This window comes from Bilifractor sp. LCP19S3_H10, from assembly GCF_052119185.1.
GTDB lineage: Bacteria > Bacillota > Clostridia > Lachnospirales > Lachnospiraceae > Bilifractor.
This window is the reverse complement of sequence record NZ_JBQKFT010000007.1, coordinates 55971-113641: the sequence shown is the minus strand read 5'-3', so window position 1 is coordinate 113641 and position 57671 is coordinate 55971. Positions and strand designations below refer to the sequence as shown.

The window sequence follows — 57671 nt, the reverse complement described above, 5'->3', positions numbered from 1 at the left end:
AGTTTTTCCTGAGGCAATGTACCGGACGGTAGACTGGAAAGCATTGAAAATAAGAAACGAAGACATCTGCTGCTGGATATATATCCCGGATATTGGTGCAGATTATCCTGTCCTCAGAAGCAAAGAGCAGGAATATCTTCATCTGGATGCGGATGGCAGCTACCGTTTCTCAGGGAGCATCTTCACCTGGGAAAAATCGGATGCAGAGATCGGCGCAGCGCATTGTGTACTGTACGGTCACAACATGGCAGATAATTCGATGTTCGGTGCACTCGATCAGCTGCAGTCGGGAGATAAGGCATATGTGTACACGCCGGACGGCTGCTGCCGGGAATATACCGTCTATGAGAACTCCGTGGTCAGCAAATCGGATAAGATTTTTCAGAAAGGATGGAGGGATGAGAACAGAAAACAGGTGCTTACCCTGGCAACGTGCCCGTCCAGACGGTCAGATATCAACAGGCGGATCGTGAATGCAGAACTCACACTGCTGAAACGATAACAGCCGGATTTTCGCCGGAAAAATTGCAGATCGATAACATTGCGGCATTCAGAAACCTGTCATACAACATAATCAGAAGGCAGAGGATTTCATCAAAATAAGGCCAACGGACAACCTACGCGAATGGAAAGAGGTAAGAGGATTATGAAGAAGACGGGTTTGTTTTTTGCATTGGTTATGGCGGTAACACTGAGTTTTTCCGGCTGCAGTCAGATGACAGGCACACAGGCGAAGGCAGATATAAAGACGGAAAAGAGGGAAGTCCCTGTATCTGAGAAAAAAGTGCAGAAGGCAGCGGAAGAAAATGTGAAGAAAGAAAAGACGGAGAAAGATGTCAATTCCGACCCGGTCGCTGCAATTTCAGCGTCAGAAGAAAGCGGTAATGAGACAGAGACCGCTGCTGCGAAGAAAGAAAATGATTCTGCTGAAAAAGAAGAGACCGGCACATCCGGGGAGAATGCACAGTCCGGCAGTGACACGGCGCAGGTAACAAAAACAGAGGCGGTTCCGCAGGAAAGACAGAAAGTGGAAAATATCTCTGCCAATACTTCCAATATTGTGTCTGGCAATGTTCAGACCACCGGAAGCACACCCTGCCAGAAATCGGATCCATCCTGTCAGCCGCCGAAAGTTAATGAGACCGCGGCTGCAGTGACGGAAAACAATGTTCCGACACCAACGCCGGAGCCAACCGGACATTATGTGCATCACGAGACTGTGACACACGAGGAACCGGTTTATGAAACCGTCACACAACAGGTGGAAAAATGTGTCTGCAATGACTGCGGGGAAGACGTGACCGATCTGATCAACAGCACAGGATCTTTTTCCGGACACGCGGCAACACATCCGGACTGCTGGGGATATCACACGGAGCATGTAACAGTCAGCCAGCAGGTCCAGACGGGCACAAGAACCGTTGTAGATCAGGAGGCCTGGGATGAATGGGTAGCCGACTGAATTGTGATGAAGTCAGAAAAATAATGTGACGGGAGTCCGCAGAAATGCGGGCTCCTTTTATATGGAGGAAACACATGAAAAAGAGAATGAAGAACTATCTGAAGGCAATCCGCAGGATGATGAAAAAACAGGAAAAGCGCAGAAGAAAGGGATCTGATCATGGCAGAGAAAAGAAAGAAGCCGGAGCTTGAAAGCTTTGATGATATCTTTACGACAGAGATGTTTCGTGAAGAACTCAAGCTGGAAAAAGTCAGGGATGTTTCATTATCTGAGCTGCATGACTTCAAGGATCATCCTTTTCACGTAGCGGATGATGAAGATATGCGGAAGATGGTAGAAAGCATCAAAGAATTCGGTGTTCTCACGCCGGCGATTGCCAGACCGAAGGAAGGAGGCGGATATGAACTGATTTCCGGACACCGGAGAAAGCGTGCCTGTGAGCTTGCGGGCATCGACAGAATGCCGGTTCTCATACGAGATATGGATGATGACAGAGCAACGATCCTGATGGTAGATTCCAACCTGCAGCGAGAGAACATTCTTCCAAGTGAAAGAGCAAAGGCATATCAGATGAAGATGGAAGCTTTGAGGCATCAAGGACAAAAAAGAGAACTTCAGACAGGAGAAAAATTAACTTCCCGACAAGTTGTCGGGAAGTTGGAGGCTTCCGATATCGTTGGAGATAAATCAGGTGAAAGTGGAAGACAGGTTCAACGATATCTTCGATTGAATAATCTTAATTCAAATCTTCTGGAGAAGGTAGACAGCAGGGAAATTGCTTTTAATCCGGCTGTTGAACTTTCTTTTCTGAAGCCTGAAGAACAGGATTATTTGTTGGAGGCAATGAATTCCTGGCAGGCGACACCTTCACTTTCACAGGCGCAGCGCCTGAAGAAATTCAGTCAGGAAGGCAAGTGCAGTCATGATGTCATCGATGCTGTTCTCTCAGAGGAAAAGAAGAAGGATGTTGATCGCGTGGTCCTGAAGACAACGGAGATCAGCAAGTATTTTCCCAAGTCCTATACGCCAAAGCAGATGGAAGATACCATTCTCAAACTGCTTCAGAAATGGCAGAGGCAGCATCAGCACGACGTAAGTCTGTAGAATATATGCAGGTTTTAGTTTGGGGTTTAAAAGCTGAAACAATATCTACCCTGGCAGAATCCGTGGTATATTGTTCTTGAACGGCACACCAGGCTTCAGGTCGTTTCGGACGTTCTGGGCAGGGCGATTATTCGTATTCCCTCTGATTCGAATGTGTCGCTTTTAATATGAATTTATCTCTTCAAGCCCGTGAAGTTTTCTTCAGAGGCCATTTGTCAGAGAAAGACAGCAGGGCTTCATAAGGAAGGTGTTTTCATGAAGCGTTTATTCGGAAGAAATAAACAGGCCAATACAAAATCCTATGATCCTGAGGTTATGATTCCGGCTATTCGATGCAGCATCTGCACCGGCGAACAGGTAGCAGGCTTCCGGGATCGGGTGACAGGTGAATTTCATGAGCTTTATGTGATCAGGAATGAAGCGGATATCGATGCCTTCAGAAGAAAGTATGGAATTGACGGACCTATTGAAAAATTTTACTGAGATCTGAAACGGTAACAATTTCACAGCGCATATTGAGAAAAGTCGGATGACCATTGGGTTTCCGGCTTTTCTTTTTTGTCCGGAAATCAATCATCCGGATAAGCAGGACGTGTAAATAGCAGAAAGGAGTTGATGATTATGTCCGATGAAGCGGCAAGGAGAGCCCTGGATGACGGCAAACAGATCTGTGTGGTCGTCTCCCGGCTGACGGTCCGTGCGATGCTCTGGGCAATGCAGGAGAGTATGAGGGAAGAAGCCCTTATTCCGCAGGGAAAACAGTCAGTGAAAAGCCTGATCGGTCAGGGAGACAGCGTGAAGAACATTGAGGTGAACGATCCGAAGTTCAAGGAGTTTGAGCGGATTCTGAAAAAATACGGCATCGATTATGCCGTCACAAAAAAAGAAGGCAAATACCTGGTCTTCTTCAAGGCAAAGGATGACGACGTGCTGAAACAGGTCCTTGCAGAGTGTACGAAAAGTCAGGTGAATGGAAGGAAGGCCAGTATACACAGGCAGCTGCAGAAGATCATGCAGAGGCTTGCATCGATGACGAAGAGGAGGAAAGTGCGGGAGAAGATACCGGACAGAGAACTATGAAACAGGAGACAAAGAAAAAGCTGATCCGGATTCTTCCATATATTTTTCTGGCCCTGTTATTTTCCCATATCGGTGTGGCGTGGAGAAATGCGGAAGGATGGAATGCGTCAGAGAAGATTCTTGATTTTATCAGGGAACTGCCGGCGGCATTTTCTGATCCGCTTCCGTTACTTTATCCTACAGATCTCTGTACTGGAGGATTGGCGGCGTTGCTGTTGAGGACAGCAGTCTATATGAAATCAAAAAACCAGAAGAAGCTGAGGCAGGGTGTGGAATACGGATCAGCTAGGTGGGGTACGGCAAAAGATATTGCGCCGTTCATCGATCTGGATTTCCGGAACAATGTCATTCTTACGAAGACGGAAAGGCTTACGATGAACAGCCGGCCGAAAAATCCAAAGTATGCGAGAAACAAGAATGTGCTGATCGTCGGCGGATCCGGATCAGGAAAAACAAGGTTCTGGTTGAAACCGAATCTGCTCCAGATGCACAGTTCCTATGTGGTGACAGATCCGAAGGGTTAGATTTTAAGAATACAGAGAAAATATGTCATTAAAAAATGAAGTGTTTTCTGTGTGTTCTTATTTTTTAGCATTATGAAAGGAGCTGAGAAAATGGCTAAAGATAACAGAATAACAGCACTTTATGAGCGTCTGTCTCGTGATGATGAGATTCAAGGAGAATCGAACTCCATAACAAATCAGAAACAATATCTTGAAGATTATGCGGTACAAAATGGTTTCGAGAATATCCGACATTTCAGTGATGATGGATATTCAGGAACAAATTTCAACAGACCGGCTTTCAATGCACTTTTGGAAGAGATTGAAGCCGGAAGAGTTGGAACAGTGATTGTCAAGGATATGTCACGATTTGGCAGAAACTATCTGCAAGTAGGTTTTTATACTGAAATGATGTTTCCAAAGAAAGGTGTCCGTTTTATCGCAGTTAATAACGGAGTTGACAGTGCCAATCCGACAGATAATGATTTTACACCATTCCTGAATATTATGAATGAATGGTATGCAAAAGACACCAGTAAGAAGATTAAGGCGGTATTTAAGGCTAGAATGAGAGACGGAAAACGTGTCAGCGGTGCTGTGCCTTATGGATATTACAGAAAGCCTGAGGATAAGCAGACTTTGTATGTTGATGAAGTATCCGCTTCGGTTGTCAGACGCATTTTTCAGCTTGCTTGCGAGGGAATGGGAGCAACCGCAATAGCAGATACCTTGTCAGCGGATAAAGTGCTTATTCCGTCAGCTTATGCGAGACAGAACCATCCTGAGGATTGCCAGTGTACGAGATACCATGATGCTTATACATGGAATGCAACAACAGTCGGCTATATTCTGAGCAGACGTGAGTATTTGGGGCATACCATTCTTGGAAAGACAACAAAAGACAGTTTCAAGACGAAGCGAAAAAGAGTTGTGAATGAGGACGAGCTGCTTATTTTCTATAATACTCATGAAGCTATCATAGATCAGGAAACTTATGATAAGGCACAGAAAATGAGGAAACGAGTCTCACCTAGACGAAACAGTGAAAAGCCTACGCATAGGCTGTCAGGACTCCTTTATTGTGCGGATTGTGGAAGCAGACTGGCATATATCAATTCACAGTCGAAAGACGGAAAGACTTATGACAGTAATCAGGCATTCCGATGTAGCAGGTATCACAATAAATATCATTCCTGTACTGGTCATTATATCAAAGCAAGTACAGTAGAAATGCTTATTTATCAGGCAACTAAGAGAGTGTCACAGTATGTCCTGAATGATGAAAAGAAATTTGTGGAACAGTTAAAGGCACAGTATGAAATACAGTGTGAAAAGGACAATACTAATGATAAAAAGGAGCTATTGGAAGCTAAGCGTCGCATGATGGATTTAGATGATCTGATAAAGGGATTGTATGAAAATTTCACTTTAGGGCGATTGCCGGAAAGACAGTTCAATCGTCTTATGACAGAATATGACACCGAACAAAGCAACCTAGAGCAGAGAATTTCAGAGCTTGAAACTGCGACAGAGCGTATATCCAATAAAACAGTGCAGATTGACAGATTTGTGCGACTGGTTAAGAAGTACAAAGATTTTGACGAACTGACAACACCTATGCTTAATGATTTCATTGAAAAGGTTGTAATTCATGAAGCAGAGGGTGGCAGAACAAAAGACCGTACTCAGCAAGTGGATATTTATTTCAATTTCATTGGAAATTTCGTTCTTCCACTCAGCGAGGACGAAGTGGAAGTCATGCAATTAGAGGAAGCACGCAGAGCGGAAGAGATTGCAGAAAGAAAGAGAAATTCTTCTAAGAAATCTACGCAGAAAAGAAATCAGAAGCGTGCAGAGATCAAGGCAAAAGCAGAAGCTGGAGATCCTGAAGCTATGGCAGAGTATGAAGCAATTCTTGAAAAGGGCAGACAGAACAATCGTAAGCAAGCAGAAAGAATGCGTAAATTGAGAATGGCTGACCCTGAATATCGAGCAAAGATGGAAGAGAAAGAACGCTTGGCTTTGGAAAGGGAAAAGAAGCGTCAGGAGCGTGCTACAAGGAAGAAAAAGGTTGCTTTGGCAGAATTAAAGGAGCAGGCAGAAAAAGGCAATCAGGAAGCAATCAGAGAGCTAGAGGAACGTAGGGCTATTGCTAGGGAGCGTTCTAGGAAATCAGCAGAAAAACGCAAATTAAGAGCAGAAAATGATCCTGAATATGCGAAATATTTAGAAGAGAAAACTGCAGAATATAACAGACGGCATACCGCAAGGAGAAAGGAGCAGTTAGAAGCTTTGAAGGCAAAAGCAGAAGCCGGAGATCAGGAAGCACAGAGCCAGCTAGCAGAGCATAAACAGTATCAGGTTAGAGCTACAGTGAAGAGTTACCGAAAAATGCGTGACGATGCATTAAACGGAGATCCTATCGCAAAAGAGAGATATGAAAAAACACTGGCTAGGAGACGTGAAGCGTATCATACAAAGAAAAGTGAACAGACAGCCTAAGAGTAAGCATAATATCACAATATAATAGTTGCAGAATTGATGAGAATAAGCGGGAGCGATGCAATTATTGTAATGGACAATGAAGTATGGTATTGTATAGATGGTTTACCAAATCGTTGTTTGGCGATTTGGTAAATCCCAATAAATTAATTTTATAGGGAACAGAAAATTTGAATTTGTCGATTTGGTAAATTCTGATTTGGTGGATAGTGAGTCAAGGAAACATAGAGAAAATCGAGCATTTATGGGGATGATACGAATTGTGTCGCTGATGTGAAAGAGTGATTCTATCGTCATTTTACGTTTTTTGATAAGGTGAAAGTGTCGAATAGACAAACCAATACAGAAAGGACGTAGAATGATGAAGAAGAAAGGAAAAAAGAATTTATTATTTGGAGGCATACTCATTGCAACGTTTCTACTATGGACAGCGTTGATTCAGATGGTGGATGTGCATCCTCTGGGTCAGAATGGAACTAATATTGGATTTGCAACATTTAATTGCTGGTTTCATCGTTTGACAGATGTTCATATGACGATTTATACGATTACTGACTGGTTAGGGCTTGTGCCGTTGGTCGTATGTTTGACTTTTGCGGGAGTTGGACTGATTCAGCTGATAAAGAGAAAAAGTCTCTTCAAGGTGGATCCGGATATCATTGTCCTGGGAGTTTATTATGTTGTTGTGATGCTGTCATACTTCATTTTTGAGATCATTCCAATCAATTACAGACCAATTTTAATCAATGGAATTATGGAGGCTTCTTATCCTTCTTCAACGACATTACTGGTATTGTGTGTGATGCCGACTTTGGTTGAACAGATTCAACGAAGAATGTCATGTTCTGCGTTGAAAAGAATTATAACGATTCTGGCAATCGCTTTTTCTGCATTCATGGTTATCGGCAGATTGATTTCAGGAGTACATTGGTTTACGGATATTGTGGGTGGTGTATTGTTAAGTGCCGGATTATTTACTGTTTATAAGGCAGTAGTTATGCTGACAATAAAAAAGTGAAATAAAAAAGGAGGTGCAGGGGGTGGAATTCAATGAAAAGCTTCAGGAATTAAGAAAGAGCCGAGGTTTGACACAGGAAGAACTGGCAGAGGCATTATTTGTTTCCAGAACTGCAATATCAAAATGGGAATCTGGAAGAGGATATCCAAGCATTGATTCATTAAAGGAGATATCCAGATATTTCTCTGTGTCTATTGATGATTTATTATCTGGAGACCAGTTGATTATGATAGCAGAAAAAGAAAACAAATCAAATCTCAAAAGTGTATGTGATTTATTGTTGGGGTTTGTTGACTTGTTTTCTTTGTTGCTTATTTTTCTACCGCTATATCCAAAACCCTCCAATGGATATATCTATGCGGTAAATCTCTTTGGATATGTAGATAATGATGCCTATATTATTACAACTTATTGGGTGCTGTTTGTTTCCTTAACAATTGTAGGAATTGTGAAAATATTAATGACCCATTTTAAATTTGAAAAGACAAAAAAGGCTGTTGATTCATTGTCTATAGGACTCAGTGTTATTGCTGTTTTGTTCTTGTCTATGGCAAAAGAACCATATGTGATAACAGTTGCTTTTCTATTATTATTTGTCAAAGGTGTTCTGCTTTATAAACAAGCAAAGGAAGGGAAATAAGGAGAATTTTAAGTATACAGATTCCAGTCTTACAAAGAGATTGAAACGGAGAGAAACTTTCAGGTTGTCGGATTGTAAAGGCAGAGCCTTACGCAAGGTGCAGGAGAAAGACTCCACTCGGGTTAAGGGCGAAGCGCCTTAGCAGGTCAAGGGTGCAACCATTGCCCAGTTAGTGGCGTTTCGCCACTAAGTACTGGGTATTACTTGTAGCAGAGCTTCACAAGTTTTGGCAACTTCGTTGCAATTCCCTTCGGGAGAATAATTAAATATTGTTATTATTAACAGACTGAGTAGAGAAATTTACTTGGTCTTTTTTTGTAGAAAAAGAAAGGAAAGAAATGAATGAAAGCAACAAGGCATAATGGAAGAGCTGGTAAGCATGGAGCTTACAATCCTAAGCATAATGACCGTGAATTTGATGAAGAGAACAGTGAACATATTGATGCAGAGAGAACAAAATTCAATGTCTATTGGGACTGCTATCAGGGTTATAGTCTACCAAATGCTGAGAACGAAAGAGCAAAATTCACTTTCACAGAAGTAGAGAAAGCCTACTATGTTGAGCATTATTCAGAGCATGTGGACGGACAGAATGAAAGGAATCGAAAGGCAAGGCACTATGATAGAGTGAAAACAATTGACGGCATACTTACGAATACGAAAACGTGTCCGGAAGAAACGTTACTACAGCTTGGCAACATTGACGGAACAGTTTCCGCTGATGTGCTTGCTCAGATTAGCACAGAATACTTTGAGGAATTTAATAAGCGATATGGTTCTCATGTTCATATACTGGACTGGGCTTTGCATCTTGATGAAGCTACTCCGCATATCCATGAAAGACACGTTTTTGACGCATTGAACCAGTATGGAGAATTATGTCCCCAACAAGATAAGGCATTGGAAGAATTGGGTTTTGAACTTCCGAAGCCGAATGAGAAAAAAGGAAAATACAACAATCGGAAGATGGTATTTGATGATGAGTGTAGAAAGCTGTTCATTAGTATTTGCCAAAAGCATGGATTAAATATTGATGTTGAACCGGTCTATGGTGGTGCAAGTTATTTGGAAAAGCAGGATTTTATCCTCATGAACCAACAGAAACGCATTGAGGAAAAGCAAGCCCTGTTAGACGGGCTTATGATGAAGATAGAGGACGTAAACGCAGTTGTTGAGGAAGCAGTTGACCTTGCCTATGAAAAGGCTTGTGAGGTTGTCACAGAGCGTGTGAAAGAGGAAACTGTGAAGCATGATGTTGATGTAGTAAAAGATTACGGAGAATTGTTACAGAAACAGCCGAAGGAGAAACTCAGCGACAGTTCTAAGTCGGTAGCTTCCAAAGTCGTAAATGCGATTGTTTTCCGACTGGAGAAAGCGTCTCAGGTTCTTCTTGGCAATATTATTTCTGCCCTGAATGAGCCGAAGAATAAGACTAAGGCAAAGGAGCAGATCAAGGAGCACGCAAGGGTATCTATTCAGGAAAAATTGAAAGCCATGCAGAAGCAAATTAGGGAAGATGAGCAGAAACGAGACGTGCCTATCAGAAAAAAGAATATGGAACTTTAAGGAGCATTTGTTATCCATGACTGGAGAGACAGATGCTTTTTTATTGTCCGGAAAGGATATTATGGGAGTATTTGATGAAGTAAAGGAACGAGTGACCGCAAGGGCGGTTATGGAGCGAGCCGGTATTGTTTTCAATCGGGGTAATATGTGCAAGTGTCCGTTTCATCAGGATAAGACAGCGAGCATGAAAGTAAAGCCGATGGATAAAAAATATTTTTGCTTTGGTTGCGGGGAAAAGGGAGATGCAATTGATTTTGTTGCAAAGTATTATAATCTTTCTTCCAAAGATGCAGCGATACAGATTGCTGATGAATTTGGAATAGCTTATGACAGTTCGGTGCGGTCTCCACCAAAGCCGGTCAGGAGAGAAAAATCTCCAATGCAGATACTGGAAGAAGCTAAAACAAAGACCTATCGTGTGTTATCTGATTATTTTCATTTGTTAAAAGAATGGGAGAGAGACTTCAAACCGAAAAGCATTGATGAAATTGATGCAAGGTATGAGGAAGCGGTGCAGAATCTGCCTAAGGTGCAATATCAGCTTGATACTTTGCTATGGGGATTAGAGGAAGAAAAAGAAATGCTGGTAAAAGATTTGGGAAAGGAGGTGGCAGATATTGAGCGAAGAGTTAATGAGCATCGCAGAAATCAGGGAACGATTGATCACAACAGACAAAGGAGCTGTGAAGCAGTGCATTAGGAATGTTGTTACAGTATTGCAGAATGATCCGAAGTTCAAGGGTGTTATTCGTTACAACATGATGACAGATCGGAACGACATTGTAAAAGACTTAGGGTGGTATCGGGAAAGCCCTGTGCTGACTGATTCTGACATAGACCATATCATGCTGTATCTTGAAGAGAATTACAGTCTGACCACGGAGAAAAAGATAAAATCGGCAATCAATGTGGTCGCTATGGAAAACAAGTATCACCCGATTCAGGAAAAACTCAATTCCTTAGTGTGGGACAAAAAAGAGCGTATCAAAGATGTGCTGTATCACTTTCTTGGAGCGGATAGGAATGTCTATACCTACGAAGTAATGAAAGTTCTTTTGTTGGGGGCTATTTCAAGAGTGTTTCGCCCAGGGACGAAGTTTGAGTATATGCTGATACTGGTGGGTGGTCAGGGAGCCGGAAAGTCCACATTTTTCAGGTTCCTTGCCATGAATGATTCATGGTTTACTGATGATCTGAAAAAACTTGATGATGAAAATGTGTTCCGAAAAATGCAGGGACATCTGATCATAGAGCTGTCGGAAATGATAGCGACTGCCAGTGCTAGGAGCATTGAGGATATTAAGTCTTTTATCAGTAGGCAGAGTGATATTTATAAAGTACCTTATGAGACACAGCCAAAGGACAGACCGAGACAGTGCGTGTTTGGCGGTACTTCCAATGCTATGGATACACTTCCGCTTGATCGTACCGGTAACAGACGATTCATGCCGGTCATGGTTTATCCTGAGAGAGCAGAGTGTCATATTCTTGATAATGAAGCAAGTTCAAGGGAATATATCGAGCAGGTGTGGGCGGAAGCTATGGAGATATTCAGATCAGGAGAGTTCAGGCTGATGCTTAGCAAGGAATCAGCTGAATACCTGAAAGATTATCAGAAGCAGTTTATGCCGGAAGATGCTGATGCCGGAATGATTCTTGCCTTTCTTGATGATTTCAAGGGGGACAGGGTTTGTTCCAAACTGTTGTGGAAAGAAGCACTTCACAGAGACTACGAACCTAAGAGGATTGAGCTAAAGCAGATTTGCGATATTATGAACAATTCTGTGACCGACTGGGTTATGAGCGATGGGGCAATGCACTTTGGAGATTATGGCAAGCAACGAGGTTGGGTGCGTGTCGGTTCGTCTCAGGAGATCCCCGACAAAGCGGACAGCGATGGTTTTATGGAAATACCGAAACAGTTGGAATTGGAGATACCATTTAAGTAACAAAATTGATGAAGTTACCTTGTTGTTACTTATGTTGTTACCCAGTGGAAGCATTGATTTTACTGGGTTTTCTATGAAAGGTAACAAAAGTAACAAGAAAATAGAAAAATAAATAAAATACGGGTAGCAAGCATAGGTAGCGGTGATTTGAGAAGTCTTTTCGGTCATGTTACCTTTTTTGTTACCCTTTCCCTTGTAGGGGGAATTTGGGAAAGGAGAGGTGCGAATGCAAGGAGAGAAAACAGTGGAAAACAAAGCAAATTATATAGATGGCGGTAATTTTAAGACAAAGATCGGAAATACTACTTACCTTGTCGGGGTGTTCTTCAACAATGCGAAAAAGGTAACAGTAGAGGACAGAATGAAGAATTTAATACGTCAGGAAGTGGTTGCCGGCAATTTCTAAGCCAGTCCATCATAAAACAATCATTTTTTTAGTGAATTATCATTCTCTGTATTGACAAAACGCTTCCGAAAGGCGAGATCGTTACAAGCTGTGGAAAAGCGCTGCTCAGACACGGCTATCGGCTGAAGATTTTTAACACGATCGATTTTCACAAATCCATGCACTACAACCCTTTTGCCTATATCCACAGTGATAAGGACATCCTGAAGATGGTCAACGCGCTGATCGCAAATACAAAGGGCGAAGGAAAGACTGGTGAGGATTTCTGGGTGAAGGCGGAAACTCTTCTTTACTGTGCACTCATTGGGTATATCCATTATGAAGCCCTGCCGGAGGAACAGAACTTTTCAACACTTCTGGAGATGCTGGACTGCATGGAAGTCAGGGAAGACGACGAGGATTTCAAAAATCCGGTAGATATCATGTTTGATACGCTGGCGGAAAGGGCTCCGAAACACTTCGCGGTAAGACAGTATAAAAAATACAAACTGGCTGCGGGAAAGACTGCGAAATCGATTCTCATTTCCTGCGGCGCGAGGCTGGCACCGTTTGACATCTCAGAGCTTCGGGAGATCACATCGTATGACGACCTTGAACTGGATACGCTCGGTGACAGGAAGACGGCACTGTTTCTGATCATGTCGGATACAGACAGCACCTTCAACTTCCTGATCTCCATGATCTACACGCAGATGTTCAATCTTCTCTGCGAAAAGGCGGACAACGTGTACAAGGGACGGCTGCCGGTGCATGTAAGGTGCCTGATCGATGAAGCGGCCAATATCGGGCAGATCCCGAATCTGGAAAAGCTGGTGGCGACGATCCGCAGCCGTGAGATCTCCGCCTGTTTGGTGCTGCAGACGCAGAGCCAGCTGAAGGCGATCTATAAAGATCATGCGGATACGATCATCGGCAACATGGATTCGAGGATCTTTCTCGGCGGCAGTGAACCGACGACACTGAAGGAACTGAACACAGCGCTCGGTAAAGAGACGATCGATCTGTACAACACCGGTGAGAACCGTGGCAGGGAGGAATCGCACAGCCTGAACTACCAGAAGACAGGGAAGGATCTCATGAGTATCGATGAGCTTTCGGTTATGGACAACAGCAAATGCATCCTGCAGCTTCGGGGCGTCCGTCCGTTTCTGTCTGACAAATATGATATTACACAGCATCCGAACTACAGGGAGACCTCTGATTATGATGAAAGAAACTATCTGGATATCGGGAAGTATCTGCAGCACCGGCTGAAACTGAAACCGAATGATGAATATCTGGTCATTGAACCGGAGAAAGAAGGATTTGAATGAACGAAGAAAGAATGAATGAAGACTATGCAACAGAAAATGGCAGCGGATCCGAGGCGGTGGTGGAAGCTCCGGAAGAAAAGAGCATTGAAGCGCCGGCAGGAAGCACAGATGGCAGTCGGAACTTTCCTGAAATTACGATCAAGTTCGGAAAAGGTCTCTGCGGTGACCCGTTCACCGCAAAGGATGGGAAGGCGTATGTGGAGATCAAGATTCCCAACGTGGATCCGGGCGATCACAGACCCTGGGAATCCTTTATTCTCCCTGCAAAGCGTGTTCATGAGAACAAGTTTGGCAAGGGACTGTGGGCAAAAATTCCTGAGAACGGAAGTACGACCTTAAGCCGGCCGCAGTATCAGGGAAAAAATGAGCAGGGTGTGCCGGTCTGGCACTATGAGAAACGGAATGTGACCAATCAGGAACTGAAGGCGCTGGTTGAATCCTACAAGACAAAAAATCGCAGCAGAGAATCTGTGACCGGAAGCCTGAAAAAAGGGAAAGAAATCGCGGAGAAGGAAGCAGAAGCAAAGAGCGATGAATTTCACAAAGTGATCGGGGATGAGCTTCCCTTCCGCTGATAAGGAGAAAGCGTTTAATGAATAAGTTGACTTTGCAGAGGACCACAGTAACCGTGGCCCTCTGTTTTTCTGAAAAAACAAGCGGCCTGAGACGCTGCAGATATCCGCCGGATTTCCATAAATCTTTGAAGTCACAGATTGTGACATCAAACATGGAACGATGCGGAAGACAGGATATGTCACCTGTTTTACAGGACTGTTTTTACGGAACTCAGATAACCACGGTTTCCAATGGATAACCGGTATTTAAAGAAAGAGAGGATCAGAGTAACCGGAAAAGTTCCGACAGAATTCGCCATAGGCCGTCAGGCCGCATAAACACTGGACTACCGTGGTTTTGTCGATGATTCCGGGAAATCGACAAAACGGAGAAGAAACAAAACTATTTTGTCGATTTTGAAGGAAAAGAGTTTTGTCGATTATGAGTTTGGCAGGGGATATCAGTTAGACTACCCATGTGCCTCAGGAGAGGCGGAAAGGAGGAACAAACATGGGTGATCTAATGGAGATGAACCCGCCTGAGCAGGATCAGCGGTACGCTGTTTATTCTGTCAGGAACACGGCGGAGGATGGGCTGATCTACACGCGCTCCTTCATTGTGATCAAGAACGGTTACGGGGTGATCGTTCGTTTTACGCGGCTTCAGGAGTATGCGGGGGTGTACGTAAATGGGACATACCGGCCGCTCACATCGAATCCGGAGGCAAAGCTGTACTTCATATGCGGCATGCTGAATTACTGCCTGGTGGATCATGGTGCAAGGTTTGGGATCCGCCATGTGTTCAGCATCACCAGGGAGATGCTGGCAGAGTACTTTGACCATTACGCAATGGAGCAGCTCCCGGACGGACCCCACCACAGCCGCCAGAGCGTGGAACGGTGTATTTCAACCGTGACAGCGTTCATGGCAAAGCTGTCATCGAAGTATGGCGGATTCATGAAGGTCAGAAAAGCAGATCTTTATACGGAAAGAACGGTGGTGTCCAGGAAAGGAAAAATGGTGAAGCGGCCTATCCCGGCGTTCCAGACGACCGGCATTGAAGACCATGACGGGACGTTCCGGGACATTCCGACAAAGGCGGTGGAGATTCTGCTCCCGATGGCATTCCGCTATGCCAAGGATATCGCGTTTGGCCTGTGCCTTCAGGCGTTTGCGGGGCTTCGTGCCGGGGAAGTATGCAATGTACGGCAGGAAACCAGCCCGCTCGGCCCTGGCATCCGGTTTGTTGAAGTGGATGGAAACGTCCGTGAGGTATCGATCGACCTCCGCCGGGAGCTCGCACTGCGCAGTGACGGCGCAGAGGTCGGGGAGATTAAGAAGGAGCGGGTGCAGCGTGTCTATCCTGCTTTCCGGGAAGCCTTCTGCAGGGCTTACGAACTTCATAAGGAGTACCTGCGGGGCGTGGAATTCGAAAAGGAATACGCCCCGATGTTTGTAAACAGCCGGGGGAAGGCGATGTCGTATGAAAGCTACCGGAAAAAGTTCAAGAGCCTTGTCAATGACCACCTGCGCCCGGCGTTGCTTGCAAGCGAGGATCCGGAGCTGCGTATCTACGGGCAGCTGCTCTGTGAGAACAGCCTGGGGACTCATTGCCTGCGGCACTGGTTCACAGTCCAGCTGGTCCTGCGCGGCGAAGATATCGGAAGCATCCAGTCCTTCCGCGGGGACAGGAACCCGGAAACGGCGTTCCTGTATCTCCAGAACAAGGGGGATCTTAACCGGGAACTGAAAGAAAGCAATGAAAAGCTGGTACAGCTTCTCATGGAGATCGGGGGTGAGGCTGATGTGTGAAGCTTTCTTTGCGGATGTAAAGACGATGGCGTCGGAAACAGGCTCCCTGTATAACGGCAGCCATGTCACGGACAGGGACGCCCTGCTCTGCTTCCTCGACAGCAACGGGTGGTTTGGCATGGATCCGGAAAAACCGCTGAAGGAGGCCGTGATGGCGGAAGGCAGGATCCGTTTATGGCTTCAGGCGTATAAGAGAACCGGGGAGGAAAAGACAGGAATGCTGCTGGGAGCCTTCCGGGAAAAGTATCCGGATACGGCACGCCGGCTGTCGGATTTTTTCGCGGAGAGGGGGAAGGAAAGTTATGCACAGGGATGGAAGTTCCTGGATTTCCTGCTCGCCGGCATTGACCGGGAGATTGCCCTGTATCCGGAGGAAGACCTCAGGGAACTGGTTGAAGCGGCCAACAGGAGCCTTTCGCTGGCCGATATGAAACTGCTGGCGGCTTTTCTCAAAAGCGGTGGCAGAAAAAGCCTGTCCTCATGGGAATACGAGTTTAAAAGCAGGCAGATCATAAAGGCGGACATCTCTTCCTACCCGCTCATGGACTTCAGCGTCATGGCATACACGATTTTCAACCCGGAAGCATGGGAGAAGGAGAAGTTAGTGGAGAAGGCGGCCGGGAACCGCAGATATGCAGACCTCTGGCTGTTTATGGCGCTGCACTTTGTCAGCGGGATCCGTACAACGGATATGAAACGTCTCCCGGTTCCTGCCCTCCCGTATCCGCCTGATGAGATGAGGCAGATGATCCTTGAGAAAAAAGCAGAGCCTGCAACGCTGCGCGGGATCGCGCAGGAAGTGCAATTCCGGCAGGAAATGCTGTCACGTAAACCGCATAAAGTACGGCGGCGCGGGATGGTTGCTGATATAAAGTTCTTCATCCCGGAGAGTCTCCTGGAACCCATGGGGCTGATCATAGCGCTGTCCGTGTCATTCAGGGAAGACGGAGACCCGTTTGTACGGACAGGATGTGAACTGCAGGACATCCACCGGTTCTTTGGGGAAAGATTTGCCGCGGCGGTCGGGAAAAGGAAGCGGTTTTCTTCGCGGCGGGCGAATAAAGCGTACCTCCAGGGGATCGAATGGCTGGCAGATGACCGACCGGGAAGGCCGAAGGGATATATGATGGCGGCCCTGGCAAGGAGCCATAAAGGAGGGATCGGCACCCTGCCCGAAATCACGGATGTATATCTGAAGGACGCGAACTTCACAGGATACAGCCCGGAATTCATCCTCAGGGAGATGTTCGAAAGGGGGATTTTCGGGTTCATCCCCGCGATACTTCTGGAGATGTACCAGGGGGAAGCGTACAGGGAGCTTGGCGTAAGCGGCCAGACAGAGCTGATACGCGCTGTCGGGCTGTCCGCATGGCAGATCGAAAAGATTACTTCCGCCGTTTCCGCCTCTTTTAAAAAGGCAGAGGAGGTTGTGGAGGGGCTGTTCCGCAAAGGGGACAGGGAAATCCTGGCACAGTCACTGCAGAAGATCGCAGCCGGGGCTGCCCCGGGCAAACAGGAAGGGATGTCCTGTGTCCGGGCGGCGGCCGGTTATCCCTGCGACCGTGCCGCGAGGAGCTGCTGCATCGGCTGCGGCTGTGAAATCTATACGAAGTCAGCCACGCACCTCCTGGTAAGGGAATACGTCAGGATGAATGGGGAAAGGCTGTCTAAAACGGGCGCAGAGGCAGAAAAAAGCAGGATGATCCTGGAACATACGGTTGTTCCTGCGATCCTCCAGGTGATCAGCAGCATCCCGGAGCTGTACCCGGAGGCGGACATGGAAATGATACGGGACATGGTGGAAGGAGGGATCCGGGATGCAGATCGTATTGGATACTGAGGCAAGGGCAGACTATGTAAGGTACCGCCCGGTGACATGCCTCGATGCAAAGACACGCGAGAAGGCGGAAAACATCTTTGAGGATTACCGCAGCCGCGGCGTGATCACCGGCAGTTATTCGGATGATGCCTGGCAGGCCACGAACGAGATTGCCCGGACCACATATGATTTCAGGTTTAATGAGCTGATGTTCCGGAACTGCTGCGAACCCTGGGTCGGCTGCACGGCGGCATGCTATGGCGAGTGCCTGAGGGCATATGTCGTTTTCCTGATGGGGAAGTATACGCTCCCTTTTATCAGGGAAGTGCTGAAAGAATTGAAAGCATTGGCGGAAATGGATGCGGAGGAGGCTTTATGCCGGCCGGATGATGAAATGAAACCCCATGCAGCCGGCTTCCTGTCTATCCTGCCGGAAAGCAACGACATCCGGGACTATGTCATGGAGATGCTGGAGGAAGAACCTAGGAAAAAGAAGAAAAAGGAGCACAGGGAACTGGCGGATTTCCGGTATTTCCTGCGTTTCGACAAGTCCCTTCAGGAGTATTGGGAGTACGCAGACGACAGGAAAAAGGAGTTTTATTTCCCGGTGTACTTCTGGTGGAAGCTGACATGCGTGCTGCCGCTGCGGGCGACCGAATTCCTTGTCACGCCCAGGACCTGCGTTTCCATGAAGGAAGGCAGGTACACGATCACAATCCGGCGGACACGCCTGAAAAAAGGAATCCGCCGGATCGCATACCGGCTGGATGAGGATTATGAGCCGAAAACCTATGAGATCCCGGAAGAACTGTACCGTCAGATCCGGTGGTATCAGGAAGTGACGAAGGATAAGGTCCTTCCCGCAATCGGTACGCTCCTTGTCCCGGATCGGGAAACACCGTCCGGATATTTCACATACACCCAGATGCGGCGGAGGCTGATGAAGTTTTGCGGCGAGGTTTTCGGTGACGAGGCATACCCGGTACATCCGGGGGATACACGGCACCTTGCGATGATCAACCTGATGCTGTCAGGCGGATCCCCTGTGATCTGCAGGGAACTGGCCGGACATGAAGACCTGGATATCAGCTCCAACTATTATGCGAACATGTCCGCTGTCGTGGAAAGCAGCGTCCTGGAAATGTACCATGGCGGCTACAGCGGTACGTCAATGGAGGGATCGTTCCTGATCCCGGCGGCCGATCCGGCGGGCGGAGCCCGTATGGGGAAGGGCTGGTGCATGTACCCGGGGATAGAAGACGGTGACATGACGGGATGCCTGGACAGCTATTCCATTGACGGTACGCTGGGGAACTGCAGGGACTGCCGGTATTACAAGCCGGATGAACCGGGGATCCGCATGGATCTTGAGATGAAGGCGAAACAGAAGGTGGATGCCGATGCGGCTTATCTGTTCCGGATGATCGAGCAGGTAAGGAAAAGCCTTGGATATACGGAAACCATACAGGAAGCGATGCTGCGGCTGCAGGCGAGCGCGGGACGATACAGGGCGCTGCTGGCAGGCCATTATGAGGAGGAAGTGTGATGGGAAGACCAAGGAAACTGGAGCCGTCAGTGCTGGTGGCACTGGTGGATGGCTACTATGAAGAGAAGGCGGCGGGTAACGCGGCAAAAATCCGGTTCAGCAGCCTGGAAGCCTACGCGGAGGAAAAGGGGTATACCGTGAAATCGTATGATTTCAGCCGGTGCCGGGAAGCCGTGGTGCGTATTGAAGAACTGAAAAACTCTGAAGAGATGCGCAGGGAGGAAACCCTAGCGGCGGCGTATAAAAGCCTTGATGTCGAAGGACTCCTCAAACAGTGCACCACCGTGGAGGCACTGAAGGAGACCCTGATCAGGATGGATGGTTATTGGAAACGGACATATATGGAAGCGTCAGCGCTGATAACACGGGATCGGGCGTTCATGCAGGAAAAGGGAAAACTGGATGGGAAGATCCGTTCCCTGAAAGAAGAAAACGCCCGCCTTCAGGAAAACGGGAAAGAAATGCTGAAGGAAAACACTGCCCTGAAACGGGAGAACGTATATCTCAGGAGGATGCTCCGCACCTACCTGTATCCGGGAATCGCGAACCAGATCCTTAAGGAAAGCGGGCTTCCTGTCGAAGGGGAGAATGCAGTCAAGCCGGAAAAGTTCGGGGAACTGATTGAAGGAAAAAAACCGGATGCGTTCCGGGGACGGCAGAAAACGCCTGCCCCGGTGTTGTCGTGGCAGGAACGACTTCAGAAGGAACTGGAAAGGCAGGTGTCGCAGGATGGAAACCCCTGACATGGATTCAGGAAAAAAAGACCTGGCTTCCCTGTATCCGGAAATCGCTGCACAGTGGGATCCGGAGAAAAACGGGGACCTCTCACCGGAACAGGTCCTTCCGGGTTCCGGTAAGAGGATCTACTGGATATGTGAAGCCGGCCATAGCTGGCAGACGGCAGTCTATCACCGGACAGAGGGGCATGGGTGTCCCATATGCAGTGCCAGAGAGGCCGCGTTAAAACGGGGGATGAATGATCTTCTTACAGTAAGTCCTGAACTGGCAGCCCAGTGGCACGGAACGAAAAACGGGGCTCTTGGACCGGCTGACGTGACAAGCCATTCCGGGAGGAAAGTATGGTGGCAGTGCGGTAAGGGGCATGAGTGGGCGGCTTCGGTGAATGGCCGGCAGAAAGGACGGGGTTGTCCTTATTGTGCGGGGAACCGAATCCTTCTGGGTTATAACGACCTGGTGTCGATAAACGCACCGTTTCTTTCGGAGTGGGATTATGAAAAAAACGGGGAGCTCAGGCCGGAAATCTTCGGCCGTGGCAGCACCCGGAAAGTCTGGTGGAAATGCAGTGAAGGGCACAGCTGGAAAGCCGCCGTTTACAGCCGTACTTCGGGGAGTGGCTGCCCGTATTGCGCCGGGAATATCGTGGAACCAGGTGTAAATGATATCAGAAGCCGTGTGCCGGAATGGCTTTCCGAATGGGATTTCGAACGGAATGATACAGATCCCGGAGAAACGGCTGTGACAAGCGCTAAGAAAGTGTGGTGGAAATGCGTGAAGGGGCATGCGTATCTTTCCAGCCCGTCCTGCAGGATCCGCGGCCATGGCTGTGTATACTGTGCCGGAAAAGAGATTCTGCTGGGATTCAACGACTTTGCCTCCGGGTATCCGGAACTTCTTGAAGAATGGGATTATCGGAAAAACCGTGTTTACCCGTCAGAGATCACAAGGTTTACGCACAGTCGGGTCTGGTGGATCGACGCGAAGGGACATGAATGGATGGCTTCTGTGGCGAACAGAGCCGCCGGGAACGGCTGCCCGTACTGTGCCGGACGTAAGGTCCTTGGTGGCTTCAACGACCTGGCAGGCTGTTATCCGGAAATCGCCCTTGAATGGGACGATGAGAAAAACGGAAACCTCCGCCCGGCAGAGGTCACATCCAGTTCAAACAGACTTGTATGGTGGCGCTGCGGGGCAGGACATTCCTGGAGGGCGTCGGTGGCAGGCCGCACAGGCGGAAACGGCTGCCCTTACTGCGGAAACCGGAAGGTCTGGTCGGGGTTTAACGACCTTCTCTCATGCATGCCTGAAACTGCGCGTGAGTGGGACGTCCAGAAAAACGGCGGGTTGAAGCCGGATGAGGTTACGTTCCGCACTGGACGGCTGGTCTGGTGGAAGTGCGGAGAAGGTCATAGTTACCGTATGTCGGTTTATAGCAGATGGAAGGGAAAAGGCTGTCCTTATTGCGGCGGGACAAAGGTTTTGAGCGGTTTTAACGATCTCCGCACAGTAACACCATGGATCGCGGAGGAATGGGATGACGGGCGGAACGGAGATCTGAAGCCGGAAGATGTCTTTCCCTATACAAACCGGAAGGTCTGGTGGAAGTGTGAAAACGGGCATCATTGGAAAAGTACAGTAAACAGCCGACAGAAAGGCTCCGGCTGCCCGTATTGCCATGGAATACTCCCCAGGACACCGCACTTTATTTCGTAACAACTATATAAGCCCACTTTTGGAGCCATTTCCGAGATTCAGGGGATGGCTCTTTTTGATTGGAGGAACAGGTATGAGGATGAGAATACGCTCTCCCACTGATGCGCGGGAGAAATGAAAAACGACAAGCCCAAAAGACTTCACCACGAAAAACAAAGAAAGGAGAAGCCAAAATCGCAGTAAAGCAGGCCGACAAAAAACGGCTTGTTTTTCTTTTGGGTTTTGTCGGAAAACAGCAAATCTACAAAAAACAGCAAATCTGCGATTTTGGTTACATTTATTATGAGCTTTTTTTCAACAGCAGTAACTACGTTACAGACGATCGTCATCGCACTCGGCGCGGGCCTCGGCATCTGGGGCGGCATCAACCTGATGGAAGGTTACGGAAATGATAATCCCGGCGCGAATGCTCATGTACGGTAAGGAAGCAAGCAACCGAAAACAAGAGATAGACCGCCAGCACTACACTATTCCGAACCAAAGACCAAAAGATAAGCATTGTGGGAAAATCTAAACTTTTGGATTTTCCTACAATGCCAACTACGGCGGAATCCCTCCCACTCCTTATATCTTTCTGTATACATTGAATTTGTATTTAGTAAAATGCAGACAACACCACGGATCGGCTTTTGGTTGGACAATTCCAACCAAACACCACAGCAGACAGCAGAAAACATTCTGAACGCTAGGAAGCCGGTATGATTGTTACATATAAGGGGAAGAAAAATTTCTTTTAGGTACTTGCTTTCCTAAAACTGATGTGATACAATGATTTAATCCAGAAAAGGAGTAAAAAATATGCGGCAAGGTATTCTTAAATAAAACTATAATCAAATAGTGGGAACAAAGGATTATGATAGCTCCTTTTGTAGGGGCTTAGTTTTTTGTACCCAATTTAAGAATACTTTTGCCTTATCAATTTTGACATATCCCCAAAAACAGCAATCACAAACAGGTGTATGCTGTATATGTGTATGTCCGCAACTTATAATCCCCAGTGGTAAAAGTATTTTACTGCTGGGGATTTTTATGCCCTTTGGGGCTGTAAAGGGAGGACAATCACATGAAAATAATCAATATTGGAATTCTTGCCCATGTAGACGCTGGAAAGACGACCTTGACGGAGAGCCTGCTATATGCCAGCGGAGCCATTTCAGAACCGGGGAGCGTCGAAAAAGGGACAACGAGGACGGACACCATGTTTTTGGAGCGGCAGCGTGGGATTACCATTCAAGCGGCAGTCACTTCCTTCCAGTGGCACAGATGTAAAGTTAACATTGTGGATACGCCCGGCCACATGGATTTTTTGGCGGAGGTGTACCGCTCTTTGGCTGTTTTAGATGGGGCCATCTTGGTGATCTCCGCTAAAGATGGCGTGCAGGCCCAGACCCGTATTCTGTTCCATGCCCTGCGGAAAATGAACATTCCCACCGTTATCTTTATCAACAAGATCGACCAGGCTGGCGTTGATTTGCAGAGCGTGGTTCAGTCTGTTCGGGATAAGCTCTCCGCCGATATTATCATCAAGCAGACGGTGTCGCTGTCCCCGGAAATAGTCCTGGAGGAAAATACCGACATAGAAGCATGGGATGCGGTCATCGAAAATAACGATGAATTATTGGAAAAGTATATCGCAGGAGAACCAATCAGCCGGGAAAAACTTGCGCGGGAGGAACAGCAGCGGGTTCAAGACGCCTCCCTGTTCCCAGTCTATCATGGCAGCGCCAAAAATGGCCTTGGCATTCAACCGTTGATGGATGCGGTGACAGGGCTGTTCCAACCGATTGGGGAACAGGGGGGCGCCGCCCTATGCGGCAGCGTTTTCAAGGTTGAGTACACCGATTGCGGCCAGCGGCGTGTCTATCTACGGTTATACAGCGGAACGCTGCGCCTGCGGGATACGGTGGCCCTGGCCGGGAGAGAAAAGCTGAAAATCACAGAGATGCGTATTCCATCCAAAGGGGAAATTGTTCGGACAGACACCGCTTATCAGGGTGAAATTGTTATCCTTCCCAGCGACAGCGTGAGGTTAAACGATGTATTAGGGGACCAAACCCGGCTCCCTCGTAAAAGGTGGCGCGAGGACCCCCTCCCCATGCTGCGGACGACGATTGCGCCGAAAACGGCAGCGCAAAGAGAACGGCTGCTGGACGCTCTTACGCAACTTGCGGATACTGACCCGCTTTTGCGTTGCGAAGTGGATTCCATCACCCATGAGATCATTCTTTCTTTTTTGGGCCGGGTGCAGTTGGAGGTTGTTTCCGCTTTGCTGTCGGAAAAATACAAGCTTGAAACAGTGGTAAAGGAACCCTCCGTCATTTATATGGAGCGGCCGCTCAAAGCAGCCAGCCACACCATCCATATCGAGGTGCCGCCCAACCCGTTTTGGGCATCCATAGGACTGTCTGTTACACCACTCTCGCTTGGCTCCGGTGTACAATACGAGAGCCGGGTTTCGCTGGGATACTTGAACCAGAGTTTTCAAAACGCTGTCAGGGATGGTATCCGTTACGGGCTGGAGCAGGGCTTGTTCGGCTGGAACGTAACGGACTGTAAGATTTGCTTTGAATACGGGCTTTATTACAGTCCGGTCAGCACGCCGGCGGACTTCCGCTCATTGGCCCCGATTGTATTGGAACAGGCATTGAAGGAATCGGGGACGCAGCTGCTGGAACCTTATCTCTCCTTCATCCTCTATGCGCCCCAGGAATACCTTTCCAGGGCTTATCATGATGCACCGAAATACTGTGCCACCATCGAAACGGCCCAGGTAAAAAAGGATGAAGTTGTCTTTACTGGCGAGATTCCCGCCCGCTGTATACAGGCATACCGTACTGATCTGGCCTTTTACACCAACGGGCGGAGCGTATGCCTTACAGAGCTGAAAGGATATCAGGCCGCTGTCGGTCAGCCGGTCATCCAGCCCCGCCGTCCAAACAGCCGCCTGGACAAGGTGCGCCATATGTTTCAGAAGGTAATGTAAAGATACATAATCGTCAAGACGGCAACAATCAGAAGTTATGGAGGGTAACAATGGAATATAGTAAGGAAGATTTAATGGAAGCAAAAAAGCAAATTTGGGGAGTGGGAGAGAACATGGGAACAGAGGAAAGTAAAAAAATCTGGGAGGAGAACGCACAATTTTGGGATAATGCAATGGGTGACGAATCTAATGAATTTCACAGAGAGGTAGTGCGTCCCAAAGTAACGGAACTTCTATCTCCTAATCCTGCGGATTACATTTTGGATATTGCGTGTGGCAATGGAAATTATTCTTCGTATCTTGCACAAAGAGGCGCTTCGGTTGTCGCTTTTGATTACAGCAAAAAAATGATAGAATTGGCTAAAAGACGGCAATCACAATATGCAAAACAAATTGAATTTTGTGTGGCGGATGCGACCGATAGAAAAAGTATATTAGAATTAAAAAGAAATCGAGCCTTTACGAAAGCAGTTTCTAATATGGCAATTATGGATATTACGGATATTGAACCACTTCTTATGGCTGTTTATGAACTGTTGCAGGAAAGCGGAATTTTTGTCTTTGCAACGCAACACCCTTGTTTTGTCACGTTGACTGAAAAATATATGACACCGCACAGTTACTATGATATAGCGATTGAAGGGCAACCGAAAGAGCAGATTTATTATCATCGTTCCATACAAGATATTTTTAACCTTTGTTTTAGAGCTGGATTTGTCATTGATGGATTTTATGAAGAATGTTTTAAAACCAACAAAGAAATTCCTATGGTAATGATAGTAAGGCTTAAGAAGGTAAAACGTGATAGCTTAAAATAAATTCAAGTTTGTCGGGTAAATAGCAAACCCAGCCGAGCCAGTCAACGGTCAAGATGAACGGCGCATATGCGCAGCCGTTGACAGCCCCGCCCGCCTTTGCTGGTAGGCAATCAAGGGGCGACAGCAAGAAGTGCCACCGCCCCGCACTATTATTCAGAAAGGGGAATTTCCATGACCGACCAGATAGCCTATCAAGAATATATCCAGCGCAGGTACAACGCCTTTTGCAAGACTGTTATCCGCTGTGCCGCCTTGGACAAGATTTTGAAGCTTAAACGGCAATGGGAACGGCAAGTTTCCCTTGACTATCTGATGAACGAGAAGTTTGTCCAGTTTGCCGCGTCGGAGCCGGACGAGGAATACCCATTTACCGTCTGCGGTCAGACCGTCCTGCTCTGCAACGCCGCCCTTGCCGACGCGATCTCTGTTTTGCCGGAGCAGACGCGGGAAGAAATCCTGCGCTATTACTTTCTGCGCCAGCCGCAGCGCGTGATCGGCGCGTGTATTGGCCGGTCACGCAGCACAGCGGGGCGGCATATCCAGCTTGCCTTGCAGCGGCTACGCGAAGAAATGGGGGTGAGCCGGTATGAGTAGACTTCTCCCCTATGAAACAATCCTCAAAGCCCGTGAGGGCGACCCAGAAGCCGTGAACGCTGTCCTGCTCCACTACGCCGGATATATCCGCTATTTCTCAAAAGTGAACGGGCAGGTCAACGCCGAGGTGGAGGACTATGTAAAGCAGCGGTTAATTGACTGTCAATTCAAGTTCCGGCTTGACGAACCACCGGACAAGTCATAAAAACTGAATACCAGCCGCCACCGACGCGGCCAGCGAAAGCAGTAAGTCTTGAAAAAGATTTACTGCTTTTTTTGTTGTCCGGCTCCGCTCCCGGCCATTTTGCCCCCTGCCGGTTGTAGTAGTAAGCGAGGAGGGAATTTTTCTGCCCTGGTGTTTGGCATTTGGAGCATTTACCCGTAGTAGAGGGCAAAGAGAAAGGATTTCTCCAACACCGGGTAGAAACCACTGCGTCCGGTGTCATTTTAGCGAAAGCGGGCAGGAATGCCCTTTACAGGATTAGTAGTAGCAGAAAAAGAGAAACAAACTTTTGTGGTTGCAGTTTTCCAAAAAAGTGGCGGACGGAAGTGAGAGAAAGTTTGCAGTCACGGAGAGCAAGTTTCTACCACGGTGCCAAAATCCGCAATTCTGCAGTTTTGCCCCTCGCGGGAAACTTGTTGGGGAGTGCCTTCCCCAAACCCTGCTCATGCGCCCTTACGGGCGAGAAAGGAGGTCACACCATGCGAAAGAAATACAACACGCCCCACCGCAGCCGCGTTGTGAAAACCCGGCTGTCCGAAGATGAGTATGCCGACTTCACAGCGCGGCTTGCGCCCTATGGTATCAGCCAGTCCGAATTTCTCCGGCAGGCGATACGGCGGGCGACCATACGCCCGGTTGTCCATGTGTCGTCGGTCAATGACGAGTTGCTTTCCGCTGTCGGGAAGCTGACAGCCGAGTACGGCAGGATCGGCGGCAACCTCAATCAGATTGCCCGGTATCTGAACGAATACGGCGTACCCTACAACACCCTTTCCGGCGAGGTACGCGCCGCCATATCCGACCTTGCCGTCCTCAAGTATGAAGTCCTCAAGAAAGTAGGTGACGCGGTTGGCAACACTCAAGCATATCAACTCTAAAAACGCCGACTACGGAGCCGCCGAGCAATATCTTCTCTTTGAGCATGACGAGTTTACCATGAAGCCCGTCCTTGATGAAACCGGCAGGCTTATCCCCCGCGAGGACTACCGGCTGTCCACGCTGAACTGCGACGGGGAGGATTTTGCCGTTGCGTGTATGCGGGCCAATCTCCGCTATCAGAAAAACCAGCGGCGGGAAGATGTGAAAAGCCACCACTACATCATCAGCTTTGACCCGCGGGACGGGCCGGACAACGGCCTGACCGTAGACCGGGCGCAGGCGTTGGGGGAACAATTCTGTAAAGAGCATTTTCCCGGCCACCAGGCCCTTGTCTGCACCCACCCGGACGGGCATAACCACAGCGGCAACATTCATGTGCATATCGTCATAAACAGCCTGCGGATTGAGGAAGTGCCGTTCCTGCCCTACATGGACAGGCCGGCCGATACGAAAGTCGGCTGCAAGCACCGATGTACCGACGCTGCCCTGCGCTACTTCAAATCCGAAGTCATGGAGATGTGCCACCGGGAGGGGCTTTATCAAATCGACCTCTTGAACGGCAGCAAGAACCGCGTCACCGACCGGGAGTATTGGGCGCAGAAAAAGGGACAGGCCGCGCTGGACAAGCAGAACGCCCCCATGATTGCCGATAGTATCACGCCCCGGCAGACCAAGTTTGAAACGAACAAGGAGAAGCTGCGGCAGACCCTACGGAAAGCCCTTGCCACCGCCGCCAGCTTTGACGAGTTTTCCTCTCTGTTGCTGCAGGAGGGTGTGACCGTCAAGGAGAGCCGGGGGCGGCTTTCCTACCTCACGCCGGACAGGACAAAGCCAATTACCGCCCGGAAGCTGGGCGACGATTTTGACCGCGCCGCTGTCTTTGCCGTTTTAGAGCAAAACGCCGCCAGAGCAGCCGAAGCGCCAGCCAGATCCCCCGATCCCCCACGCACCATAAAAGACCGCTTGCAGGTTGCCAGAGCCGAGATAGCCGCCCCGAAACAGGACGGAGTGCAGCGGCTTGTGGACATTGAGCAGAAAATGGCCGAGGGCAAAGGCCGGGGCTATGAACGCTGGGCGAAGATACACAATCTGAAGCAGGCCGCCAAAACGCTGTCCGTCTACCAGCAATACGGCTTTACTTCCCCGGAGCAGTTAGAAGCCGCCGTTGACACCGCCTATCAGAAAATGCGCCAGACCAGCGGCGAACTGAAAGCACTGGAAACGAAGCTGCAAGGGAAAAAGAAGTTGCAGCGGCAGGTGTTGGCCTACGCCCAGACCAAGGCCGCCCGCGACGGGCTGCGGGCACAGAAATCCGAGAAAGCCCGCGCCGCATACCGGCAGGCCCATGAGAGCGATTTTATCATAGCCGACGCAGCAGCCCGGTATTTCAAGGCGCATGGCATTACCAAGCTGCCCGCCCGGAAAGCGTTGCAGGCCGAGATCGAGCAGCTTATCTCCGAGAAAGACGGCCTGTATAACACCTATCACGAACAGAAACAGCGGTTCAAGGAGTTGCAGACCGTCAAGCGGAACATCGACCAGATTTTGCGCCGGGACGAGCCGCACCGCAGAAAGGAGCAGAGCCATGAGCGATAACCTGCCCCACATGGACTACCGCCAGCACCGGCGGGCGCGGCGGCTGGTACATGAGTGCTGTAACTACGATGAGGGGAACTGCCTGCTATTGGACGACGGGGAGCCTTGCGTGTGCGTCCAGAGCATTTCCTTTTCCCTCATGTGCCACTGGTTCCGTGTGGCTGTCCTGCCCCTTGACGGGGAGCTGGCCGCAGCCCTCTTGTGCCGGGGAAGCCGGAAACGGTGTGCCGTCTGCGGGGCGGCCTTTGTCCCCAAATCCAACCGGGGAAAATACTGCCCCGACTGCGCCGGGCGCATGAAGAAAATCAAAGCCGCCGAGAGAAAGCGGAAACAAAGGCAGAGATGTCACGCTTTAGAGCCTTTCAAACCCGCATAAATCAAGGCTTTTTTCGTGGGTGTCAAAGGGTACGCGATACATTTATCCTTTTCCCCCGGAAACGGCGTTTTAATGCGTGACAATACGCCAAAATCAACCCGAACACAGGGAGGTGATCCTATCGCTGATTATATCAGGGCAGACACGCGGCTGCCCGCCTATCTGCCGTATCCCCGTTTCCTGCTGAAAATGGAGATTTCACAGACCGCCAAGCTGCTGTATTCGCTGCTGTTAGACCGTTCCACCCTCTCCCAGAAAAACAAGTGGCTGGACGACGAGGGCAGGATTTATATTATCTATCCCATCGCGGAGATAGCAGAAATACTGGATAAAGGCAGCACCACCATCAAGGGGGCGCTTAATGAACTGGACACGGCGGGGCTGTTGGAACGGGAACGGGGCGGCTTCTCCGCACCGAACCGGCTTTATGTCAAAGTACCGCCAGTGCCACAGGTACAGTTTTCAGACCAACTGATGGCCGGAAGTCCGCCCCTCATAGAGCCGGAAAACCGTCCTACTGATGGTCAGAAAACCGACCTTATGATGGTCGGAAAACCGTCCCCTAACCAAACTACTATAAACAACCTTACAGAGAGCCAAACAAAGGGAGTGAGTGGGGGGCCGTCCGCGCCCTATGGCCGATATGGAAATATTTTTCTGTCACAGACCGAATACGACGAGTTGCAGGCAGAGTACCCTGACAGGCTGGAACGGTTCATCGAGGAAATGAGCCGCTACCTTGCCGCCAACGGGAAAAGCTACCAGAACTATGCCGCCGCCCTGCGGATATGGGCGGGGAACGACAAAAAGGAAGCCCCTAAAAAGGGCATACCAGACTACTCATGCAAGGAGGGCGAGAGTTTATGAAGAATGAAATCAACGCGGTTTTGGAGAATATGACGACCACCATCCCGGAGCCGGAGGACTACACCGGCGAGGACGGTTTACTGTACTGCGGCAAGTGCCGCAAGCCGAAAGAAGCCTATTTTGCGCCGGATAAGGCCGCTATCTTCGGGCGCGACCGCCACCCGGCAGAGTGCGACTGCCAGAGAACCGCCCGCGAGGAACGGGAAGCCGCCGAAAAGCGGCGCAGACACCTTGACACCGTGGAAGAACTGAAACGCCGGGGCTTTACCGACCCCACCATGCGGGACTGGACTTTCGAGAACGACAACGGCAGGAACCCGCAGACCGGGCTTGCCCGCCGGTATGTGGAGCATTGGGAAGATATGCGGACAGACAATATCGGCTGCCTGTTCTGGGGCGGCGTAGGCACCGGCAAAAGCTACCTTGCAGGCTGTATCGCAAACGCCCTCATGGAGAAAGAAATCCCCGTCCGCATGACGAACTTTGCTCTTATCCTCAATGACCTTGCCGCCAGCTTTGAGGGGCGCAACGAGTACATTTCCCGCCTTTGTCGTTATCCGCTGCTGATCCTTGACGACTTCGGCATGGAACGCGGGACGGAATACGGGCTGGAACAGGTGTTCAATGTGATTGACAGCCGTTACCGCAGCGGCAAGCCGCTGATCGTCACGACCAACCTTACGCTGGACGACCTGCACAACCCGGAGGACACCGCCCATTCCCGGATTTATGACCGCCTGCTTTCCATGTGCGTCCCGGTACGCTTTACCGGCGACAACTTCCGGCAGGAAACCGCCAAGCGGAAAATGGAGAGCATGAAGAAACTGATTACCGACTGAAAGGAGTATTGCCTATGGCAGATAACAAGCAGCACGACACCCGCACCACCCGCCGCCCTGACTGTGTGACGGAAATCCGCATGGGCAATTCCGTCCTTGTCGTGTCCGGCTATTTCAAGAAAGACACCACAACCACAGCCGCCGACAAAATGGCGCGGGTACTGGAAGCGGAAGCCGCTGCTACACAGGAGCCGACTTATCCGGCGTGAACCGGGGCATGGAAAAGCGGCCATGCCAGGGAGCATGACCGCTGGAACGAAAATCGGAAGTGCTTTAGCAATTCTTAATCTCATTCTCTATAAAATAATTTGCAATTTCAAAGGCTTTTATTCTTCTCTTTGCCAATGTGATTTGTGATTTATAACGCTCGGAATTATCCTTTGATTCAAATGTTTTTACTGTTTCTCTTAGCTTGTGCAGAGTTGAATCAATTTGCCTTTTGGCCGCGGTTAATTCATCTATTGTATACTTCATGTTTTCTCCTTTAACTTCTGATTTTTTTGTTAAATCAGAGTATACCACGGAGTTATGAACTTTTCTACTGCAAATATGGGACGACAACCCATACCATAAAAATCGGAAAATTGAAAAGCTGTAAAGAAGCAAATTTAACGCTTTTGCCGCTGTACAGCCCCCGCCGTTCCGTGGTACAATGAAACCACGGAATAGTGGGGCTGGCTGTCGGAAACGGAGGATTTTATGTTAAGACAAGCCACCCAAAACCTCATTACCGCCCTTTATCCGAGATTGTCCCACGAGGATGAATTGCAAGGCGAGAGTAATTCCATATCGAACCAAAAAAGGATACTCGAAACCTACGCAAAACAGAACGGCTTTACCAATCTGCGCTGGTACACCGACGACGGTTTTTCCGGCGCGAACTTCCAGCGGCCCGGATTTCAAGCCATGCTTGCGGACATTGAAGCCGGGAAAGTGGGTACGGTCATCGTCAAGGACATGAGCCGGTTAGGGCGAAACTACTTGCAGGTAGGGTTTTACACGGAAATGCTGTTCCCTCAAAAGGGTGTGCGTTTTATCGCTGTCAACGATAATGTGGACAGTGCCAGCGAGGGCATGGACAACGATTTTACCCCGCTGCGAAATCTGTTCAATGAATGGCTGGTGAGAGATACGAGCAAGAAAATCAAGGCAGTGAAAAAGTCAAAAGGCATGAGCGGCAAGCCTGTTACCAGCAAGCCGGTTTACGGCTATGTGATGGACGAGGACGAGAATTTTATTATAGACGAGGAAGCCGCCCCGGTGGTGCAGCAGATTTACCAGCTTTGCCTTGCCGGGAACGGCCCGACCAAGATTGCCCGTATGCTGACGGAGCAGCAAATCCCCACGCCGGGGACGCTGGAATATCAGCGGACAGGCAGCACCCGCCGTTATCACCCAGGCTATGAGTGCAAATGGGCGACCAACACCGTCGTTCATATCCTCGAAAACCGAGAGTACACCGGATGTCTGGTGAACTTCAAAACGGAAAAGCCTTCTTATAAGGTCAAGCACAGCATAGAGAACCCCGTCGAGAAGCAGGCCATTTTCGAGAACCACCATGAGCCGATCATCGACAAGGAAACATGGGAACGGGTGCAGGAGTTACGCAAACAGCGCAAACGCCCGAACCGCTACGATGAAGTGGGGCTGTTCTCCGGGATTTTGTTCTGCGCCGACTGCGGCCATGTGCTGTATCAGCAGCGGTATCAGAACAAAGACCGCAAACAGGACTGCTACATCTGCGGCAGCTACAAGAAGCGCACCCGCAACTGTACGGCGCACTTTATCCGCACCGATCTGTTGACCGCTGGTGTCCTGGCAAATCTCCGGCAAGTGACCGAATACGCAGCCAAGCATGAGAGCCGGTTTGTGAAACTACTTGTCCAGCAGAACGAGATCGGCGGCAAGCGAAAGACCGCCGCAGCCATCAAGCAGCTTGAACAGGCGCAGGAACGCATTTCTGAAATCAGCCGCATTATCAAGCGGCTGTATGAGGACAATGTAAACGGCAAAATCAGCGATGAGCGTTTCATGGAACTGTCGGCTGACTACGAAGCCGAGCAAGCGGAGCTGAAAAAGAGAGCCGCCGCCCTGCAAGCCGAACTGGACAAGTCACAGGCAGCTACCGTCAACGCCGAGAAATTTATGGGCATTGTCCGCAAGCACCTTGCCTTTGAAGAACTGACCCCCACTCTCTTGCGGGAAATGATCGAGAAAATTGTGGTGCATGAGTGCAGCTATGATGAGAACGGCACCCGCAGGCAGGACATTGAGATTTATTACAGCTTTGTCGGCAAGATTGACTTGCCCGAATAACCGCCCGACCTATCCGACACAATGGCCAAGTGTCGGATAGGAACGGCAAAATTTTTTGCACTTCTATTGCTTCTTTATCACACATAAGCAAAGTCCCAGGGCATGAAACAGCTGATCGCCGGCGGCGGTGTCGCATTCATCGGGATCACCCTTGTGCCTCTGCTGTCTTCCCTGTTCCCCGCCTGAGGAAGGGAGGGGTGCATAAATGCTGTGGGATTCAATAGCAGAAGGAATTACAAACTGGATCAAAGGGATCCTGATCAGCGCGATCGAGAGCAGCATGCAGAGTCTTTTCTCTTCCGTGAGCACCCAGGCAGGAACGGCGGCTGCCGTGATCGGGCAGTCGCCGTCGGATGCCATGGGCGGAAGTGTGCTGACATTGATACAGAACATCTCGGAGACCGTCATCATGCCGATCGCCGGGATCATTCTTACGTTTGTGGCGTGTTATGAGCTGATCACGATGGTCACGGAGCATAACAATCTCGCAAACCTGGACACATGGATCTTTTTCAAATGGGTCTTCAAGACAGCTGCGGCAGCGCTGATCATTTCCAATACGTTCAATATCGTCATGGGAGTCTTCGATGTTTCACAGTATGTGATCGGGCAGGCTTCCGGTGTGATCTCGACAGAAACGTCGGTATCGTCTATCGACATGGACGCGCTCGATGCGTCGCTGCAGGCCATGGATGTCGGGCCGCTTCTCGGCATGCTGATCACGGCACAGCTCATGCAGCTGATCATGCCGATCATATCCGTCGTTATCACGGTCATCATATACGCGAGGATGATACAGATCTACCTCATGGTGTCGCTTGCGCCAGTGCCGATGGCGACGTTCGGCAGCCATGAGATCTCGCATGTGGGCAAGAACTTTGTCCGGTCGCTTCTGGCGCTTGCTTTTCAGGGCTTTCTGATGCTCGTCTGCATCGGGATCTATGCCATGCTCCTGAAAAATATGACGGTTTCCGATGACATCATCGGCTATGCCTGGGGCGTGATCGGATATTCGTTCCTTCTGATCGTGACGCTGATTGAAACAGGATCCATATCAAAGAGTATTTTTGATGCTCATTAAGGAGGGTGAGGAAAATAAATGGCAGCATATGTACCGGTTCCGCGGGATCTCTCCCGCGTGAAGGAAAAAGTGTTTCTCAACCTGACGAGGCGGCAGACACTGTGCTTCGGGGCGGCGATCCTGATCGGACTGCCGCTCTTTTTTCTTGTGAAGAAGACGGGAAATATATCGCTGGCTTCGCTCGTCATGATCCTGGTGATGATCCCGTTTTTCCTGCTCGGCATGTACGAGAGAAACGGGCAGCCGTTCGAGGTGTTTCTGAAGCAGTATATCGAGTTCGCGTTCATCAGGTCGAAGAAGCGTCTGTACAAGACGGATAACTATTACAGGATACTGGCCCGGGAAGACTGGGCGGAAAAGGAGGTAGACCACATTGTCTCTGTTTCACAGAAAAGAAAAGGAAAGACAGATAAAAATTCCTGAAGGGCTTACCCGTTCCGAGAGAAAACGGGTGAAAAAGATCGTCACGGCGGCGCGGGGAGGCGACGGAAAGCCGAACACGGCGCAGCGGTCGATCCCGTTTGAGCGCATGTTCCGGGACGGGATGTGCCGGGTAAGGAAGGGATACTACACAAAGACCATTCAGTACGAGGATATCAATTACGAGCTTGCGACAAAGGAAGATCAGGAAGCGATCTTCGAGGACTGGTGCGGATTCCTGAATTTTTTCGACAGCTCCGTCCATTTTGAATTTTCCTTCCTGAACACGACGATCGACAGGGATGAATTCCAGAAACGGATCCTGATCCCGCCGGCCGGCGATGACTTTGATGCCCTCCGGAAGGAGTACAGTCAGATGCTTCTCCATCAGTACGCACAGGGAAACAACGGGCTGATGAAGACCAAGTATCTGACCTTCGGCATCTATGCGGATTCCGTGAAACAGGCGGCGCCGCGGCTGGCCCATATCCAGACGGATATCATCAACAACTTCCGGCAGATCGGCGTGTATGCCTATCCGCTGGACGGGAAAGAGCGGCTGAAAATGATGCACCAGGTCTTTCACATCGGAGATCTGGAGCGGTTTACCTTCAGCTGGGACTGGCTTCCGGAATCCGGACTCTCGGTCAAAGACTTCATCGCTCCGTCTTCCTTTACGTTCGGCAGCCGGGATATGCAGGTCGGCGGCATGTATTACGCCGCTTCGCTGCTGAAGATCGATGCGTCACAGCTCAATGATGAGACGCTGAAGGATTTTCTGAACATGGAGTCCGGGCAGATCGCCACCATGCATGTACAGGCGGTGGACCAGAACAAAGCGATCAAGATGATCAAGAAAAAACTGACGGAGATCGACCGTTCCAAGATCGACGAAAACAAGAAAGCCTACCGGAGCGGATACGATGCGGATATCATGCCGTCGGATCTGGTCACTTACGGGCGGGATGCCAAAGCGATCATGGAGCAGCTGCAGAGTCAGGACGAGAGGTATTTCATGGTCACGTTCCTGATCATTAATACCGGGAAGACGGAACAGGAGCTGCGGAACAATGTTCTGGAAGCCGCCTCGATCGCCCAGAAGCATAACTGCAGTCTTATGCGGCTCGATTACACGCAGGAGCAGGCACTTATGAGCAGCCTTCCTCTTGCTGACAACCAGATCCATATCGAAAGAGGACTGACGACCGGGGCCACGGCGATCTTTGTCCCGTTCACGACGCAGGAGCTTTTTCAGGACAGTCCGGAAGCCGTGTACGGCGGCCTGAACGCGCTTTCCAACAACTTGATCATGGTGGACCGGAAGCTTCTGAAGACACCGAACGGCCTGATCCTCGGCACGCCGGGATCCGGCAAATCCTTTGCGGCAAAGCGGGAGATCTACAACGTGTTCCTTGTGACGGATGACGATATCATCATCTGCGATCCGGAGTCGGAGTATACGCCGCTGGTCCAGAGCCTGAAAGGGCAGGTCGTTCATGTCAGTCCGACCAGCACGCAGTATATCAATCCCATGGACATCAACGCGAACTATTCGGAGGAAGACAATCCGGTTTCCCTGAAGGCGGATTTTATCCTCTCCTTCTGCGAGCTGATCGTCGGCGGCAAAGAAGGACTGCAGCCGATCGAAAAGACGGTCATCGATCGCTGTGTCCACCGGATCTATCAGAGATATTTCGAGAATCCCGTGCCGGAGAACATGCCACTTCTGGAAGATCTGTACAACGAGCTGCTCGCCCAGGAAGAAAAGGAAGCGCAGCGTGTGGCAACGGCACTGGAGATCTATGTCAAGGGTTCCCTGAATCTGTTCAATCACCGCACGAATGTGGACATCAATAACCGGGTCGTCTGCTATGACATCCGGGATCTCGGCAAGCAGATGAAGAAACTCGGCATGCTCATCGTACAGGATCAGGTATGGAACCGTGTCACTGTCAACCGTAACAGGAAAAGAACGACCAGATATTACATCGATGAGTTCCATCTCCTTCTCCGGGAGGAACAGACGGCGATGTATTCCGTCGAGATCTGGAAGAGATTCCGTAAGTGGGGCGGCATTCCGACCGGCATCACGCAGAACGTCAAGGATCTGCTTTCCAGCCGGGAGATCGAGAACATTTTTGATAATTCCGATTACATCTGCATGCTCAATCAGGCCGCCGGCGACCGTGAGATCCTGGCGAAGCAGCTGGGAATCAGTCCAAGGCAGCTTTCCTTTGTGAAAAAATCCGGCGAAGGCGAAGGGCTCCTGCTCTATGGCAGCGTGATCATCCCGTTTGTCGATCACTTCCCGAAGGATACACAGATGTATCGGATCATGACAACAAAGCTCTCCGAGATGCCGGAAGAGCCGGCGGAGACCAAACCAAAGAGAAGGACACGCAGGACAAAGACCGCAAACGGGGCTTCGGCGGAAACGGCTTCAGCAAAACCAAAAAGCGGCGGCTCCCGAACAAGCCGTGCGGCGGTAAAAGATAAGGGGTGATAAAGATCATGCCGGAAAATAAGAAACGGCTGCAGTTTACCGGGGCAGCAGCCGGAGAGGAAATCACACAGAAAGAAACCGGAGTCAGAAGAAAAACACCGATGATGACCGGAACACAGGCGGGAGATGCTGATACCGCCGGCAAATCGCCGCCGGCAGGACAGGGGAGCTTTCAGACATCTTATCAGACAGACCATCAGACAGACAGGCCGGCTGATGATTCCGGTGAAAGCGATACGGGTCTGACTGCAGAAAATATGAATCACAGGGGAGAATCGGAGGAATTCCGTGGTCTGCGGCAGGAGAAGACATATCTGCAGCGGAGACGGCTGGCCGCATACCGGAATGATCCGTCTGGTCAGAATCAGGATCTGCTGAAAAGACAAAAAGAGAGGGCTTACCGGAAAAAACTTCTCAGACAGGAGCGGGCGAAGCTGCAGGATGAGCACACGGCTGATCTGACACCGGGGGCTGCGGACAGGAGCGGCGTCATAAACAATGCTGACACTGACAGCCTGCATTCCGACGGATCAGATGGAAAATCCGGAAACAGGAACAGATATGGAAGCCGGCGGTATTTCCGGCGGAACACAGGGTATGGTCCGGGGAGGAACAGCGCCGGGCAGACAGACGCGGACTCCGGTTCTGCAGATCCGGCTGACGCAGATGCAGCAGACAGAAAGGCATCTTCGGAAAACAACCTCATGTCTGAAATCGGAACAGACAGGTCAGGACGAAAGAGTGACCGGAGGGCACACCGCGCAGAAACGGATGCTGATCAGGCAGACGAAGCACTTCAAAGTAAAGATTCTTCGTATACGGGGATAAAAAGTAAAGATTTTCCGTCCGAGAGAGCCTCCAAAGGAAAGACAGATGAGAGCAGGACTGCTGAGAATGCCTCTTCACGTCTGGGAAGCAGAAATATGCTCTCTGAGAAACAGAGAAGGAGCGGATATCACGGCACAGCCAAGTTTGTTTCAGATGGTGAACAGGAGACTGCTGCCGATTCTGTGAAGGATGAGCTCAGGAAGGATAAGGTCCGCATCCGCCGGATGCAGCAGAAAAGAAGGAAGCGGCTGATGCGGCAGGGAATCACAGAAACGCCGGATGAGATGCTTCTGACGACCACAGATACGGAGAGAAAGAGAAAAAGGATCTTCCTTCCGGCGAAATCTGAGGTCAGGAAGTGGGCCGTTCTGCTGCTGATCGCCGGTATTCTTGCGGCTGCTATTTATTCCTCTGTTTCAGCAGTCGGCGTTGTGGGATCCGGTGTGATCGGCGGAGGGGCATCTGCGCTGACGGACAACCATTCATCCATGTATACCGGTTCTGCGATCCGTCAGGAGATCGTGTCCTATGCCGAAGCATTTATCGGCCGCGGGAAGTATGTGTGGGGCGGTAACGATCTCGGTACACCGGAGAATCCCGGAAGCGGTACAGACTGCTCCGGTTTTGTGCAGCAGGTATTTGCCCATTTCGGGATCAGTCTTCCGAGAACTTCTTATGCGGATGAGGGTGCCGGCGTCGGGATCGATTATTCCGAGGCAAGGCCGGGAGACATTATCGTTTATGACGGTCATGTCGCAATCTATGCCGGAGACGGGCAGATCGTTCAGGCGGCAAATGAAGAGCTTGGCATGTGCATGGGAAACGCACTGTATTCGCCGATCGTCGCTGTACGCAACGTCATTCCTGCGGAAATGGACATGGCCTACACCGGCGATCCGGTAAAGCTGGACGATGAGAGTAAACATCTGCTGGCAACGATCGTTTACCACGAGTCAGGTAACCAGAGCTATGAATCAAAGGTCGCTGTGGCTGCGGAAGTACTGAACCGGGTTAAAAGTTCGCATTTTCCAAATACGGTATATGACGTTCTGAACCAGAAGAATCAGTACTGCAATACCGATACGGAGCCGGCCTTCCGGAGAATGTACAACAGCACGCTTCCGGAAGACTGCTGGAAAGCAGTCGAAGACGCGATGAACGGTGCGGATCCGACCGGAGGCATGTGTTTTCACTGTACGAATGATTACTGGGCGGCCCATTATGCAGGACTTGGATGGCCGAACCTTGTGATCGATGATCAGACGTTTCACAACTGGGGACGCGCAGCAGGCTACTTTAATTCCGGGACATGAGTTCCTTCCGGGGCGCGAATTCAGAAAGAAGAAAGAAAAATAAACAGAGACTGAAGCGGGCCATATATCGGGATAACCGGAGAGGTCCGCTTTATTTGTGTCCGGCAGAATGTCCAGTGCGATCACTGACGCAGGGCCGGGCAGAGGAGGTTATCAGATGATGAAAAATATCAAAAGGGCTGCGGAAACTGTCAGAAAGAGTGCAGCCGTCGCATTATCTTCCCTATTTATTCTCGGATCACTCGCGATGCCGGTATATGCCAATGCAGAAAACAGCGCAGACGCATCCGGATCCGCCACGGCAGAGAATACGCAGGACCCGGGAACTGCAGGTCCAGCGGATGGTTCTGGTACAGAGAATACCGTCGGATCCGCGGATACCGGAACTTCAGCAGATGGAGCAGATACAGCATCGGCTTCAGGAAACGGGAGCACAGCAACCACTTCGGGAAGCGGAAATTCAGTGTCACCTGCCGGAAACACGAGTACTGCGTCCTCTTCCGGCAGTGACAGTACGGTGGCTACATCCGGAGATTCCTACGGAAACGGCATGACGGACCCGCCGCTCTCGAGTGAGGAAGCAGCGGCTTTGACAGGTGAAGCATCAGGCAGTGAGGGAACTTCCCTGACGCCTTCCGGAAACATGAAACTCGTCGATGATCTGGACGGCGGAAACAGGGAGTTCCTGACAGTAACCACGAAGGACGGCAACTATTTTTATCTGATCATTGATAAGAATGATGACGGAACCGGCAATGTGTACTTCCTGAACAAGGTCGATGAAGAGGATCTGCTTTCTCTCATGGACGATAAGACGGCCTCAAAGGTCCGTGAGGATCTGGACAAACAGGCGGAGGAACAGGAAGCAGCCGAGGCTTCTGTGACATCATCGTGCGCATCGACTGTGACTGGTTCGACTGTGACCGGAGACGAGACGAAAGGGACGGGCAGAACAGACAAAGCGGAAGCAACGGCAGACGCAGAGGGACAAACTGGCGCGGAAAAGGCCGTGATCTGTGGCGGCTGCGCTGCCATAGCCGGGGTTGTTATCGCAGCAGCCGTACGGAAAAGAAAAAAGAAGGGAGAGAGCAGAGATCAGGATGACACCTATGACGATGAATACGAAGAAGAATACGATTTCCCGGAAGAAGAGGAAGGACCGGGAGACGAAAACGATGAGGATGGATCTGAAGATCAGGAAGAGAAATAACTGGAACAGGACAGCCGGCTGCAAGGCCGGCTGTTCTGCTGCACGAAGAAAAGCGTACGGCGCAGCGATGCAGGAAGGAGATCATCCACATGAAGAAAAGCCTTGAAGAGCAGATCAGAAACGGGATCGAAAAATTCGGGAATCATGATTTTTCACTGACAATTCAGTTTGGAGAAGGAGGAAACGCGTATGGCAGAGAGGAAGAAATATCACCTGAATCAGGTAGGCATCCGGATGGTGAGAGAGCGGACACTGTACAGTCAGGAGCCGATCCACACGCCTGAAGCTGCGGTAAAGCTGATCTCCAAAGCGATCGCAGATTACGACAGGGAGGTTGTGGCAGTTGTCAACATGCAGACGGACGGGAAGCCGATCAATATCAACATCAGCAGCATCGGGACGCTGAACCAGGCACCAGTGAATCCCAGGGAGGCTGTGAAAGCTTCTATCCTGTCCAATGCAGCAAGTGTGATCGTGATTCATAACCATCCATCCGGACATCTCCAGCCCTCACGGGAAGACATCGTAATCACAGACAGACTGCTGAAAGCATATGAACTCATGGGGATCAGCGTGCTGGACCACATTATTTTTGACGGGCATGACCATTACTACTCGTTTATGGAACAGGGTATCAGGGCAGTTGATGAGCTGCATTATTCAACAGACATCGATGAGGTGAGAGGGAGACTGAAGAACAGCCGGACCATTGCTGAAAGACTTCAGGAGTAAAAAGAAACAGCGGGTGCAGTCACAGAAGAAAAGAGACCGGTGCGTCGTAATGAGGTCTCGCTGTAAAGGAGGAACTGGCATATGGCGTATAACAGGAGATATCGATCCCAGACCGGAAAGTACCACGGGATGTCGAGACAGAAAAAAGTCAGCCGGATCACGAAACGGCTGGAGCAGGGGATCACAGATCTTTTCACGTCGGAAAACTATAAGAAATACCTACACACGATGGGAAAATTCAGGCATTACAGCTTCAGCAATACGATCCTGATCGCCCTGCAGAAGCCGGACGCAACCCTGGTGGCAGGCTATAAGTCATGGCAGAAGAATTTTCACCGGCAGGTGAAAAAGGGAGAGAAAGGGATCACAATCTTTGCTCCGATCATGGTAAAGGATAAGAAAGAGCAGAGCGGGCCGGAGGTCAGGAAGGACACAGATATCGATGGGAAGCAGGAGCGTGAGGATGCCGGGCAGACGGCTGTCCGGTATACGACAGCGACGGTATTCGATATCTCTCAGACGGAGGGAGAACCGCTTCCTTCTGTCGGCGTTGACGAGCTTTATGGAAAGGTGCCGGATTACGACCGCTTCATGGATGCCATGATGCAGGTCTCTCCGGTACCTGTTTTCTTTGATGACATTCCCAGCAGTGCAAAAGGATATTTCAGCCCGAAGGAAAATAAGATCTGCATCCGGCAGGGCATGAGTGAGATGCAGACCATGAAAACCTGTATCCATGAGATGACCCATGCAGAAATGCATGACAGGCAGAAGCTAAAGGAAGAAGGAAGAAAAATTTCGCGAGAAACAGCTGAGGTTGAAGCGGAAAGCGTCGTCTATATCGTCTGTGAGTACTTTGGCCTTGATACTTCCGAATACTCTTTTCCGTATATTGCCGGCTGGAGCAGTTCGCAGGAAATGAAGGAACTGAAAGCATCCATGGACCGGATCCGGACGATAGCGGATGGCATGATCGGTGATCTCTGCAGGGTGATGTATCCGGAACACAGCAGGGAGCATGCAGAGAAGGAGAATTATCTCCGGACAGCCGAAGATATGCTGGAACAGAATGACAACAGCCTGGACGGGATCATCAACAATCTGCCGATTCAGGATAATAGCGATTGCGTTGTCGATGCAGATGGAAAGCAAACCTGTGACATTCATGAGGAGCTGCTGAATGCCAGGCAAACGTGTGAAAAGATTAACAGCGGAAGCAGAGAGGAAAAACAGAAGGAGGAACTCAGTATCGAATGACTGAAAAAATCCCCGATCATTCAAAAGCCGAACGGATCGACCTGAGGATCTCAGATGGTGATAGGAAAAAAATAGAGCAGAAGATGAAGGATTCCGGGATCAGGACCGTCAGCGCGTATCTGAGAAAGATGGCACTGGATGGCTATACGATCCGTATCGACCTTCAGGAGATCCACCGTCTGGTCTATCTGCTGTCCATGTGCAGCAACAATCTGAATCAGTATGCGAAGAAAGCCAATGAGACGGACAGCATTTATCAGGATGACATCCAGGATCTTCAGACAAGGCTTGATGAAATATATGAGCTGATGCAGCTGATTCTGGAAAAACTGGCACTTAATACGTGACTTTTCGGAAGTCAGGTTAATTTTCAGGCGGAATTGCAGAGATGCAGTTCCGCCGTTCTTTTTTTTTACGCGAGGAATGAGCCACAACCGCTCATGCGAAGCATGAAGCGGTGGGGCGAATACCGCGATAACGAGATAAAACCAGCGAAGCGCAGTTTATCTCGTTTGTATCTGCAAGTATCAGCCTGACAACATTCAGACGATCAATTAGACAAATATCATGGAGGAGGCTTTATGGCAGCGACAAGACTGATCGCGATGCATGTGAACAAGGGAAAAACGGCAGCGGCCTGCCTTAAGGCCAGGATCGACTATGCGGTGAATCCGGAAAAGACAAATGGCGGGGAACATATCAGGAGTTACGAATGTGATCCCCGGATGGCAGCGGAAGAGTTCCTGCTGTCAAAACAGGAATACCTCAGGATCACAGGACGGCAGTATCCGGGTGATATTATCGCATATCAGATCCGGCAGTCATTCAAACCGGGCGAAGTAACTGCGGAAGATGCCAACCGAATCGGGTACGAGACGGCTATGCGCTTTACCAAAGGCAATCACGCTTTCATCGTATGCACCCATACGGACCGGGCACATATCCACAACCACATCATATTCAACTCAACAACGCTCGACTGTACAAGGAAATTCAGGGATTTCTTTCTCTGCGGACGCGCCCTGCAGCAGGTAAGCGACATCGTATGTCTGGAAAATCATCTCTCCGTGATCAGACCGGCCCCATATTCAGAACGTAAAAAACGGCAGACCTACGACCGGCCGCGGACCCACAGAGGTGAGGTAAGGGCCATTGTTGACATGATCATCAGAAAAAAGCCGAAAGATATGGAAGCCGTGTACAGCGCATTTGAGAATGCGGGCTATCAATGCAGACGTGGCAGGCACTTTGCGGTAAAGAGAGAAGGATGGGACCGGTATATTCGGCTCGATTCCATGGGAGCTGGCTATACGGAGAGTGACATCCGGGCAATTCTGGAAGGAACTTATGGAGTGCCGGATATTGAAAGCATCCCTCGGGAGAACGCTGACACTGCGTATTCTTTCCAGAGCGAGAATCCTGATGCTGCTTCCCACAGTTGGAAAAATGATCCTGCGGCCATGGCTCATACCTGGCGACAGCGGCCGGATACAGCCTTCAATCTTCTGATCGATATAGAAGCGAAAATGAAAGAAGGCAAGGGAAAGGGCTATGAGCAGTGGGCAAAAACTTTCAATGTCAAGCAGATGGCCAAGGTGCTGAACTTCCTGCAGGAGCAAAATATCACAGATTATAAGGAACTGGTCCGGCTGTCTGACGGTGCAACGAAACAGTTTGACGAGCTGTCCGGAAGGATCAGCTCCTGCGAGAAAAGGCTTCAGGAACTCTCTGCCATGAGACGGCATATCATCAACTATGTTCGCACCAGAGATGTTTATCAGGAATATCGGAAGTCCGGATACAGCAGAAAATTTCATGAGGAACATGAGGACGAGATCCGAATCCATCAGGAAGCAAAGAAAGCTTTTGACCAAGCTGGTCCGGATAAACTGTCGACGTTGAAAGAGATCAATGAGGAATATCAGCAGGTGCTGCAGGAAAAGAAAGATGCCTATGCGAACTACCGGGGATTAAGAGACAACATGAAAAATTACAGCATTGCCAGGAAGAATGTGGAGATCATCCTTGGTTTAGAGGACAATGGTGAAAGAGATCATAGCAGGCAATGGTGATCGCCAGGAAGAATTGGATTTCACAGAGCCTTCACATGAAATACGGAATCAGGACACATTTACCGGGTATCTTGGGAATCATAGAAAAACAACATATTTATTCTTTTTCTCCTTCCCCTTCAATGAGAGCGGCCGTGATGGCTGCTCTTTTTTTCGTGGACATGGCAGCCAGAACGAGGCATTTCATGTAACCCTATTAGAAAGCGTTCACAGAACGCGCAGCTATTTCCGTAGGAAATGATCCGGGGGATTGGGGAACTCACCAACAAGCAGAAGGCCTTTGTACACACAAAGGCACTGCTTGCGAGGATTATCAGGCGTGTACGGCGGCAGGATTGTGTCTATGACATATTTGCCGGGTGATCATTTTACTATGATGATCTAGTATGAACAAAAAGATAAAATTCATAATAACTATCGAAAAAACGCTTGACTGCACGTAACGTGCAGGTTTTACACTATGAACATAGAAGAGAAGGACGTAATGGCATTTGGTACTTTGTCATTTGCAATAGCTATAGGCCTGGGTTGATAGAGCGTCAATTTAATTGTGTAGTCTCCAATCCACCATGGATGGCAATGAGTAAGCTCGCGGATAACCCTTATAAAAATACACTGCAAAAAATCGCTCAGCACTATAACATTAAGCCTACGGGCGCTTCTCATCCTCATATGGAACTTGCAACTATTTTCTTATTGAGTGCTGTTGACCGCTATCTTGATGACGGTGCTCAATGGAGTTGTGTAATGCCCGGAAGCCTATTAAGTGGACTGAATCATGAACCCCTACGAAAAGAAAAGTACCGCACGTCGGAAGCAACATTACAATTGCAATTTGAAGAAATTTGGGAATTACCCCAGAATACCTTTAGAAATAAGGCTATCGTGCTTTCTGGAAAGAAAAGCGATGATCCTACTTCTGATTTGCTTCGGGGACGAGTTTACACTGATGAAGGGGATTACAAAGAAGTACATTATACATTAAATCATCAAGGTAATCGAAGCGCGTGGACAAATAGGGGCCACGATGTCGATGTGACTGATATCATAGGCGATAATTCTTTGAAATTTTCTCAAGGGTGTGATTTATTTCCTCGAACTGCACTTTTTCATGAGTTTATTAAGCGGCCAAACGGGAATTGGAATATCGAACCCATCGTCAGGACAAGTGATTTATGGTACCTAGTGAATAACCAAAAGAAGGTCAGCTGTAACGGTTTAGTAGCAAAAAATGTTGATGATAAATATATTTTTGATGCTTTAATATCTAAACATCTTTCTCCATTTTATCTTGCTTCACCTGCCAAAGTGTTGATGCCGGGTAAGAAAGTCAACGGCAAATGGAAAGAAATATCTGTTACTGACCTTGCATTGATGAATGCCGGTACGGCTTATGTATTTAATCAGATTGCAAATGACAGTAACACTCCAGCTGATCTGCAAACTTATTTACGAGAAACAATCAATATTTATGGCAAACTTGAAAAACAGAACTTTTCTACCAAAAACTGGCTGGTTCTTTCAAGTGCAAGCGGAGCGAATCCGTGTGCTGCCTATGTTTCACTTAATACACTTGATCGCAATAGATTGATCATTGACCAAACATTATATTGGTATCTTGCAGAGAGCGAAAATGAGGCCGTCTATATTACAGGAGTACTCAATAGCAATGCCCTTTCGGACGCAATAAAAGATTTTCAGCCAGAAGGTGGATTTGGGAAACGGCATATTCATACATTACCATATAAAATTATTCCAAAGTTTGATGATGGAGACATAGCGCACAAGGATGTGGTTATGAAAACACGCGAGCTGATACAAGAATGGAGCACGTTATGTATAGAGGATGAATATAAAAATTTGCTCCAACCTAACAGTGGCTCACTTAGTAGTAGAAGACGGAGACAACAATCAGCAATTCGAGGTCTTGATGTATATAGTGCATATGAGTCTGCTTGTGAAGCAATTTTAGGATAAAGTTGCTTCGTGATTTAAATTCACATTTTGAATATTAGAAAAAGTGTAGTGTACTTAAAAAATTGGTTGTCATTTCATTGTGATCTAAACGGCTCCGGCAGAGAGGACGGAAACATTTTAACGGAACCATATCATTTAATTATTCCGACTTGAGATCGAATTTAGGGTGCAAAACAAGTCGCCTAGGGCAGTTCCTTGCGGCTAGAGACGGGGCCGAAAGCACCTATGGCATAGATTATTTTGACTAGGTGTGTGAGAGAAAAGCCTTATTTCAAGCCATTTTATACACTATAGCCTTGGCATTTAAGTCGTCGCGTGACCATTGGCCGTGCATCATAAAGTATTCTATAATGTAGTCCCGCGGACAGTCACTGGGAAAAACTTTGCCTGTCAGCAGACACATTTCCTTCGTATCTGTGGCTGACCGATGAAGCGTATACATCAAATTCAGAATCTGATCTTTTTGAGGCACCCTATGTCCGTTTCGAAGAGGACTTAGCGTAGATTCTGGCATGTCTGCTTTATATGCAAGTTCCTTGCTGCTTAATCCTGATTCGAGAATGTACTTATTAAGAAGATCCGTGCATTGTTTTTTCTTAAGATCAAGTTTTTCATTAATATATGCGTTCAGTGTTCTACGTCTATTGTCTGAACCACCACTTGTTTCAGTTATACGATCTTCAGTTTCAGAATAAGGTTGCGTAAATCTGGATAAAGCGGCATCCATTTCTGCTTTCCGCCTTTGGATTTCATCTAGATCAGCTTTTCGGCGGGCCAGTCGGTTTCTTGCATAGTTCAAATATGCCTCATCTTCGACTCCAAACGGTTCACCTTGCGTTTTTCTTTGTTCGAGGTCTTTCAACAGTGCTTTGTCGCGTTCTGCATCATAGCAGCAGTTATTTTTCAGGTATCCGTCCAATCCGCCGTATATTTCCTTAAAGTAGTTGATAGCTTTTTCATTCTTACCATATATAAGCAACGTAATATTCAGATCGCCATTGATTGTGGATGCGAGCACACGGTATGCGATGTCAACGGCTTCAGTTAGTGGAAAATGAAAGTTGCCGGTGGAAAGCAGCGGAAAGACAACGGATTTACAGCCATTTTCTCGGGCTACCTTAAGGGCATTGATATAGCAGCTTTGAAGATACTCCGGTTCTCCGTGTTTTCCGTCAATGTATCGGGGAGAGACGACATGGATGATATAGTTCGCCTGAAGATTCGTATGGTCATGTACAGGGGTGACTTTGGCCTGCCCTATATCAATCCTGCCGATCTCCATTCGGTCGCGCATGACATCTTCATATCCTGCGGCACAGTAAATCTGCAGATCAACACCAGTACAGCTTACCTTTGGTTCAATATTTGCAGGAATGACAATCGCATCTGCAGATGCTTTTACGATATCTCCACTTTTGCAAGTAAACATGATAGACCTCCTATTTCATGTTGCCGAATCAGAGCATCCTTTATCTTCTTTTCAATGTAAAAGAATTTGATTCTTTGTGCAAGGTCTAAGGCGACTGGAAAAAAATAAGGAATTCCAGAATTGGGGGTCAATCCGGAATTCTGACTCTTGATTTGATCGTATTATTAGTTCAACAGGAGGTCAAAACTATGAAAGAAATGGAAAGTGTAGAAGTGATGAACTACAGCGGTCATCAGGAAATCTCGATGTCAGCAAGACAACTGACTAACCGCAGGCTTTTTCTTGAGGGGGAAATATGCCAGGATACTGCGGATGCTTTACTGAAAAAAATGATGATTCTCTGCGATCAGGATTCCCAAAAACCAATCACTATATATATCAATAGTCCGGGAGGCGATGTGGTGAGCGGAATGGTGATATACGATCTGATACAGGGTCTTCCTTGTCCTATTACATGTATTGTGACCGGACTGGCAGCGAGCATGGCAGCTATCATCCTTGCGGGTGGACAGAAAGGCAGGCGTTTGATCCTTCCGCATAGTCATATGCTCATACATGAGCCGAGGATCGTGACAGGATCTGTCAAAGGAACGGCTTCTACCGTCAGAGAAACAGCAGAGTCTGTTTTGAAAATGGAAAAAATGTTGACGGATCTGCTGGTACGGCACACCGGAAGGACAGCGGAAGAAGTAGAGGCCGTTATGGCAAAAGAAACCATGATGGATGCCGAGGAGAGCGTCAGCTTTGGCCTGTGTGACGACATTATAACACCGGAAAGGATTTTCAAAACCTGCGTGACAGATACATAGGTAATACCTTATTAGAAGGATTAATTCAGGACAAGTGGATAGGGATAGGACTAAAGATCATGAAAGAGGGTTTACTGATTCTTGGCGAAGGATGCTGTTAGTTACAGCATGGACAGTAAGAAAACCGGACTTTCCGGTCACTGCCTGGTTGTTGGTGCCAGCGGATCGGGCAAGACACGTTCGATCGTGTCGCCAAATATTGTTGAAACATCCGGGAGTAGTTATGTGATATCAGATCCGAAAGGCAGCTTATATGAAAGGTATGCGTCATACCTCAGAAAGAAAGGCTACACTGTGAGGAAAATCAATTTTTCTAATCCCGGAGATAAGGACTCCTGCCATTATAATCCGCTTTTCAGTGTGAAAAGTGAGCAGGATGTCCTGTCATTGGCGCATCTTTTAAGCACCTGTACAGATGGTGGAACGAGTTCTGTACATTATACCGGAGGCGACCCCTTTTGGGATGAGTCAGCGACGCTGTTGCTTCAGGCATTGATCGGTTACATCGTCAACTATGGCAGGGAAGAAGAACGGCGACTTCAGACGATTATGGAGTTGATCCGGGAATTTGATGTCGATGATTTTGATGAAGAGACCAGGCTTGATCTCCGATTCAGGAAAGTGAAGGATGCGTATGGCGATGTTTTCCCGGTGCGGCGATATCAGGAATTCCGGCAGGCACCAGAAAGGACGTTGCTCAGCATCCTGATCACGTTGTCTGCCAAACTGGGACGCTTCGATTCTGAAGAACTGCGAAGACTGATGTCTTCAGACGATGTCGATATCAGGTCTGTCGGTATGGAAAAAACGGCACTTTTTGTCATCGTTTCGGATAGAGACCGGTCGATGGATGCCCTGGTGAACGTTTTTTTCAGCCAGTGTATCGATACGCTTTGTGACATGGCAGATCGGAATTTCAAAAGTCATTCACTTCCTATCCCAGTCCGCTTTATCATGGATGATTTCGCGACAAACTGTAAAATTGAGAACTTTCCGAGGATTATCTCAAGCGTGAGATCGAGGGGCATATCTTTTATGCTTCTTTTACAGGCAGAGTCACAGCTGAGGACACTATATGGCGATGACAGCCTGACTGTCATCGGAAATTGCGATTCGTATGTGTATCTGGGAGGGAGCGATCTGGAGACGGCGCGGCATATCGCTGAGCGATGTGATGTGCCGTTGGAAAAGATACTATATATGCCCGTGCATACGTGTATTGTTTTCCGAAGAGGGCAGAGGCCTGTCTTTACAAGAACGATCGATTTTGAAAAATTTGAAATGTTGCATGGCGTGCAACCTCAGATAAGAAGTAATGGCGATAATATTAATAGGAGCAGATGATCTGAGGAGGACTGACTTAATGAGTGAAGACAACGCTGATATGGAGAAGTGTATTGACATTTTATCAAACAGAGGGCGCATTTTTGTCAGCGGTGAAGCGGGCAGCGGGAAGTCCCAGCTGATCCATGCTGTTGAAAAACACGAAAAGGAAGAAGGCATGCATGTCCTATTGACTGCTCCGTCGGGCATAGCCGCCGAAAACATTGGTGGAATTACCTGCCATGCAGCACTTGCCGTACGTCCTTCACAAAGACCGCAGTATCCGACTGCTCTTAATATTTCGCGTCTGATCGATGCAGATCTCCTTATTATTGACGAAATATCGATGATATCAGGGGAATTCTGGACTTTTATCACGAAGTGCATCGAGTGTGCTGATGAAGCACGGAGGAAGATGGGTAGAAGTCCTATTCGGGTTATGGTGGTGGGTGACTTCGGCCAACTGCCACCGGCGCGTGGAACCTACGCTTTTATGTCATATCAGTGGAGGACATTTGGCTTTGAGAACTTAAAGCTGAAAAAAGTCTATCGGCAGGATGATACGAAGATGGTAAAAAACCTGCAAAAAATAAGGCTTGGCGACAGATCGGGACTCGGCTTTTTTGAAAATTACACCAGCCCGATGGAAATTTACGATGACATGGAGAATACCGTGACGCTTTGCGGTTTCAGAAGGACGGCAGATAAGTACAACCAACTGGCTGTTGATCAAGCGCGATTATCAGGGAAAGAAATTATCAATTTTTATTCACAGCGCATATGGGCAGGTGCAAAAGTGGTTTTTCGTCTGAATGATGAGATGGGACGGTTTTGTAATGGGGATCGCGCCATAGTGAAAGCGATTACAGAAGACGACGTTCTCTTTGAGCTTAAAAGGAATAATGCAGTGATCCAGCTAAGCAGGAGGATGGATGAAAGTAAGCAGGGAAGGATTTACGAAAGACCGCTATTTACGCTGGGATATGCCCTGACTTGTCATCTTGCTCAGGGGCAGACCTTCGACAGGGCGAACATCATTATTAAAGAAGAAATTGAAAATTCCAGGTGCGAAATATTTACTTTCGGACAGCTTTATGTTGCCTTGTCACGTGTGCGAACTCTCGGAGGAATACGTATTTTGGGAGACATCCATCTGCCCGATGTTCTGGCTTCGGCCTATTTTTGTAATTTCGAAACAAATTTACAATCAGCAGCATAATGGGAGGAAAAATTATGAGTAAGCTTTCACTATATGAAAAGGGTTTTGAGCCTGATGTAGCCCGGATGGGCAGTGTTTTACTGACAAGCGTAGAAGACGGCGTAACGAAAACCGGAAAACCATTTATAAAAACGGTATTACAAAACATTGGACAAAAGGTAAAGGCAAATGCTTTTGACATGACGGTTGATAAGCTAAAGGAGATGGGCATTGAATGTCCATCTGTTGTAAATGTCCGTATTAAAATGACCACCAATAATGGAAATGTCTACTACAATATTGAAAAAATTGAGCCGGACAAATCCGGGCTGCAGATCTCTGACTTTATCAATTGTGTCAGTGAAACGGATAAACTTTTTGATAACATCCTCAATACCGTAAACAGGTCGGAAAAAGTTATTGGTGATGGTTTTGATTCCCTATCCAGGCTAACACTATCGATCCTCGGGGAAAACAAAGAAAAATTCATCATGTCCGCCGCGGGCGTTACTATGCATCATGATCTTCGGGGTGGGCTTGTCCTGCATACAGAAAAAATGGTCGAAGCTGCTGATGCATTGTGTAATGTGTATGATCTGGATCGTGAGCTTCTGGTATGTGGAGCGGCTCTTCATGATATAGGAAAAACAGAGGAACTTGATACATCAGTGCTGGGCGACTGCGCGTACACGGTCGATGGGCGTCTTCTCGGACATGCCATTCTGGGAATACAGATTATCAATAAAGCAGCGGCACGCTTTAACTGTGATCCTGAGCGGTTGGAATTGCTTAAGCATATGATCGCTTCTCATCATGGAAAACTGGAATATGGAGCAGCGGCGATGCCGGCTATACCCGAGGCTACTTTTCTGCATGAAATTGATATGATGGACAGCCGCTACTATATGTACAGTAATACTTATACCGGTATGAGAGATAGTACTCTTTCAGCCAAGAAGATCTTTGGTCTTGATAACGTGACTGTGTACAAAATGCGTCAGGTCAAGGAAGATGACGAAGATTTGGAAATTCCGGATTACTTTGATGGCTTCGGTGATGATTTCCCGTTTGAATAATGATGCATCTAAGCTGCTGAAGGGTGCGGCAATGCGCATCCTTCAACAACAGATTCGGAGATTTATTATCATGAAAGAATACTGGAGAGAGAATTCTCTTGTAAATCCGAATGAGCTGGAATTTGGCACGCATCCCTATGTCTGTGTGACAGGTGATACGCACGCAGATATGGACTGGATGAAGCTGAATATGCAGCGTTTTCCGGAACAGAAAACCATGACGAGGAATGATGTGCTGATCATTGCCGGTGATTTCGGTGGCATATGGTCCGGAAGAAATGACGACGGAAGTGAAAGCAGGTCCGATGACTATTTCCTTAAATTCTATGAAATGCGGCATTTTACGACACTTTTCATTGACGGGAATCACGAAAATTTTTCGGCGCTGGCATCCTATCCGGTTGTGGAATATGCCGGTGCAAAGTGTCACCAGATACGGCCGCACGTATATCATGTGATGCGTGGGGAAGTACTGCACATCGCCGGCCACAGGATCTGGTGCATGGGCGGTGCTGAGTCCAATGATAAAGACAGACGGATACCCTACAAGTCGTGGTGGCCGGAAGAAATACCAACAGAAGAGGAGTGGAGGCATGCGGAGAAAATGCTTCTGAAGGAGCGCCCGGATATCATCATCACGCATGAGGCACCATATAAGGTGTATGAAGCCTTCAATATGTATGGATACCATCCAAATCCGGTATCGGAGCGGTTTGACAGGATCTTTGGCATGATCCGTCGAAATGAAATTCCAGTTATGACTTGGTATTTTGGACATCACCATAAAGACAGGGTGGCAGAAATAGACGGCATCCGATTTCGCTGCCTGTTTCAGAAGATTGAAGCTGCCAGGTGTCTGAATCCGGAATACTACCGTCTTCCGGATGGCACCCTGACTGCTGAACTAAACTGGGGAGAAGACGTAGGAGCAGAACGATGGTGGAATGACAGCCTGAAATTTTAAAAATTTTGCACAATGCGCAACGCAGAATAATAGAACGTGATCTATAGTAAATATAAGGAGGGAAACGGAATGATGTACGGAGATAAAAGGGATTTCAATAAAGAGATATGCCGGGAAAACAGAAATATCGTGAGAAATAATGGGTACGTGACAGGCATAGGATCAGGTGCTCAGCATATATCTTTTTCACATTCTCTCAATGATCATCAGAGAGTGATCGTCTACTCACCGGATCAACTGGATGAGTTGGAGAGCGCGTTTATCGATCAATTGCAGTCTGATGAGATTAGAAGAAGGATCGGGGTAATGACTGTGGCTGACGAGGACAGTTTTGCTGTCCCGACAGATTGCGTTCTCAATTTCGCAAGTGCTCGGCGTCCGGGAGGAGGATATCTAACGGGAGCATTCGCGCAGGAAGAAGCCCTGTGCCGTCAGTCAACTCTGTACGCTTCTATCGACTCGCACAAAGCAAAAAGTACGATGTATAAATTCAATGAAAATGTTACAGACCTTGATACCAGATATACACTGCTTTCACCCTGCGTGGAGGTATTTCGTCAACGGGATCTTTCGCTGAAAAATAAGCCGTTTACTACCGCAGTAATAACAGCTGCTGCGCCGAATCTTAATCGAAGAGCTGCCGGCGTCCCACTTTCAAAGCTTCGGAAATACTACCGGGACCGGATTAGGGATATCCTCTGCATAGCGGCAGATAATGGATATAAGAGTATTACACTTGGCGCCTGGGGGTGTGGTGCCTTTAAGAATGATCCTCGTGAGGTAGCAGAGGCGTTTCGTGATGTGCTGGTTAAGGAAGGCTATGGAAGGCTGTTTTCACAAATCCGCTTTGCCATTCCCAATAAAAACAGCGAAAATTACCGGACATTTAATGAAGTGTTGAAATGAACTTCATAGTAATAATAGTAGCAGAAGAGGGGGTAAAGAATAAATGCAGATCAAAGCTTATCGCATGGATATCCTTAAACTGCCGGTCGATATCATAGTGATACCAGCCAATCCGAAGGCGGAATGTGCCGGCGGCAGTGGCATAGAGAAAGGGCTTTATCAGCAGGGCGGGGAAGCACTGAAAGACCTGAGAAATAAAATTGGAGACATCAGGCGCGGAAGCTGTGAGCTGACAGAAGCCGGTGACTATAAAAATGCGCAGTTTGTCATCCATGCGGTCGGACCTGGAAAAGAGGCAGAAGGCACTGATAGAATAAAGGTTTTGCGTGAATGCTATCAAAATGTTTTTGAGACAATAAAAGAGTATCAGGTGCAGTATAACAAGGACAATAAAAATTTTGAGGTTTCATTACCTCTGCTGGCAGCCGGTGCTGACAACTGCCCCCTGGAAACGGCTCTCGCTGTGCAGCTGGGAGAAGCAGTATTCTTTGCATTTAACAATTCCGATATGCCATGTACACTTTATCTTTTATACTACGGCGATGGGGCAGAAATGTACCAGAGGGTGCTGGGAAGTCTGGACGAACTGGGAAAATCAAAGCTGCAGCTTTTGACGGAGGAAAGAAAAACGAATCGCAATAACTATCCGCCAAACCTGAGCAGTGCCGGCAGGCGGATGAGCGATAAGTCGGTAAATGAAATAAATGAGATAAAAAGGCAGGGAACACAGAAAAAAAGAACGTCTGCATTCTATGATTGTGTGAGAAAGTGTGCTCAAGAATATGCAAAAAGGAATCATATGGAAGAACAGGAAGATGCAGACATTATTTTGAATAAGTGTAAAGTTCATTTGGATAAGAGCATTCTGTCCCGAATGAAAAACAATGGTTATAAACCCAGCCGGAGCACAGTATATAAGATTGCCATAGCACTGCATGCGACCGATATTACTGTACAGAAACTAATGACCAGCGCAGGAATGTTTCCTGCTCCGGATATCTATAAAGAGGATAAAATCGCACAGGAATTTATTAAAAAGGCTGAAAACGACAGCAGCAGAGATAGAGATTATGTAGAAGAATACTGCAAAGCGATGAAGTAAACGGGTGTTTTTCTGCAGCAGAGAAAGAAACATTTTAAAAATGACTATTGATGCCGGCAGCGGTACGATGCTGACGGCTTTGGTAGATCATAAAACAAGCTTCATAAAAAAGCGGACATTAGAGAATCTGTCACAAACGGATGCGGATAATGTTTTGGACCGCGGGAGATATTATGAGTGTTTATGAAACAGACAGCTGGGTGAAAAATATCGGAAAGAAGATGGCTTATGCACTACGCCATGATCCGGACAAATACGGGATTACCCTTGACGAAGAAGGGTTCACTGATCTGAAAAAATTTCTGAAAGCGATGAATTCCGTAAATGGCTACCGGCCAAAGCTGACAATAGAAGATCTTCAATATGTAGCAGACCATTCCGACAAGAAGCGGTTTGAGATAGCCGGATCAAAAATCCGTGCCCTCTACGGTCATTCTATCCCTGTTCGTATTTGTAAAAAGCAGGCCACCCCTCCGGACATTCTATATCATGGCACGGCTCACCGATTCCTGAAAAGTATCAGGAAAGACGGTCTTCTTCCCATGGGACGTCAATATGTACATCTGTCGGAAGATCAGGAAACGGCCCGACAGGTGGGATTACGGCGGGACTCATATCCGGCGATTCTTCAGGTGGACGCAAAAAAAGCGAACGAAGATGGTATAATTTTCTATATTGGTAACGATGCTGTGTGGCTCAGTGATCCGATACCGCCGCAATATCTCAAAATTCTTGTATAGCACGAAAATTACTGACATAGAGATTTTTGCAGAATGCTAAATCGTTACGGCGTTTTGAGATATTTTTCCGCGGTATCGATAAATGCGCTGTATTCATCCGGAAGATCTGTAATCGGCACCTTTTTTGCATTTTGCTCAGCTTTGATTTCGTTTGCCAGAAAGTCTATATACAAAGTTGGACGATCCGGGTCTTCCGGTTCGATGCATATCAGCTGCGTTTCCTCATCCTCTGATGTACTGATCAGGAAGTTGTGATCGCCGGCCAGTACTTCGAGTTTGGAATATGCTTCGGTCAGCCTTCTATGGACTTCGTTTACTGTTTTCTGTTTTTCCAACTGCAGTTCCGGAACAAAAACATCTCTGGTATACAGCACTTCTCTGGAGAGAACGGCATCGATCTGCCGGTTGATCATGGATTTTATTTTTTCCATGCGCTCCTTTGAAAAAGTACCGTCGCATTCGAAACTGAATGAAAAATCCTTCAGGTCTTTCAGCCTGTCAGCAATGCTGTCAGTTAATACCTTTTGGCCGATTCTCGTGAAATCATCTCCGATTTTCGGCCCGTATTCCAGAAGTTTGTCCCCGATGTGTTCAAATTCAGAATCGAGAACATAGGGCAGGAAAGCCAGATTAAAGTCAAAAACCGGCGCCATTCGAAGCGGTGTCACCGTATCATTATCGATGATAATGCCGAAATTACCAAAATGCCGGTCCTGATTGAAAGTGATCGCATCGCAGACGACCATTTCGCGGAAACGCTCTTCCGAGTCATCAGGAAAGGCAGCCATATAAGACAGGACATCCGCGATCGATTTCTGATTCGGGGCAACTGCGGACATGGGGACATAGCCATATTTTTCATCCGTAAAAAGGCGGCAGCGGCTCGCAGGAATCCTGTGCAATCTGACCAGATCATAATGGACAGAGTCGCCGCATATTTTTGAAGCGATCTCGCCTGTCAGCACTTCCCCATAGGGTTCCAGCCTGCCGTTGGCCGTATGCTCCAAGTCCTCTTTTGTACAGGTAAATTCCATCCGTTTCCCTTTTTACGCACTTTGGGAATGAACCATCCATGACCAGTTCCGGAGACGGGGACGACAGGTCGATCACTGACATGCCAGAGCCATAGAAAGATGCGTTCGAGATTGTTTCATTGAAATCATTGCGATATAAAGAAATGTCATTCCATTCGGCATCATCATCTGCTCTTTTTACCCAGAAGGTGTCATTTAATGACGCTGCATGCGTGAAATCGATGAAGCCGGACAACGTGTCGCAGCCACATTGGATCATTAAGTCCAGCAGCTGATGATTGTGACTGGAGGCTTTCCTGTTCTCAATCCACGAGGTTGGCAATTTCAGCCCCAACGGGAGTTTACCTTTCACTTCCGTGAGCTGTACTGCGTCATCCCTTTGTGCAAGCAAACCTGTGGCAACAATGGAATCTTTGTTCATGAAAAGAATTTCTGAAGACGTATATTTTTCTTTATTGCCATAGCTGTGCATGATGAATT

Annotated in this window: 50 protein-coding genes and 4 pseudogenes (1 of these 54 only partly in view); 51 read left to right on the top strand and 3 right to left on the bottom strand. The window is 48.4% G+C overall.

The window, feature by feature from the left end; genetic code table 11:
- The 31 genes and pseudogenes from ACTQZS_RS07665 to ACTQZS_RS07515 all read left to right on the top strand — a co-directional run.
- Window positions 1-502, top strand: partial view of a sortase domain-containing protein gene (locus ACTQZS_RS07665; RefSeq protein ID WP_441475288.1) — the 3' portion only. It extends 278 nt beyond the left edge of the window; only the last 502 of its 780 coding nucleotides appear in the window; its start codon lies off the left edge, out of view; the stop codon is at window positions 500-502.
- 144 nt (window positions 503-646) lie between these two features.
- A complete protein-coding gene (locus tag ACTQZS_RS07660) occupies window positions 647-1462 on the top strand; it encodes a hypothetical protein (RefSeq protein WP_441475287.1) in 816 nt (271 codons plus the stop codon).
- Between the two features lie 159 nt (window positions 1463-1621).
- Complete coding sequence (locus ACTQZS_RS07655) at window positions 1622-2566, top strand: ParB/RepB/Spo0J family partition protein (RefSeq protein ID WP_154458906.1); 945 nt, start codon at window positions 1622-1624, stop codon at window positions 2564-2566.
- A 255-nt stretch (window positions 2567-2821) separates the two neighbouring features.
- Entirely contained in the window at window positions 2822-3049 is a 228-nt protein-coding gene (locus ACTQZS_RS07650; protein WP_441475286.1) for an aspartate dehydrogenase, read from the top strand.
- A 138-nt stretch (window positions 3050-3187) separates the two neighbouring features.
- Window positions 3188-3646, top strand: a complete 459-nt coding sequence (locus ACTQZS_RS07645; RefSeq protein WP_441475285.1) for a PcfB family protein — start codon at window positions 3188-3190, stop codon at window positions 3644-3646.
- Window positions 3643-4167: pseudogene (locus tag ACTQZS_RS07640) on the top strand (type IV secretory system conjugative DNA transfer family protein); the annotation flags it as partial. The gene ACTQZS_RS07645 and the pseudogene ACTQZS_RS07640, both read left to right, overlap by 4 nt.
- A gap of 93 nt (window positions 4168-4260) precedes the next feature.
- Window positions 4261-6651, top strand: a complete 2391-nt coding sequence (locus ACTQZS_RS07635) for a recombinase family protein (protein WP_441475284.1) — start codon at window positions 4261-4263, stop codon at window positions 6649-6651.
- Between the two features lie 358 nt (window positions 6652-7009).
- On the top strand, window positions 7010-7669 hold the full coding sequence (locus ACTQZS_RS07630; RefSeq protein WP_441475283.1) for a phosphatase PAP2 family protein: 660 nt from the start codon (window positions 7010-7012) through the stop codon (window positions 7667-7669).
- 22 nt (window positions 7670-7691) lie between these two features.
- Window positions 7692-8309, top strand: a complete 618-nt coding sequence (locus tag ACTQZS_RS07625) for a helix-turn-helix domain-containing protein (RefSeq protein ID WP_441475282.1) — start codon at window positions 7692-7694, stop codon at window positions 8307-8309.
- 342 nt (window positions 8310-8651) lie between these two features.
- Window positions 8652-9875, top strand: a complete 1224-nt coding sequence (locus ACTQZS_RS07620) for a serine/arginine repetitive matrix protein 2 (RefSeq protein ID WP_441475281.1) — start codon at window positions 8652-8654, stop codon at window positions 9873-9875.
- Window positions 9876-9891: 16 nt separating this feature from the next.
- Window positions 9892-10575, top strand: a complete 684-nt coding sequence (locus ACTQZS_RS07615; protein ID WP_441475280.1) for a CHC2 zinc finger domain-containing protein — start codon at window positions 9892-9894, stop codon at window positions 10573-10575.
- Entirely contained in the window at window positions 10508-11824 is a 1317-nt protein-coding gene (locus tag ACTQZS_RS07610) for a VapE domain-containing protein (RefSeq protein ID WP_441475317.1), read from the top strand. Before ACTQZS_RS07615 ends, ACTQZS_RS07610 begins: the two co-directional genes overlap by 68 nt.
- Window positions 11825-12068: 244 nt before the next feature.
- A complete protein-coding gene (locus ACTQZS_RS07605) occupies window positions 12069-12230 on the top strand; it encodes a transposon-encoded TnpW family protein (protein ID WP_441475279.1) in 162 nt (53 codons plus the stop codon).
- A 59-nt stretch (window positions 12231-12289) separates the two neighbouring features.
- A pseudogene (locus tag ACTQZS_RS07600) lies at window positions 12290-13543 on the top strand (VirD4-like conjugal transfer protein, CD1115 family); the annotation flags it as partial.
- The gene (locus ACTQZS_RS07595) at window positions 13540-14118 is read left to right on the top strand and encodes a hypothetical protein (RefSeq protein WP_441475278.1); all 579 of its coding nucleotides are present in this window, start codon (window positions 13540-13542) and stop codon (window positions 14116-14118) included. The pseudogene ACTQZS_RS07600 and the gene ACTQZS_RS07595, both read left to right, overlap by 4 nt.
- A 490-nt stretch (window positions 14119-14608) precedes the next feature.
- Entirely contained in the window at window positions 14609-15910 is a 1302-nt protein-coding gene (locus ACTQZS_RS07590) for a hypothetical protein (protein WP_441475277.1), read from the top strand.
- Window positions 15903-17750, top strand: coding sequence for a hypothetical protein (locus ACTQZS_RS07585; RefSeq protein WP_441475276.1), 1848 nt, complete (start codon window positions 15903-15905; stop codon window positions 17748-17750). Before ACTQZS_RS07590 ends, ACTQZS_RS07585 begins: the two co-directional genes overlap by 8 nt.
- The gene (locus tag ACTQZS_RS07580; RefSeq protein ID WP_154522364.1) at window positions 17728-19275 is read left to right on the top strand and encodes a site-specific integrase; all 1548 of its coding nucleotides are present in this window, start codon (window positions 17728-17730) and stop codon (window positions 19273-19275) included. The genes ACTQZS_RS07585 and ACTQZS_RS07580 overlap by 23 nt, the downstream gene beginning before the upstream one ends.
- A complete protein-coding gene (locus ACTQZS_RS07575) occupies window positions 19275-20018 on the top strand; it encodes a hypothetical protein (protein WP_441475275.1) in 744 nt (247 codons plus the stop codon). The genes ACTQZS_RS07580 and ACTQZS_RS07575 overlap by 1 nt, the downstream gene beginning before the upstream one ends.
- On the top strand, window positions 20005-21726 hold the full coding sequence (locus ACTQZS_RS07570) for a zinc-ribbon domain-containing protein (RefSeq protein ID WP_441475274.1): 1722 nt from the start codon (window positions 20005-20007) through the stop codon (window positions 21724-21726). Before ACTQZS_RS07575 ends, ACTQZS_RS07570 begins: the two co-directional genes overlap by 14 nt.
- Before the next feature lie 282 nt (window positions 21727-22008).
- Window positions 22009-22149: a Maff2 family mobile element protein gene (locus ACTQZS_RS07565; RefSeq protein ID WP_154458920.1), complete on the top strand. Its 141-nt coding sequence runs from the start codon at window positions 22009-22011 to the stop codon at window positions 22147-22149.
- 640 nt (window positions 22150-22789) lie between these two features.
- Window positions 22790-24709 (top strand): tetracycline resistance ribosomal protection protein Tet(W), encoded by a 1920-nt coding sequence (gene tet(W) / locus ACTQZS_RS07560; protein ID WP_002586627.1) that lies wholly within the window; start codon window positions 22790-22792, stop codon window positions 24707-24709.
- Between the two features lie 50 nt (window positions 24710-24759).
- Entirely contained in the window at window positions 24760-25527 is a 768-nt protein-coding gene (locus ACTQZS_RS07555; protein ID WP_002586626.1) for a class I SAM-dependent methyltransferase, read from the top strand.
- A 171-nt stretch (window positions 25528-25698) separates the two neighbouring features.
- A complete protein-coding gene (locus ACTQZS_RS07550; RefSeq protein WP_002586616.1) occupies window positions 25699-26121 on the top strand; it encodes a sigma-70 family RNA polymerase sigma factor in 423 nt (140 codons plus the stop codon).
- Window positions 26114-26326 carry a helix-turn-helix domain-containing protein gene (locus ACTQZS_RS07545; RefSeq protein ID WP_002586615.1) on the top strand — a complete coding sequence of 71 codons (213 nt, stop codon included), beginning with the start codon at window positions 26114-26116 and terminating at the stop codon, window positions 26324-26326. Before ACTQZS_RS07550 ends, ACTQZS_RS07545 begins: the two co-directional genes overlap by 8 nt.
- A 497-nt stretch (window positions 26327-26823) precedes the next feature.
- Window positions 26824-27222 carry a plasmid mobilization protein gene (locus ACTQZS_RS07540; protein WP_002596229.1) on the top strand — a complete coding sequence of 133 codons (399 nt, stop codon included), beginning with the start codon at window positions 26824-26826 and terminating at the stop codon, window positions 27220-27222.
- Window positions 27194-28819, top strand: a complete 1626-nt coding sequence (locus ACTQZS_RS07535; RefSeq protein WP_002596230.1) for a relaxase/mobilization nuclease domain-containing protein — start codon at window positions 27194-27196, stop codon at window positions 28817-28819. Before ACTQZS_RS07540 ends, ACTQZS_RS07535 begins: the two co-directional genes overlap by 29 nt.
- Window positions 28809-29195, top strand: coding sequence for a cysteine-rich VLP domain-containing protein (locus ACTQZS_RS07530; RefSeq protein ID WP_002596231.1), 387 nt, complete (start codon window positions 28809-28811; stop codon window positions 29193-29195). The genes ACTQZS_RS07535 and ACTQZS_RS07530 overlap by 11 nt, the downstream gene beginning before the upstream one ends.
- Before the next feature lie 132 nt (window positions 29196-29327).
- Window positions 29328-30062, top strand: coding sequence for a replication initiator protein A (locus ACTQZS_RS07525; RefSeq protein ID WP_087325174.1), 735 nt, complete (start codon window positions 29328-29330; stop codon window positions 30060-30062).
- Window positions 30059-30901, top strand: a complete 843-nt coding sequence (locus ACTQZS_RS07520; protein ID WP_002596233.1) for an ATP-binding protein — start codon at window positions 30059-30061, stop codon at window positions 30899-30901. Before ACTQZS_RS07525 ends, ACTQZS_RS07520 begins: the two co-directional genes overlap by 4 nt.
- Before the next feature lie 14 nt (window positions 30902-30915).
- Complete coding sequence (locus tag ACTQZS_RS07515) at window positions 30916-31110, top strand: transposon-encoded TnpW family protein (RefSeq protein WP_002596234.1); 195 nt, start codon at window positions 30916-30918, stop codon at window positions 31108-31110.
- 64 nt (window positions 31111-31174) lie between these two features.
- Here the strand turns inward: ACTQZS_RS07515 and ACTQZS_RS07510 are convergent, their stop codons facing one another.
- The gene (locus tag ACTQZS_RS07510) at window positions 31175-31375 is read right to left on the bottom strand and encodes a hypothetical protein (protein WP_002596235.1); all 201 of its coding nucleotides are present in this window, start codon (window positions 31373-31375) and stop codon (window positions 31175-31177) included.
- A gap of 225 nt (window positions 31376-31600) precedes the next feature.
- On the opposite strand from ACTQZS_RS07510, the gene ACTQZS_RS07505 reads away from it, so the two are divergent.
- The 12 genes and pseudogenes from ACTQZS_RS07505 (at window position 31601) to ACTQZS_RS07450 (ending at window position 46610) form a co-directional block, all read left to right on the top strand.
- The gene (locus ACTQZS_RS07505; protein ID WP_002596236.1) at window positions 31601-33217 is read left to right on the top strand and encodes a recombinase family protein; all 1617 of its coding nucleotides are present in this window, start codon (window positions 31601-31603) and stop codon (window positions 33215-33217) included.
- Window positions 33218-33304: 87 nt separating this feature from the next.
- Window positions 33305-33403: pseudogene (locus tag ACTQZS_RS07500) on the top strand (Maff2 family mobile element protein); the annotation flags it as partial.
- A 19-nt stretch (window positions 33404-33422) separates the two neighbouring features.
- Complete coding sequence (locus ACTQZS_RS07495) at window positions 33423-34298, top strand: VirB6/TrbL-like conjugal transfer protein, CD1112 family (protein WP_441475273.1); 876 nt, start codon at window positions 33423-33425, stop codon at window positions 34296-34298.
- Between the two features lie 18 nt (window positions 34299-34316).
- Window positions 34317-34721 carry a PrgI family protein gene (locus ACTQZS_RS07490; protein ID WP_441475272.1) on the top strand — a complete coding sequence of 135 codons (405 nt, stop codon included), beginning with the start codon at window positions 34317-34319 and terminating at the stop codon, window positions 34719-34721.
- Window positions 34678-37092: pseudogene (locus tag ACTQZS_RS07485) on the top strand (VirB4-like conjugal transfer ATPase, CD1110 family); the annotation flags it as partial. The gene ACTQZS_RS07490 and the pseudogene ACTQZS_RS07485, both read left to right, overlap by 44 nt.
- Window positions 37093-37229: 137 nt before the next feature.
- Complete coding sequence (locus ACTQZS_RS07480) at window positions 37230-39362, top strand: NlpC/P60 family protein (RefSeq protein WP_441475271.1); 2133 nt, start codon at window positions 37230-37232, stop codon at window positions 39360-39362.
- A 157-nt stretch (window positions 39363-39519) separates the two neighbouring features.
- The gene (locus tag ACTQZS_RS07475) at window positions 39520-40572 is read left to right on the top strand and encodes a CD1107 family mobile element protein (protein ID WP_441475270.1); all 1053 of its coding nucleotides are present in this window, start codon (window positions 39520-39522) and stop codon (window positions 40570-40572) included.
- 189 nt (window positions 40573-40761) lie between these two features.
- Window positions 40762-41304, top strand: a complete 543-nt coding sequence (locus ACTQZS_RS07470) for a JAB domain-containing protein (RefSeq protein ID WP_441475269.1) — start codon at window positions 40762-40764, stop codon at window positions 41302-41304.
- An 81-nt stretch (window positions 41305-41385) separates the two neighbouring features.
- Window positions 41386-42561, top strand: a complete 1176-nt coding sequence (locus tag ACTQZS_RS07465) for an ArdC-like ssDNA-binding domain-containing protein (protein ID WP_441475268.1) — start codon at window positions 41386-41388, stop codon at window positions 42559-42561.
- Window positions 42558-42908, top strand: a complete 351-nt coding sequence (locus tag ACTQZS_RS07460) for a plasmid mobilization protein (RefSeq protein ID WP_441475267.1) — start codon at window positions 42558-42560, stop codon at window positions 42906-42908. Before ACTQZS_RS07465 ends, ACTQZS_RS07460 begins: the two co-directional genes overlap by 4 nt.
- Before the next feature lie 234 nt (window positions 42909-43142).
- Window positions 43143-44633, top strand: a complete 1491-nt coding sequence (locus tag ACTQZS_RS07455) for a relaxase/mobilization nuclease domain-containing protein (protein ID WP_441475266.1) — start codon at window positions 43143-43145, stop codon at window positions 44631-44633.
- A gap of 579 nt (window positions 44634-45212) precedes the next feature.
- Entirely contained in the window at window positions 45213-46610 is a 1398-nt protein-coding gene (locus tag ACTQZS_RS07450) for a hypothetical protein (RefSeq protein ID WP_441475265.1), read from the top strand.
- Window positions 46611-46881: 271 nt separating this feature from the next.
- Here ACTQZS_RS07450 and ACTQZS_RS07445 read toward each other — a convergent pair whose 3' ends face one another.
- Window positions 46882-48039, bottom strand: coding sequence for a macro domain-containing protein (locus ACTQZS_RS07445; protein WP_441475264.1), 1158 nt, complete (start codon window positions 48037-48039; stop codon window positions 46882-46884).
- A 188-nt stretch (window positions 48040-48227) separates the two neighbouring features.
- On the opposite strand from ACTQZS_RS07445, the gene ACTQZS_RS07440 reads away from it, so the two are divergent.
- The 8 genes from ACTQZS_RS07440 to ACTQZS_RS07405 all read left to right on the top strand — a co-directional run bounded on the left by ACTQZS_RS07440 (window position 48228) and on the right by ACTQZS_RS07405 (window position 56157).
- The gene (locus ACTQZS_RS07440; protein ID WP_441475263.1) at window positions 48228-48848 is read left to right on the top strand and encodes a ClpP family protease; all 621 of its coding nucleotides are present in this window, start codon (window positions 48228-48230) and stop codon (window positions 48846-48848) included.
- 81 nt (window positions 48849-48929) lie between these two features.
- Window positions 48930-50192: a VirD4-like conjugal transfer protein, CD1115 family gene (locus ACTQZS_RS07435; protein ID WP_441475262.1), complete on the top strand. Its 1263-nt coding sequence runs from the start codon at window positions 48930-48932 to the stop codon at window positions 50190-50192.
- Window positions 50193-50211: 19 nt separating this feature from the next.
- On the top strand, window positions 50212-51390 hold the full coding sequence (locus tag ACTQZS_RS07430; protein WP_441475261.1) for an ATP-dependent DNA helicase: 1179 nt from the start codon (window positions 50212-50214) through the stop codon (window positions 51388-51390).
- 14 nt (window positions 51391-51404) lie between these two features.
- Window positions 51405-52445 carry an HD domain-containing protein gene (locus tag ACTQZS_RS07425; RefSeq protein WP_441475260.1) on the top strand — a complete coding sequence of 347 codons (1041 nt, stop codon included), beginning with the start codon at window positions 51405-51407 and terminating at the stop codon, window positions 52443-52445.
- Window positions 52446-52515: 70 nt separating this feature from the next.
- Window positions 52516-53409: a metallophosphoesterase family protein gene (locus ACTQZS_RS07420; protein WP_441475259.1), complete on the top strand. Its 894-nt coding sequence runs from the start codon at window positions 52516-52518 to the stop codon at window positions 53407-53409.
- Between the two features lie 69 nt (window positions 53410-53478).
- Window positions 53479-54315 (top strand): TIGR02452 family protein, encoded by an 837-nt coding sequence (locus ACTQZS_RS07415; protein ID WP_441475258.1) that lies wholly within the window; start codon window positions 53479-53481, stop codon window positions 54313-54315.
- Between the two features lie 43 nt (window positions 54316-54358).
- Window positions 54359-55417, top strand: a complete 1059-nt coding sequence (locus tag ACTQZS_RS07410) for a macro domain-containing protein (RefSeq protein ID WP_441475257.1) — start codon at window positions 54359-54361, stop codon at window positions 55415-55417.
- 173 nt (window positions 55418-55590) lie between these two features.
- Window positions 55591-56157 carry an RNA 2'-phosphotransferase gene (locus tag ACTQZS_RS07405; RefSeq protein ID WP_441475256.1) on the top strand — a complete coding sequence of 189 codons (567 nt, stop codon included), beginning with the start codon at window positions 55591-55593 and terminating at the stop codon, window positions 56155-56157.
- Between the two features lie 44 nt (window positions 56158-56201).
- Here ACTQZS_RS07405 and ACTQZS_RS07400 read toward each other — a convergent pair whose 3' ends face one another.
- Complete coding sequence (locus ACTQZS_RS07400) at window positions 56202-57191, bottom strand: hypothetical protein (RefSeq protein ID WP_441475255.1); 990 nt, start codon at window positions 57189-57191, stop codon at window positions 56202-56204.
- Window positions 57192-57671 lie beyond the last annotated feature (480 nt).

Excerpts from the sequence above, each read along its gene's own strand:
- ACTQZS_RS07515 (WP_002596234.1), top strand. The coding sequence starts at position 30,916 with ATGGCAGATAACAAGCAGCACGACACCCGCACCACCCGCCGCCCTGAC.
- ACTQZS_RS07400 (WP_441475255.1), bottom strand. The coding sequence starts at position 57,191 with ATGGAATTTACCTGTACAAAAGAGGACTTGGAGCATACGGCCAACGGC.
- ACTQZS_RS07440 (WP_441475263.1), top strand. The coding sequence starts at position 48,228 with ATGAAAGAAATGGAAAGTGTAGAAGTGATGAACTACAGCGGTCATCAG.
- ACTQZS_RS07405 (WP_441475256.1), top strand. The coding sequence starts at position 55,591 with ATGAGTGTTTATGAAACAGACAGCTGGGTGAAAAATATCGGAAAGAAG.
- ACTQZS_RS07655 (WP_154458906.1), top strand. The coding sequence starts at position 1,622 with ATGGCAGAGAAAAGAAAGAAGCCGGAGCTTGAAAGCTTTGATGATATC.
- ACTQZS_RS07540 (WP_002596229.1), top strand. The coding sequence starts at position 26,824 with ATGCGAAAGAAATACAACACGCCCCACCGCAGCCGCGTTGTGAAAACC.
- ACTQZS_RS07410 (WP_441475257.1), top strand. The coding sequence starts at position 54,359 with ATGCAGATCAAAGCTTATCGCATGGATATCCTTAAACTGCCGGTCGAT.
- ACTQZS_RS07615 (WP_441475280.1), top strand. The coding sequence starts at position 9,892 with ATGACTGGAGAGACAGATGCTTTTTTATTGTCCGGAAAGGATATTATG.
- ACTQZS_RS07475 (WP_441475270.1), top strand. The coding sequence starts at position 39,520 with ATGATGAAAAATATCAAAAGGGCTGCGGAAACTGTCAGAAAGAGTGCA.
- ACTQZS_RS07565 (WP_154458920.1), top strand. The coding sequence starts at position 22,009 with ATGAGCTTTTTTTCAACAGCAGTAACTACGTTACAGACGATCGTCATC.
- ACTQZS_RS07580 (WP_154522364.1), top strand. The coding sequence starts at position 17,728 with ATGCAGATCGTATTGGATACTGAGGCAAGGGCAGACTATGTAAGGTAC.
- ACTQZS_RS07530 (WP_002596231.1), top strand. The coding sequence starts at position 28,809 with ATGAGCGATAACCTGCCCCACATGGACTACCGCCAGCACCGGCGGGCG.
- ACTQZS_RS07495 (WP_441475273.1), top strand. The coding sequence starts at position 33,423 with ATGCTGTGGGATTCAATAGCAGAAGGAATTACAAACTGGATCAAAGGG.
- ACTQZS_RS07550 (WP_002586616.1), top strand. The coding sequence starts at position 25,699 with ATGACCGACCAGATAGCCTATCAAGAATATATCCAGCGCAGGTACAAC.
- ACTQZS_RS07645 (WP_441475285.1), top strand. The coding sequence starts at position 3,188 with ATGTCCGATGAAGCGGCAAGGAGAGCCCTGGATGACGGCAAACAGATC.
- ACTQZS_RS07520 (WP_002596233.1), top strand. The coding sequence starts at position 30,059 with ATGAAGAATGAAATCAACGCGGTTTTGGAGAATATGACGACCACCATC.
- ACTQZS_RS07445 (WP_441475264.1), bottom strand. The coding sequence starts at position 48,039 with ATGTTTACTTGCAAAAGTGGAGATATCGTAAAAGCATCTGCAGATGCG.
- ACTQZS_RS07430 (WP_441475261.1), top strand. The coding sequence starts at position 50,212 with ATGAGTGAAGACAACGCTGATATGGAGAAGTGTATTGACATTTTATCA.
- ACTQZS_RS07650 (WP_441475286.1), top strand. The coding sequence starts at position 2,822 with ATGAAGCGTTTATTCGGAAGAAATAAACAGGCCAATACAAAATCCTAT.
- ACTQZS_RS07425 (WP_441475260.1), top strand. The coding sequence starts at position 51,405 with ATGAGTAAGCTTTCACTATATGAAAAGGGTTTTGAGCCTGATGTAGCC.
- ACTQZS_RS07420 (WP_441475259.1), top strand. The coding sequence starts at position 52,516 with ATGAAAGAATACTGGAGAGAGAATTCTCTTGTAAATCCGAATGAGCTG.
- ACTQZS_RS07585 (WP_441475276.1), top strand. The coding sequence starts at position 15,903 with ATGTGTGAAGCTTTCTTTGCGGATGTAAAGACGATGGCGTCGGAAACA.
- ACTQZS_RS07635 (WP_441475284.1), top strand. The coding sequence starts at position 4,261 with ATGGCTAAAGATAACAGAATAACAGCACTTTATGAGCGTCTGTCTCGT.
- ACTQZS_RS07510 (WP_002596235.1), bottom strand. The coding sequence starts at position 31,375 with ATGAAGTATACAATAGATGAATTAACCGCGGCCAAAAGGCAAATTGAT.
- ACTQZS_RS07460 (WP_441475267.1), top strand. The coding sequence starts at position 42,558 with ATGACTGAAAAAATCCCCGATCATTCAAAAGCCGAACGGATCGACCTG.
- ACTQZS_RS07610 (WP_441475317.1), top strand. The coding sequence starts at position 10,508 with ATGAGCATCGCAGAAATCAGGGAACGATTGATCACAACAGACAAAGGA.
- ACTQZS_RS07660 (WP_441475287.1), top strand. The coding sequence starts at position 647 with ATGAAGAAGACGGGTTTGTTTTTTGCATTGGTTATGGCGGTAACACTG.
- ACTQZS_RS07555 (WP_002586626.1), top strand. The coding sequence starts at position 24,760 with ATGGAATATAGTAAGGAAGATTTAATGGAAGCAAAAAAGCAAATTTGG.
- ACTQZS_RS07465 (WP_441475268.1), top strand. The coding sequence starts at position 41,386 with ATGGCGTATAACAGGAGATATCGATCCCAGACCGGAAAGTACCACGGG.
- ACTQZS_RS07450 (WP_441475265.1), top strand. The coding sequence starts at position 45,213 with ATGAGTAAGCTCGCGGATAACCCTTATAAAAATACACTGCAAAAAATC.
- ACTQZS_RS07590 (WP_441475277.1), top strand. The coding sequence starts at position 14,609 with ATGGGTGATCTAATGGAGATGAACCCGCCTGAGCAGGATCAGCGGTAC.
- ACTQZS_RS07545 (WP_002586615.1), top strand. The coding sequence starts at position 26,114 with ATGAGTAGACTTCTCCCCTATGAAACAATCCTCAAAGCCCGTGAGGGC.
- ACTQZS_RS07480 (WP_441475271.1), top strand. The coding sequence starts at position 37,230 with ATGCCGGAAAATAAGAAACGGCTGCAGTTTACCGGGGCAGCAGCCGGA.
- ACTQZS_RS07595 (WP_441475278.1), top strand. The coding sequence starts at position 13,540 with ATGAACGAAGAAAGAATGAATGAAGACTATGCAACAGAAAATGGCAGC.
- ACTQZS_RS07470 (WP_441475269.1), top strand. The coding sequence starts at position 40,762 with ATGGCAGAGAGGAAGAAATATCACCTGAATCAGGTAGGCATCCGGATG.
- ACTQZS_RS07490 (WP_441475272.1), top strand. The coding sequence starts at position 34,317 with ATGGCAGCATATGTACCGGTTCCGCGGGATCTCTCCCGCGTGAAGGAA.
- ACTQZS_RS07455 (WP_441475266.1), top strand. The coding sequence starts at position 43,143 with ATGGCAGCGACAAGACTGATCGCGATGCATGTGAACAAGGGAAAAACG.
- ACTQZS_RS07620 (WP_441475281.1), top strand. The coding sequence starts at position 8,652 with ATGAAAGCAACAAGGCATAATGGAAGAGCTGGTAAGCATGGAGCTTAC.
- ACTQZS_RS07570 (WP_441475274.1), top strand. The coding sequence starts at position 20,005 with ATGGAAACCCCTGACATGGATTCAGGAAAAAAAGACCTGGCTTCCCTG.
- ACTQZS_RS07505 (WP_002596236.1), top strand. The coding sequence starts at position 31,601 with ATGTTAAGACAAGCCACCCAAAACCTCATTACCGCCCTTTATCCGAGA.
- ACTQZS_RS07630 (WP_441475283.1), top strand. The coding sequence starts at position 7,010 with ATGATGAAGAAGAAAGGAAAAAAGAATTTATTATTTGGAGGCATACTC.
- ACTQZS_RS07575 (WP_441475275.1), top strand. The coding sequence starts at position 19,275 with ATGGGAAGACCAAGGAAACTGGAGCCGTCAGTGCTGGTGGCACTGGTG.
- ACTQZS_RS07415 (WP_441475258.1), top strand. The coding sequence starts at position 53,479 with ATGATGTACGGAGATAAAAGGGATTTCAATAAAGAGATATGCCGGGAA.